The sequence below is a fragment of the Pseudomonas capsici genome (genome assembly GCF_017165765.1).
Lineage (GTDB): Bacteria > Pseudomonadota > Gammaproteobacteria > Pseudomonadales > Pseudomonadaceae > Aquipseudomonas > Aquipseudomonas capsici.
The window spans coordinates 113,664-171,334 of sequence record NZ_JAFGZD010000009.1 but is presented as its reverse complement, the minus strand read 5'-3'; the positions used below and the strand labels follow the sequence as shown (position 1 = coordinate 171,334).

General features: G+C 59.3%; 46 protein-coding genes (1 of these 46 only partly in view). 16 read left to right on the top strand and 30 right to left on the bottom strand.

Going from position 1 to position 57,671, the window contains the following annotated elements; all coding sequences use genetic code 11:
• Window positions 1-1,214: the 5' portion of a sensor histidine kinase gene (locus tag JSY17_RS14815; protein WP_206402209.1), read on the bottom strand. It extends 337 nt beyond the left edge of the window; the window shows 1,214 of its 1,551 coding nt (coding positions 1-1,214); it begins with the start codon at window positions 1,212-1,214; its stop codon lies beyond the left edge, outside the window.
• 295 nt (window positions 1,215-1,509) lie between these two features.
• On the opposite strand from JSY17_RS14815, the gene JSY17_RS14810 reads away from it, so the two are divergent.
• Window positions 1,510-3,240, top strand: coding sequence for a type III effector HrpK domain-containing protein (locus tag JSY17_RS14810; protein WP_201013197.1), 1,731 nt, complete (start codon window positions 1,510-1,512; stop codon window positions 3,238-3,240).
• A 96-nt stretch (window positions 3,241-3,336) separates the two neighbouring features.
• Here the strand turns inward: JSY17_RS14810 and fabI are convergent, their stop codons facing one another.
• From fabI to gloB, 8 genes are all read right to left on the bottom strand, one after another.
• Entirely contained in the window at window positions 3,337-4,131 is a 795-nt protein-coding gene (gene fabI, locus JSY17_RS14805) for an enoyl-ACP reductase FabI (RefSeq protein WP_117165311.1), read from the bottom strand.
• A gap of 18 nt (window positions 4,132-4,149) precedes the next feature.
• A complete protein-coding gene (locus JSY17_RS14800) occupies window positions 4,150-5,760 on the bottom strand; it encodes an ABC transporter ATP-binding protein (RefSeq protein ID WP_117183031.1) in 1,611 nt (536 codons plus the stop codon).
• A gap of 1 nt (window position 5,761) precedes the next feature.
• Window positions 5,762-6,781 carry an ABC transporter permease gene (locus tag JSY17_RS14795; protein WP_117165313.1) on the bottom strand — a complete coding sequence of 340 codons (1,020 nt, stop codon included), beginning with the start codon at window positions 6,779-6,781 and terminating at the stop codon, window positions 5,762-5,764.
• Window position 6,782: 1 nt separating this feature from the next.
• Complete coding sequence (locus JSY17_RS14790) at window positions 6,783-7,856, bottom strand: microcin C ABC transporter permease YejB (protein WP_117165314.1); 1,074 nt, start codon at window positions 7,854-7,856, stop codon at window positions 6,783-6,785.
• 1 nt (window position 7,857) lies between these two features.
• Window positions 7,858-9,705, bottom strand: coding sequence for an extracellular solute-binding protein (locus JSY17_RS14785; protein WP_206402208.1), 1,848 nt, complete (start codon window positions 9,703-9,705; stop codon window positions 7,858-7,860).
• On the bottom strand, window positions 9,702-11,531 hold the full coding sequence (locus JSY17_RS14780) for an extracellular solute-binding protein (protein WP_117183032.1): 1,830 nt from the start codon (window positions 11,529-11,531) through the stop codon (window positions 9,702-9,704). The genes JSY17_RS14785 and JSY17_RS14780 overlap by 4 nt, the downstream gene beginning before the upstream one ends.
• A gap of 137 nt (window positions 11,532-11,668) precedes the next feature.
• On the bottom strand, window positions 11,669-13,249 hold the full coding sequence (locus tag JSY17_RS14775) for a lytic transglycosylase (protein WP_122372591.1): 1,581 nt from the start codon (window positions 13,247-13,249) through the stop codon (window positions 11,669-11,671).
• Window positions 13,250-13,347: 98 nt separating this feature from the next.
• Window positions 13,348-14,127, bottom strand: coding sequence for a hydroxyacylglutathione hydrolase (gene gloB / locus JSY17_RS14770; protein WP_122372592.1), 780 nt, complete (start codon window positions 14,125-14,127; stop codon window positions 13,348-13,350).
• 236 nt (window positions 14,128-14,363) lie between these two features.
• Between gloB and JSY17_RS14765 the strand changes: the two genes are divergently transcribed.
• The 4 genes from JSY17_RS14765 to JSY17_RS14750 all read left to right on the top strand — a co-directional run bounded on the left by JSY17_RS14765 (window position 14,364) and on the right by JSY17_RS14750 (window position 17,062).
• Window positions 14,364-15,122, top strand: a complete 759-nt coding sequence (locus tag JSY17_RS14765) for a class I SAM-dependent methyltransferase (protein WP_117165318.1) — start codon at window positions 14,364-14,366, stop codon at window positions 15,120-15,122.
• Between the two features lie 55 nt (window positions 15,123-15,177).
• The gene (rnhA, locus tag JSY17_RS14760) at window positions 15,178-15,633 is read left to right on the top strand and encodes a ribonuclease HI (protein ID WP_117165319.1); all 456 of its coding nucleotides are present in this window, start codon (window positions 15,178-15,180) and stop codon (window positions 15,631-15,633) included.
• A gap of 64 nt (window positions 15,634-15,697) precedes the next feature.
• Window positions 15,698-16,474 (top strand): DNA polymerase III subunit epsilon, encoded by a 777-nt coding sequence (dnaQ, locus tag JSY17_RS14755; protein ID WP_201015568.1) that lies wholly within the window; start codon window positions 15,698-15,700, stop codon window positions 16,472-16,474.
• Window positions 16,475-16,510: 36 nt separating this feature from the next.
• Window positions 16,511-17,062 (top strand): GNAT family N-acetyltransferase, encoded by a 552-nt coding sequence (locus tag JSY17_RS14750; protein WP_117183026.1) that lies wholly within the window; start codon window positions 16,511-16,513, stop codon window positions 17,060-17,062.
• Between the two features lie 75 nt (window positions 17,063-17,137).
• On the opposite strand, the gene JSY17_RS14745 is transcribed toward JSY17_RS14750, so the two are convergent.
• Complete coding sequence (locus tag JSY17_RS14745) at window positions 17,138-17,350, bottom strand: hypothetical protein (RefSeq protein ID WP_117183025.1); 213 nt, start codon at window positions 17,348-17,350, stop codon at window positions 17,138-17,140.
• 181 nt (window positions 17,351-17,531) lie between these two features.
• Here JSY17_RS14745 and JSY17_RS14740 point away from each other — a divergent pair, with 181 nt between their 5' ends.
• Complete coding sequence (locus JSY17_RS14740) at window positions 17,532-18,104, top strand: NADPH-dependent FMN reductase (protein WP_117183024.1); 573 nt, start codon at window positions 17,532-17,534, stop codon at window positions 18,102-18,104.
• Between the two features lie 137 nt (window positions 18,105-18,241).
• Window positions 18,242-23,422, top strand: coding sequence for a dermonecrotic toxin domain-containing protein (locus tag JSY17_RS14735; protein ID WP_206402207.1), 5,181 nt, complete (start codon window positions 18,242-18,244; stop codon window positions 23,420-23,422).
• Between the two features lie 57 nt (window positions 23,423-23,479).
• Here JSY17_RS14735 and JSY17_RS14730 read toward each other — a convergent pair whose 3' ends face one another.
• Window positions 23,480-24,631 carry an acyl-CoA dehydrogenase family protein gene (locus tag JSY17_RS14730; RefSeq protein WP_206402206.1) on the bottom strand — a complete coding sequence of 384 codons (1,152 nt, stop codon included), beginning with the start codon at window positions 24,629-24,631 and terminating at the stop codon, window positions 23,480-23,482.
• Window positions 24,632-24,634: 3 nt separating this feature from the next.
• Entirely contained in the window at window positions 24,635-25,729 is a 1,095-nt protein-coding gene (locus JSY17_RS14725; RefSeq protein WP_117183021.1) for an enoyl-CoA hydratase/isomerase family protein, read from the bottom strand.
• Window positions 25,730-25,929: 200 nt separating this feature from the next.
• Between JSY17_RS14725 and JSY17_RS14720 the strand changes: the two genes are divergently transcribed.
• Both JSY17_RS14720 and JSY17_RS14715 read left to right on the top strand, forming a co-directional pair.
• Window positions 25,930-27,597 (top strand): MFS transporter, encoded by a 1,668-nt coding sequence (locus tag JSY17_RS14720; protein ID WP_117186207.1) that lies wholly within the window; start codon window positions 25,930-25,932, stop codon window positions 27,595-27,597.
• On the top strand, window positions 27,594-28,778 hold the full coding sequence (locus JSY17_RS14715) for an HlyD family secretion protein (RefSeq protein WP_122372596.1): 1,185 nt from the start codon (window positions 27,594-27,596) through the stop codon (window positions 28,776-28,778). Before JSY17_RS14720 ends, JSY17_RS14715 begins: the two co-directional genes overlap by 4 nt.
• Here the strand turns inward: JSY17_RS14715 and JSY17_RS14710 are convergent.
• From JSY17_RS14710 to JSY17_RS14690, 5 genes are all read right to left on the bottom strand, one after another.
• Entirely contained in the window at window positions 28,772-29,788 is a 1,017-nt protein-coding gene (locus tag JSY17_RS14710) for a transporter (RefSeq protein WP_117183018.1), read from the bottom strand. The genes JSY17_RS14715 and JSY17_RS14710 overlap by 7 nt on opposite strands.
• Before the next feature lie 110 nt (window positions 29,789-29,898).
• Window positions 29,899-30,720, bottom strand: a complete 822-nt coding sequence (locus JSY17_RS14705; protein WP_206402205.1) for an aldo/keto reductase — start codon at window positions 30,718-30,720, stop codon at window positions 29,899-29,901.
• Window positions 30,721-30,800: 80 nt separating this feature from the next.
• Window positions 30,801-32,432, bottom strand: coding sequence for a methyl-accepting chemotaxis protein (locus tag JSY17_RS14700; protein ID WP_122372597.1), 1,632 nt, complete (start codon window positions 32,430-32,432; stop codon window positions 30,801-30,803).
• Window positions 32,433-32,816: 384 nt separating this feature from the next.
• The gene (locus tag JSY17_RS14695; RefSeq protein WP_200999197.1) at window positions 32,817-33,422 is read right to left on the bottom strand and encodes a TetR/AcrR family transcriptional regulator; all 606 of its coding nucleotides are present in this window, start codon (window positions 33,420-33,422) and stop codon (window positions 32,817-32,819) included.
• 211 nt (window positions 33,423-33,633) lie between these two features.
• Window positions 33,634-34,650, bottom strand: a complete 1,017-nt coding sequence (locus tag JSY17_RS14690) for a 1-aminocyclopropane-1-carboxylate deaminase (RefSeq protein ID WP_117183302.1) — start codon at window positions 34,648-34,650, stop codon at window positions 33,634-33,636.
• 164 nt (window positions 34,651-34,814) lie between these two features.
• On the opposite strand from JSY17_RS14690, the gene JSY17_RS14685 reads away from it, so the two are divergent.
• The gene (locus JSY17_RS14685) at window positions 34,815-35,321 is read left to right on the top strand and encodes an Lrp/AsnC family transcriptional regulator (RefSeq protein ID WP_117183301.1); all 507 of its coding nucleotides are present in this window, start codon (window positions 34,815-34,817) and stop codon (window positions 35,319-35,321) included.
• 6 nt (window positions 35,322-35,327) lie between these two features.
• Here JSY17_RS14685 and JSY17_RS14680 read toward each other — a convergent pair whose 3' ends face one another.
• Window positions 35,328-35,807, bottom strand: coding sequence for a transketolase (locus tag JSY17_RS14680; RefSeq protein ID WP_206402204.1), 480 nt, complete (start codon window positions 35,805-35,807; stop codon window positions 35,328-35,330).
• A gap of 215 nt (window positions 35,808-36,022) precedes the next feature.
• Here JSY17_RS14680 and JSY17_RS14675 point away from each other — a divergent pair, with 215 nt between their 5' ends.
• Window positions 36,023-36,931 (top strand): DUF808 domain-containing protein, encoded by a 909-nt coding sequence (locus JSY17_RS14675; protein ID WP_200999195.1) that lies wholly within the window; start codon window positions 36,023-36,025, stop codon window positions 36,929-36,931.
• On the opposite strand, the gene JSY17_RS14670 is transcribed toward JSY17_RS14675, so the two are convergent.
• The 8 genes from JSY17_RS14670 to puuE form a co-directional block, all read right to left on the bottom strand.
• The gene (locus JSY17_RS14670; protein ID WP_404823344.1) at window positions 36,861-37,727 is read right to left on the bottom strand and encodes a phosphatase PAP2 family protein; all 867 of its coding nucleotides are present in this window, start codon (window positions 37,725-37,727) and stop codon (window positions 36,861-36,863) included. The genes JSY17_RS14675 and JSY17_RS14670 overlap by 71 nt on opposite strands.
• Before the next feature lie 20 nt (window positions 37,728-37,747).
• Window positions 37,748-38,437, bottom strand: coding sequence for a lipopolysaccharide core heptose(II)-phosphate phosphatase PmrG (pmrG, locus tag JSY17_RS14665; RefSeq protein WP_206402202.1), 690 nt, complete (start codon window positions 38,435-38,437; stop codon window positions 37,748-37,750).
• 153 nt (window positions 38,438-38,590) lie between these two features.
• Entirely contained in the window at window positions 38,591-39,376 is a 786-nt protein-coding gene (locus JSY17_RS14660) for an outer membrane protein OmpK (protein WP_117183295.1), read from the bottom strand.
• 464 nt (window positions 39,377-39,840) lie between these two features.
• A complete protein-coding gene (locus JSY17_RS14655; protein WP_117186215.1) occupies window positions 39,841-41,136 on the bottom strand; it encodes a urate hydroxylase PuuD in 1,296 nt (431 codons plus the stop codon).
• A 40-nt stretch (window positions 41,137-41,176) separates the two neighbouring features.
• Window positions 41,177-41,680, bottom strand: a complete 504-nt coding sequence (locus JSY17_RS14650) for an ureidoglycolate lyase (protein ID WP_201013184.1) — start codon at window positions 41,678-41,680, stop codon at window positions 41,177-41,179.
• 193 nt (window positions 41,681-41,873) lie between these two features.
• Complete coding sequence (alc, locus tag JSY17_RS14645) at window positions 41,874-42,869, bottom strand: allantoicase (protein ID WP_206402201.1); 996 nt, start codon at window positions 42,867-42,869, stop codon at window positions 41,874-41,876.
• A gap of 52 nt (window positions 42,870-42,921) precedes the next feature.
• On the bottom strand, window positions 42,922-43,437 hold the full coding sequence (uraD, locus tag JSY17_RS14640) for a 2-oxo-4-hydroxy-4-carboxy-5-ureidoimidazoline decarboxylase (RefSeq protein WP_117183292.1): 516 nt from the start codon (window positions 43,435-43,437) through the stop codon (window positions 42,922-42,924).
• Window positions 43,434-44,357, bottom strand: a complete 924-nt coding sequence (gene puuE / locus JSY17_RS14635) for an allantoinase PuuE (RefSeq protein WP_206402200.1) — start codon at window positions 44,355-44,357, stop codon at window positions 43,434-43,436. The genes uraD and puuE overlap by 4 nt, the downstream gene beginning before the upstream one ends.
• 365 nt (window positions 44,358-44,722) lie before the next feature.
• Between puuE and uraH the strand changes: the two genes are divergently transcribed.
• A complete protein-coding gene (gene uraH, locus JSY17_RS14630; protein WP_117183290.1) occupies window positions 44,723-45,076 on the top strand; it encodes a hydroxyisourate hydrolase in 354 nt (117 codons plus the stop codon).
• Window positions 45,077-45,181: 105 nt separating this feature from the next.
• Window positions 45,182-45,937, top strand: coding sequence for a GntR family transcriptional regulator (locus JSY17_RS14625; RefSeq protein ID WP_117183289.1), 756 nt, complete (start codon window positions 45,182-45,184; stop codon window positions 45,935-45,937).
• Window positions 45,938-46,104: 167 nt separating this feature from the next.
• Here JSY17_RS14625 and guaD read toward each other — a convergent pair whose 3' ends face one another.
• Genes guaD through xdhA form a run of 4 tightly spaced genes read right to left on the bottom strand, consistent with a single transcriptional unit; the run spans window position 46,105 to window position 52,072 of the window.
• Window positions 46,105-47,424, bottom strand: a complete 1,320-nt coding sequence (guaD, locus tag JSY17_RS14620; protein ID WP_206402199.1) for a guanine deaminase — start codon at window positions 47,422-47,424, stop codon at window positions 46,105-46,107.
• A gap of 7 nt (window positions 47,425-47,431) precedes the next feature.
• Window positions 47,432-48,271 carry a xanthine dehydrogenase accessory protein XdhC gene (gene xdhC / locus JSY17_RS14615; protein WP_206402198.1) on the bottom strand — a complete coding sequence of 280 codons (840 nt, stop codon included), beginning with the start codon at window positions 48,269-48,271 and terminating at the stop codon, window positions 47,432-47,434.
• Window positions 48,268-50,625, bottom strand: a complete 2,358-nt coding sequence (gene xdhB, locus JSY17_RS14610; RefSeq protein WP_206402197.1) for a xanthine dehydrogenase molybdopterin binding subunit — start codon at window positions 50,623-50,625, stop codon at window positions 48,268-48,270. Before xdhB ends, xdhC begins: the two co-directional genes overlap by 4 nt.
• Window positions 50,618-52,072, bottom strand: a complete 1,455-nt coding sequence (gene xdhA, locus JSY17_RS14605) for a xanthine dehydrogenase small subunit (RefSeq protein ID WP_206402196.1) — start codon at window positions 52,070-52,072, stop codon at window positions 50,618-50,620. Before xdhA ends, xdhB begins: the two co-directional genes overlap by 8 nt.
• Window positions 52,073-52,345: 273 nt before the next feature.
• On the opposite strand from xdhA, the gene JSY17_RS14600 reads away from it, so the two are divergent.
• The 3 genes from JSY17_RS14600 (at window position 52,346) to zipA (ending at window position 57,589) form a co-directional block, all read left to right on the top strand.
• Entirely contained in the window at window positions 52,346-53,005 is a 660-nt protein-coding gene (locus JSY17_RS14600; RefSeq protein ID WP_117165352.1) for a GntR family transcriptional regulator, read from the top strand.
• A gap of 4 nt (window positions 53,006-53,009) precedes the next feature.
• Entirely contained in the window at window positions 53,010-56,498 is a 3,489-nt protein-coding gene (smc, locus tag JSY17_RS14595) for a chromosome segregation protein SMC (RefSeq protein WP_206402195.1), read from the top strand.
• Window positions 56,499-56,749: 251 nt separating this feature from the next.
• Entirely contained in the window at window positions 56,750-57,589 is an 840-nt protein-coding gene (gene zipA, locus JSY17_RS14590) for a cell division protein ZipA (RefSeq protein WP_117183283.1), read from the top strand.
• The last annotated feature ends 82 nt before the right edge of the window (window positions 57,590-57,671 follow it).

Here is a 57,671-nt window from a genome sequence, read left to right as displayed (position 1 = left end):
CCGATATCAGCAAGCAATGCGCTCAGATACTGAGGAGCGCTCACGTTATCGGACTCGGCCTCCTGGTAGAGTCGTTCGTGCACGCTTGCAATGGTCAGGACCCGATTGGCCGCCGTTTGCAGTTGAATCCTGACCGCGTCCTCGACAGCGAGATTGGCTTGCAGCAGCAAGAGGGTATTGACCAGTTGCAGGCTGTTTTTGACCCGGTGATGGATCTCCTCCAGGTGCAGGTCGCTTTCAGTGAGCTTTGTATTTTGCGCATCAACCAGGGCGGCGAGCCTGACTTCCTGATCGTGGCGTTCCGTGATATCCCGAGAGACAGCAATGATCTTGTCGATCTGGCCTTGCCTGTCGAAAATGGGCGCTGCAGTCACATCCCACCACCTTGGCTCACCCTTGGCGGTTGGGCAGAACGACTCGAATCGAACCGACTCACCCGCCACGACCCTGCCAATGGCATCTTCGATCAGGTGTCTGGAGCTTTCAGGCCATAGCTCTGCCCAGAGCTGACCCGTGATCATGTCCAGGCTGTCGAGCTGCATCCGGCATAACCCTGCCTCGTTGAAAAACTCGACATGGCCCTCGCGGGAGAGAATCTTCACGCAGTCGGGACTGGCATTGAGAACGCTTTCCGAATAGGCCTGAGTACTCCCAGCCTCCAGCTTGACTGTGAGCCGCTCAACCGCCATGGAGATGATGTTGGCCAGTCCTTCCAGAAATACGATATCGCTCTCGATGAAGTCGTCGCCGTCACGGCTGTCGACCTCAAGTATTCCGTAAGTCGCCGCCGTTCCTCGCACCGGTACGTTGATTGCTCGTTCGATCCCGTAATCCCTGAGCAGGGCAGGGGTGCGAAATCTCATTTCCTGGCCCAGATGATTCGATATCACTGGCCGGTTGGTTGTAAAGGCGTAGCCCGCCGGACTTGCCTCATCTGCCCCGACCGTGGCCGTTCCGATATCGGAGGACTTCCAGCCTACGCCATGAGAAAGGAGAAACAGCGGTTCGTCAGGAACCGGCAGGAGCACCTTTGCGAACTGAGTGTTCATGCCCGTGGCGGCGGTCATGCAGGCCTGGGTCAGGAGCTCATCGAGATCGGTCAGTTTCAGCGACTTGACGCCAAACCCGACGACCAGCTCATGCTGTCTGCGTAATCGGGTATGTGAAATCTGCAGAGCAGCACGAACAATTTCGTCGGGGGACAAGTCGGGCATTATGAAGCATCCAGCGTGAGCGATTGATGAGGTTGATGACACAGCAGTGAAAAGTCGCTCTCGCTCAGAGCCGCACATGGCTTGATCGGAGAAATCGCGTCGCAATTTACACGCATAACTGTACAAGTAGTAGCCGCCCCTCTGTATCACCGACCAAATGCGGCTTGGGTCTGTGTTCAAGGTCATTACCCCCAGACAAGCGCATTCTTTTTCGCATTGATGGAACCGTTTCTGCGCGCCTGCCACTCAGTCGAGCATGTAGATCCTTGTTTTGTGCCCGAGGGAGAGAAAACGCATGAGCGATCCCATTTCAAGTACCGGTCGTGGCCCCAGTGGTTTTGGGAGCTTTCCGGTTCCGGAAAACCTGACCGAAGTCCCCTTTACCTTGACCTCGGGCGAATTTCACACATCTGCCGGTGGCCCTGGCAGTGTCGAATACGGTCAGGCCGGCACGACAAGAACTGCATCGCCATCCCCTCAGGCTGCCGAAGATTCGATTCTCCAGCGCTTGCTGCGCGCCTTGAGCAGTCAGCTGTCGGGTAAGGCCCAGCCGCCTGTACGGGAAAATCATCAGTACCTCGATGACTCGAAATACAGCTCGCCGGAAGAACTGTCCAAATGGGACGGTCTGCTGGGCGATATACCTGCCTCCAGGCGTGAGCAGGCGGCCAAGGAGCTGAATCGCCCGATTGCTGCCGCCCGAATGATTGCCGCCAATGACCCGGATGCAGACAAGGCATGGGCCTTTCTGGATGAGAACCCGACCCTGAAAACCGCCATGGACACCGCGCAGGGCGGCAAGGCGGACGGCAAGATCACCCGCAAGGATGCCAAGACTTTCGCCAAGAACATGGAGAAGCAGGTCGACAAGGGGACTGACAGCCTGAATGACTTTCGCAAGGACAACCCGGATGCCGATGCACAATCGGTACAACTGGTTCGTTCCGCTGCCGTGCTGCTGGCTCATGAGCCCATAACCGAAGCCGGTGATCCGTCCAATGCCCAGGGTGTGGAAGGGCAGACCAAGGTCAATGGGCGAACCACCATTGCCGGGCTGGAGTCGGTGAGCAACAAGAATCCGGGTCTTTCCAGTGTGCTGCAGGATTCTGCCGCGACCTGGGCGCAACCGGGCATGTTCGAGATGATGGACCAGGGCAACATGCGCGGCAAAAAGCTGGCCATGCGTGCTCCTGATGGCGTGATGGTCAAAAAGGACATCAGTACCTGGATCAAGCACAAGGCGCCTGCCAATGAGGACGACTTTTCACGAGTTCTTTCGGATGCCGCGACAATCGGTGCGGTTTCCAAGGTGGATATCAGCCAGTTGAATGGTGATGTCTTTACCAACCCGCAGGCCTACAGCGGCGAGCAGAAAGCGGCCGTGCTGGTCGAGTTGCAGCAGATTTCCGAGCAGGTGGTCGCCGGGCGTTCGATTCGCAACACCTCGGCTACCGAGACGGCGCTGAGCGAAAAGATCACCCAGTTGCAGAACGATCCGTCCGTGCAGGCCTTTCTGGGCAGGAACACTGACCGGCAGGCAGAGCTGATCATCAACAGCGACCCGGCTCTGGCGCAGGCCGTGAATGAAACCACCCGCAAGGCAGCACCGGGTACCACTGGAATAAATGGCACATTGATCCCGGGCGGTAGCGGAAAGGATACCAACCAGGCGAAGGACGACGCGAAACTGGCGGCCAACACGGCTCAGCGAGTGTTGGGTTTTGGCGACAATGTGGATATCGGCAGGACTGCTGGCAAGGTCGGAATAGGGCTGGGCGGGCGTATCGCCGGTGCGGTTGCCGGGCGCGTGGTGGGTGCGGTGGCCGGTCAGGCGGCGGGCGCTGCTGCGGCTTCGGCGGTCGGTGCGGCGGCGGGGCCGGTGGGCTGGGTGGTCAGTGGCGCGATGAGTATCGGCCTGGGCATCTCGGAAATCGTCAACGCGGTGAAGGAGCGCAAGGAGCGCAAGGCATTCAGCCGTACGGTCAACCCGGTACTGGAGCAGTTCGGCATTCCCAAGCCGAAATGATCACAAGAGCAACAGCAAAAAATCCGGATCCCTGGCGGGCGTCCGGATTTTTTGTTTTCAGGACTGACGCCATGGCGCCCGTCCTGCTCGAAGCAATTACTCTTCGATATCGCCCATCGCGGTGGTGTTGAAACCGCCGTCGACGTACATGATTTCACCGCTGATGCCGGACGCCAGGTCCGAGCACAGGAAGGCGCCGGCGTTGCCGACTTCTTCGATGGTGACGTTGCGACGCAGAGGAGTCTGCGCTTCGTTGGCTGCCAGCATCTTGCGGAAGTTCTTGATGCCGGAGGCTGCCAGGGTGCGGATCGGGCCAGCCGATACGGCGTTGACGCGAGTACCTTCCGGGCCGAGGCTGCCTGCCAGGTAACGAACACCGGCTTCCAGGCTGGCCTTGGCCATGCCCATCACGTTGTAGTTGGGCATGGTGCGCTCTGCGCCCAGGTACGACAGGGTCAGCAGGCTGCCATTGCGGCCTTTCATCATTTCGCGACCGGCCTTGGCCAGGGCGACGAAGCTGTAGGCGCTGATGTCGTGAGCGATGCGGAAGCCGTCACGGGTGGTGGCTTCGGTGAAGTCGCCATCGAGCTGGTCGCCCGGAGCGAAACCTACGGAGTGAACGATGACGTCCAGGCCGTCCCACTTCTTGCTCAGCTCTTCGAAGACCTTGTTGATCTCTTCGTCGCTGGCTACGTCGCAAGGGAAGCACAGCTCAGGGCTCGAGCCCCAGCCTGCTGCGAACTCTTCGACACGGCCCTTGAGTTTGTCGTTCTGGTAGGTGAACGCAAGCTCGGCACCTTCACGATGCATGGCGGCAGCGATGCCGGATGCGATGGACAGTTTGCTGGCGACACCGACGATCAGGACGCGCTTACCGGCGAGAAAACCCATGTGTTGTTCCTCTTCAGGTTAATCGACAGCTACCGGCGCCATGAAGGCGGCTTCCAGTAGCTGCTGTGTATAAGGATGTTGCGGTGCGGCGAAGATCTCCTGCGCCACACCCTGTTCGACCACTTTGCCTTGCTTGACCACCATCAACTGGTGGCTAAGCGCTTTGACGACAGCCAGGTCATGGCTGATGAACAGATACGTCAGGTTGTACTTGGTTTGCAGCGAGCGTAGCAGCTCGACTACCTGGCGCTGCACTGTCCGGTCGAGGGCCGAGGTCGGCTCGTCCAGCAGAATCAGCGCCGGTTTTAACACCAATGCACGGGCTATGGCGATTCGCTGCCGTTGCCCACCCGAGAACTCGTGGGGGTAGCGGTGCCGGGTTTCCGGGTCCAGACCTACTTCCCTGAGAGCCTCGATAATAGCCGCTTCCTGCTCGGCTTCGGTTCCCATGCCATGAATGCGCAGGCCTTCGCCCACGATATCGCTCACAGACATGCGCGGGCTCAGACTGCCGAACGGGTCCTGGAACACCACCTGGATCTGTCTGCGCAGCGGACGAATCTGCTGCTGCGACAGGCCATCGAGCGGTTTGCCCTGGAACCGTATGGCACCTTCGCTGCCGATGAGCCTGAGTATTGCCAGGCCCAGCGTCGATTTGCCCGATCCACTTTCACCGACAATCCCCAGAGTCTGCCCTTGAGGCAGGCTGAAGCGAATGCCATCCACCGCCTTGACGTGATCGACGGTTCGCTTGAGCAGGCCTTTCCTGATCGGGAACCAGACTTTCAGGTCCTCGACTTCAAGCAGTGGAGCGCCAGCGGGGTTGGTCGAAGGACCGCCGCTGGGCTCTGCACTGAGCAACACCTGGGTGTACGGATGCTGTGGTGAACGGAACAGCTCTTCGCACAATGCTTGTTCGACGATGCAACCGCGCTGCATGACACATACGCGATTGGCTATTTGCCTCACAACGTTCAAATCATGGCTGATCAGCAGCAGTGCCATGCCCAGACGAGCCTGTAATTGCTTGAGCAATTCAAGGATTTTCAGCTGTACCGTGACGTCCAGCGCGGTGGTGGGTTCGTCGGCAATCAGCAGCTCGGGTTCGTTGGCCAGGGCCATGGCGATCATGACCCGCTGGCGCTGGCCGCCTGAAAGTTCGTGGGGCAGGGCCTTGAGTCGCTTGTGCGGCTCCGGGATGCCGACCATTTCCAGCAGTTCCAGCGTGCGGGCCGTGGCGGCCTTGCCGGTGAGGCCCTTGTGCAGGCCGAGCACTTCGTTGATCTGCTTTTCCACCGAATGCAGCGGATTGAGCGAGGTCATGGGCTCCTGGAAAATCATGGCAATGCGATTGCCACGAATGGAGCGCAGCTTTTTCTCGTCCATCTTCAGCAGGTCATCACCGGCATAGCGGATGGTGCCGGCAGGATGAGTGGCGATAGGGTAGGGCAGCAGGCGCAGGATCGAGTGGGCGGTGACCGACTTGCCGGAGCCGCTTTCGCCGACCAGGGCCAGGGTTTCACCGCGACGGATATCGAAGCTGATGTTTTCGACCACGCGCTGGCGCGACTCGCCTGTCACGAACTCGACCGCCAGATCGCGGATTTCGATCAGATTGTCATTGTTCATTTCATTTCCTTGGGTCGAAAGCATCGCGGGCGGATTCGCCGATGAACACCAGCAGACTCAGCATCAGGGCCAGTACGGCAAAGGCGCTGATCCCGAGCCACGGAGCCTGCAGATTGGATTTGCCCTGCGCCACCAGTTCGCCCAGCGAGGGCGAGCCGGCAGGCAGGCCGAAGCCCAGGAAGTCCAGCGCCGTCAGGGTGCCGATGGCGCCGGTCAGAATGAACGGCATGAAGGTCATGGTCGACACCATGGCATTGGGCAGGATGTGGCGGAACATGATTGCGCCGTTCTCCATACCCAGCGCTCTGGCGGCGCGCACGTATTCCAGATTGCGCCCGCGCAGGAACTCGGCGCGTACCACGTCCACCAGACTCATCCAGGAAAACAACAGCATGATGCCCAGCAGCCACCAGAAGTTGGGTTGCACGAAGCTGGCCAGAATAATCAGCAGGTACAGCACCGGCAGGCCGGACCAGACTTCCAGGAAACGCTGGCCCATCAGATCCACCCAGCCGCCATAGAAGCCCTGCAAGGCTCCGGCAATGACCCCGATGATGGAACTGAGCACCGTCAGGATCAGGGCAAACAGCACCGAGATGCGGAAGCCATAGATCACCCGGGCCAGCACATCCCGGCCCTGATCGTCGGTGCCCAGCAGGTTCTCCCGTGAGGGCGGCGCGGGGGCGGGGACTTTCAGGTCATAGTTGATGCTCTGGTAGCTGAACGGGATGGGCGCCCACAGGGTCCAGCCGTTCTTCTGGGCCAGCAATTCCTTGATGTACGGGCTCTTGTAGTTGGCTTCCAGAGGGAATTCACCGCCAAAGGTGGTTTCCGGGTAGCGTTTGAACACAGGGAAGTACCATTCGCCGTCATAGCGCACGGCCAGTGGCTTGTCGTTGGCGATCAGCTCGGCGCCCATGCTCAGGCCGAACAGGATCAGGAACAGCCACAGCGACCACCAGCCGCGCTTGTTGGCCTTGAAACGCTCGAAGCGGCGGCGATTGAGAGGAGACAGCTTCATATCAATGCTTCCTGCTTTCAAAGTCGATGCGCGGATCCACGAGGGTGTAAGTGAGGTCGCCGACCAGTTTCACCAGCAGCCCCAGCAGGGTAAAGATGAACAGGGTGCCGAAGACCACCGGGTAGTCGCGGTTGATGGCCGCCTCGAAGCTCATCAGGCCCAGGCCATCCAGGGAGAAGATCACTTCCACCAGCAGCGAGCCGGTGAAGAAGATCCCCATGAAGGCCGAAGGGAAACCGGCGATCACCAGCAGCATGGCGTTGCGGAATACATGGCCGTACAGCACGCGGTTATTGCTCAGGCCCTTGGCCTTGGCGGTCACGACATACTGCTTGCTGATTTCGTCCAGGAAGCTGTTCTTGGTCAGCAGGGTCATGGTGGCGAAGTTGCCGATCACCAGTGCGGTCACCGGCAGCACCAGATGCCAGAAGTAGTCGCCGATCTTGCCGAGGGTGCTCATCTCGTCGAAGCCGTTGGACGTCAGGCCGCGCAACGGGAACCAGTTGAAATAACTGCCGCCGGCAAACAGCACGATCAGCAGAATCGCGAACAGGAACGCGGGAATGGCATAGCCGACGATGATGGCCGAACTGGTCCAGACATCGAAATGGCTGCCATGGCGCGTGGCCTTGGCGATGCCCAGCGGGATCGACACCAGATACATGATCAGGGTGCTCCACAGCCCGAGGGATATGGACACCGGCATTTTCTCGACGATCAGGTCGATCACCTTCGCATCGCGAAAGAAGCTGTCACCGAAATCCAGCTGCGCGTAGTTCTTGATCATGATCCACAAGCGCTCCGGTGCCGACTTGTCGAAGCCGTACATGCGCTCGATTTCCTTGATCAGCGCCGGGTCCAGGCCCTGGGCACCGCGATAGTTGGAGCCGGCCACCGAGACTTCCGAACCGCCACCGGCGATGCGGCTGGTGGCACCGTCGAAGCCTTCGATCTTGGCGATCATCTGCTCCACAGGACCGCCGGGAGCGGCCTGAATGATGATGAAGTTGATGATCAGAATGCCGAACAGGGTCGGGATGATCAGCAGCAGGCGCCGGAGAATATAAGCCAGCATATTATTGCTCCGTGCTCACAGGTTCGGCCTGCCTGCCGGCAGGTTGCTCGGGGACTGCCGGTTTCGCGTCCGGTTTCACCCACCAGGTCATCACGCCGATGTCCGACAGTGGTTTGGCCTTTGGATGGGCGATATGGTCCCAGTAGGCTACGCGCCAGGTCTTGATGTGCCAGTTGGGTACCACATAGAAGCCCCAGAGCAGCACGCGATCCATGGCCTGGGTGTGAGCGACCAGGTTCTGACGCGAGTCGGCATTGATCAGGCCTTCCACCAGCGTATCGACAGCCGGGTCCTTCAGCCCCATGAAATTGCGGCTGCCAGGGTTGTCGGCGCTGGAGGAGTGGAAGTAGATCCGCTGTTCGTTGCCCGGCGAGCTGGACTGTGGGTAGCTGCTGACAATCATCTCGTAATCGCGCGAGCGCAGGCGGTTGATGTATTCCGAGACGTCCACCCGGCGAATGTTCAGCTCGATGCCCAGATCGTTCAGGTTGCGCTTGTAGGGCAGCAGGACCCGCTCGAACTCGGTCTGGGCCAGCAGGAACTCCAGTTTGACCGGATTGTCCTGGGTATCCACCATCTTGTCGTTGACGATCTTCCAGCCCGCTTCCTGCAAGAGCTGGAAGGCGCGGCGCAATTGCGGACGAATCATGCCGCTGCCGTCATTGACCGGCAGTTTGTATTCCTCGTTGAAGACCCGGTCGGGGATCTTGCCGCGCAATGGCTCCAGAATGGCCAGTTCCTGGGGCGACGGGAGGCCCTTGGAGGCCATCTCGGAATTGTCGAAATAGCTTTTGGTCCGGCTGTAGGAACCGTTGAACAGTTGCTTGTTGGTCCACTCGAAATCCAGCAGCAGCGTCAGGGCCTCGCGAACCCGTATGTCCTGGAATACAGGCTTGCGCAGGTTGAAAACGAACCCCTGCATGCCGGTCGGATTGCCGTTGGGCAGCTCTTCCTTGATCAGGCGTCCATCGCGCACGGCTGGCGTGTTGTAAGCGGTGGCCCAGTTCTTGGCGCTTGTTTCCAGCCAGTAATCGAACTGCCCGGCCTTGCCGGCTTCCAGCGCGACGGTGTTGTCACGGTAGTAGTCGGTGGTCAGGACATCGAAGTTATAGAAGCCCTTGTTGATCGGCAGATCCTTGGCCCAGTAATCCTTGACCCGCTCATAACGTACAGAGCGTCCGGCCTTGACCTCTGCCACCTTGTAAGGCCCGCTGCCCAGCGGGACTTCCAGATTGCTTTTGCTGAAATCCCGGGTTGCCCAGAAATGCTTGGGCAGTACCGGCAACTGGCCGATGATCAGCGGCATTTCGCGGTTGTTCTTGTGCTTGAACTTGAACAGCACGCGCAGGGGATCTTCGGCAATCACCTGATCGACATCGGCGTAGTAGCCGCGATACATGGGCGAGCCATGCTTCATCAGGGCCTCGAAGCTGAACACCACATCTTCGGCGCGCACAGGATGCCCGTCGTGGAAGCGTGCTTCAGGACGCAGGTAGAAGCGTACCCAGTCGTTGTCCGGGGATTTTTCGATCTTGCCGGCGATCAGTCCGTATTCGGTGAAGGGCTCATCCAGGCTGCGGCTGGTGAGGGTGTCGTAGATCAGGCTGATATCGTCGGCGGCAACGCCTTTGTTGATGAAGGGGTTGAGGCTGTCGAAACTGCCGAAGCCTGCCTGGCGGAAGGTCCCGCCCTTGGGCGCGTCGGGGTTCACGTAATCGAAGTGCTTGAAGTTGGCCGGGTATTTCGGGGCTTCGTCATACAGCGTCACGGCGTGCTGGGGAGCAGCCTGTGCGGTACAGACGATACCGGCCAGGAGCGTCTGCAGGAACAGGGAGCGCAGTAGGGTCATCGGGTCTTCTCCGGAGTCTTGAGCCACCACGCACGCAGCCCCAGTGTATAGGGCGGGGTGGTGACCATGGCGAATCGATTGCGATAGGCCAGGCGATGATTGTTCAGGTACCAGTTCGGGATGCTGTAATGCTGGGAGAGCAGCACACGATCGAGGGCGCGTGCCGTTGCGACCTGTTCGTCATGAGTCTGTGCGGCCAGCAGCTTGTTGAGCAGGCCGTCGACCACGGGATTGGCGACCCCTGCATAGTTCTTGCTGCCATTGACCGAGGCCTGGCTGGAGTGGAAGTACTGCCACTGTTCAAGGCCCGGGCTGAGTGTCTGTTGCAGGGTCATGAGGATCATGTCGAAGTCGAACTGATCCAGCCGCTGCTTGTACTGGGCGCGGTCTACGGTTCGCAGGCCGGCTTCGATACCGATGCGGCGCAGGTCTTCTATATAAGGTTGCAGAATGCGTTCGAGATTGGGGTTCACCAGCAGGATTTCAAAACGCAGCGGCTGTTTGTCGGCATTGAGCAGGCCTTGCTCGGAGAGCGTCCAGCCAGCCTTGGCCAGCAGGCCCAGTGCCTTGCGCATGGTTTCCCGCGGGATGCCTCGGGCATCGGTCTTCGACAGACTGAAAGGCTCGCTGAACAGGCTGGCCGGCAACTGGTCCCGGTAAGGCTCCAGCAGCGCCAGTTCGCGACCGCTGGGCAGGCCGGTCGCGGAAAACTCGCTGTTGGGGTAATAGCTGGTGGAGCGTGAGTAGGCATCGCTGAACAGGGCGCGGTTGGTCCACTCGAAATTGAACATCAGCCCCAGCGCCTCGCGAACCCTGATGTCGGCGAAGGTGCTGCGTCGGGTGTTCATGAACAGCCCCTGGGTCTGGGTCGGGATCCGGTGGGGGATCTGCGCCTTGATCACCTGGCCATTGGCGACCGCCGGGAAGTTGTAGCCATTGGCCCAATTCTTGGCCTGATGTTCGATATAGATGTCGAATTCACCGGCTTTGAAGGCTTCAAACGCCACATCGCTGTCGCGGTAGAACTCCACCTCGACACGATCGAAATTGTATTTGCCGCGATTGACCGGCAAGTCCTTGCCCCAGTAGTCCTTCACCCGTTCGAATACCAGCTGGCGTCCGGGCTGCACACGGGTGATGCGGTAAGGTCCGCTGCCCAGTGGCGGCTCGAAGGTCGTGGCCTTGAAGTCGCGGTCTTTCCAGTAATGCTGCGGCAGTACCGCCAGCTCGCCCAGACGCAGGATCAGCAGCGGGTTGCCGGAACGCTTGAAGACAAAGCGGATGCGATGGCGGTTGAGGATGTCGACCCGCTGCACTTCCTGCAGGGCCGTGCGGTATTGCGGGTGGCCGTCCTTGAGCAATGTGCGGTAGGAGAAGGCCACGTCATAGGCGGTAATCGGCTTGCCATCGTGGAAACGTGCCTGAGGGCGAAGGTTGAACACCACCCAGCTACGATCTTCGCTGAACTCCACCGACTGGGCGATCAGCCCGTAGCTCGACGTCGGCTCGTCGCCGGACGGGTCGTATTGGCCGGTGCCGACCATCAAGGGCTCGTTCAGCTCGTTGACACCGTATTGCAGGAAGTTACCGGTCGAAACCGGGCTGGTGCCCTTGAAAGTGTAAGGATTGAGGGTGTCGAAGGTGCCGAAGGCCATCATTCGCAAGGTGCCACCCTTCGGCGCCTCGGGATTGACCCAGTCGAAATGAGTGAAGCTGGCCGGGTACTTGAGAACGCCAAACTGCGCATAACCATTGCTTTCGCTGATGGCTGCGTTGGCACAGAAGCTCAAGGCCAGACAGATGAACAGCAGGAAGGGACGTATCACGATCCAGACGGCTTGGGCTTTCGGGTCGCTAACAGTAACAGCTTGTCCCGGCTGGAAAAAGACCGCAGGCAATGCAGGGGGTATGGTCTGAACGACCACTTGCCCCGAGGTTGCTCCAGGGCAGGTGGCCGACGTCATCAATGAGGCAGGTAGACAGTCAGGGTCTGGCCGGGTTTGAGGGCCTGACCGGTACGCGGGTTCCAGCGCTTGAGATGCTTCATGTCGACGTTGAAGCGCTTGGCGACCAGATACATCGAGTCACCTTTCTGGATCTTGTACTGCATGGATTTCTTTTCGCCGGGCTCGGCACTGGCGGTTGCCGTGTTATCGGCCTTGCCACCCTGTACGATCAGCGTCTGGCCGATCTTGAGCTTGTTGCCGGAAAGCTTGTTCCAGCGTTGCAGCTCTACGACATCGACCTTGTGTGCCTGCGCGATGCTCGACAGGTTGTCGCCACTCCTGACCTTGTAGCTGCGGCCACTGGACGGCTTGTCGTTGCTGGCCAGTTCCTCGAACACCGGTTGCGAAGACTTCATGCCCGGCTGAACCGGAATGTTCAGGGACTGACCTGCCCTGAGTCTGTTGCCTTCCAGCCTGTTGTTGCTCTTGATCGAGCTGACGGTGACCTGATAACGACTGGCAAGGCTTTCCAGCGTATCGCCACGGCGCACGCGGTAAGGTTGCCAGGCGGTCAGTTCTTCGGGCTTCATGGCCGACAGGCTGGCCGTCAGCAGTTGTGCCTTGGAGGTCGGCACCAGCAAATGCTGAGGGCCGTCGATGGTCAGGCGCTTCTTGAAGGCCGGGTTGAGCTGGATGAGTTCGTCTTCGTCGATATTGGCCAGACTGGCGACCTTGGACAGGTCGACACGCTTGTTGAGTTCGACGACTTCGAAATAGGGTTCGTTGGCAATCGGGTTCAGGTTGACGCCATAGGCATCGGGCGACAGAACCACCTGGGACAGCGCCAGCAGCTTGGGCACGTAGTCACGTGTTTCCTGTGGCAGCGGCAGGTTCCAGTAGTCCGTTGGCAGGCCGAGCTTTTCGTTGCGTTCGATGGCGCGGCTGACCGTGCCTTCGCCGGCATTGTAGGCTGCCAGTGCCAGCAGCCAGTCGCCGTTGAACATGTCATGCAGGCGCGTCAGGTAATCCATGGCTGCCACGGTGGACGCCTGGATGTCGCGGCGACCGTCATAGAAGCTGGTCTGGCGCAGGTTGAAATAGCGTCCGGTGGACGGGATGAACTGCCACAGGCCGACCGCCTGACTGCGGGAAATGGCCATCGGGTTGTAGGCGCTTTCGATCACCGGCAGCAGGGCCAGTTCGAGCGGCATGTTGCGTTCTTCCAGGCGCTCGACGATGTAATGCATGTAGAGGCTGCCGCGCTCGCCCGCGTTTTCCAGGAAGGACGGGTTGTTGGCGAACCACAGACGCTGCTGGTCGATACGCGGGTTCGGGTCGTTGTACTGCTGCAGCTGGAAACCCTGGCGCATCCGGTCCCAGATATCCTGCGGCGGTGCCGACTGGTTTGGCGTCTGGGTGATGAAGATGGGTTTTTGCTTGATGTTGGCAGCCAGGTTGGACGTGCGGTAAGTGCTGCTGGGCTCCACATGACTGGTGGTCTGGCAGCCTGCCAGCAGGGCGCTCGCAGCTACAGCCACAGCCTGCGCCAGCCGAGTCAATGCGTCCGGATTGAAGGGTTTTTTTGTGAGTGACGACATTGGCTGGGGGGGACTTCCAGGCGAAAATGTCGGGCGATTCTAGAAAGCGTCCCCCCAGCGGTCAACCTTTCAGAATTTTCGTGCCGATTGCGCGCACTTTAGAACGTATCTTTCCAGGCCCTCAGGCTAGCAAAAACCTCGCTCGGCAAGCGGTTTTCACGACCGCTCCGTTCGTCCGCTTTTTCTTTAACAGATGTTTCCCCGACCCTCAGAAAGGGGTTGGTGCGTCGTTCCAGAGCTAGATTGGAAGGCAGGCTGATGCGATTTTCACTGCGCCACTGGCTGACTTGCGCCAGACGCTCGGCAATATCGCGATTGTCCGACTCCACGGCCTGGGCGAAACGCAGATTGCTCAGGGTGTACTCGTGGGCGCAATAGATCAGTGTGCTGTCGGGCAATGCCGCCAGCCGGCTCAGGGACTCATGCATCTGCCGAGGCGTCCCTTCGAAGAGGCGACCGCAGCCAGCGGCGAACAGCGTGTCGCCACTGAACAGCACGGGAGCAGTGGCGTCAGGGTGATAGAAGGCGATATGGCCCAGCGTATGGCCCGGCACGGCATGGACCACGAAATCCTGGCCCAGAACCGATACCCGGTCATTGTCTGCCAGTGCGACATCACGGGCCGGGATGTTTTCGGTGGCAGGGCCGAGCACGCGGGCACCGCTGGCCTGCTTGAGACGCACGACACCGCCCACATGGTCGTTGTGATGGTGAGTGATCAGGATGTCGGTCAGTTGCCAGCCGGGGTTCTGCTCGAGCCAGTCGAGTACCGGCTGTGCGTCACCCGGGTCGACCACGGCGCAGCGCTGGGTGGAAAGGTCTTGTAACAACCAGATGTAGTTATCGTTGAAAGCGTGCAGGGCGTGAATCTGTATCATGGGCGCAGTTCGCACATCAGGAAACAATGGTGCATCTTAGGCTCTGTACGAAATGTTTTCGAGCGAAGATGAGGCAAGGCAAAAACAGGCGAGGAACGGTCGGAGTCGCGCCCGACTTTACTGGTGTAAATGAGCATTCCGAGCCTGTTTTTAACGCAGCATCATCGAGCGCAGATAGATTTCGTACAAAGCCTAGTCTTTGATAAGGCTGCAAGCGAACCCTAAGGAGACTCCAAATGACCGATGAAGCGTTCGCCCAGGCCGATCCCGAATGGCTTGCCTTGATCCAGGCCGCCCGCACGTGGTTGTCCGGACCGTTGGGGCAACTGCTGCTCGAAGAGGAGCGCCGGGTACTCGAAGATGAGCTGGGGCGCTATTTCGGTGGCTATCTGGTGCACTACGGGCCTTCTGCCGAGAGTCCGCCTGTAGCGAAGCAGGTGCAACGCAATGTCAGGCTCGGGGCGCCGCTGCCCGGGGTCGAGATCGTCTGCGAAGAAGAGGCCTGGCCCTTGAGCGAGCATGCCGCCGATGTGGTGGTCCTGCAGCACGGCCTGGATTTCTGCCTTTCGCCCCATGGCCTGCTGCGCGAGGCCGCCAGCAGTGTCAGGCCGGGCGGGCACCTGTTGATTATCGGTATCAACCCATGGAGCACCTGGGGCTTGCGGCATTTCTTCGCCCGCGATGCCTTGCGCAAGGCGCGCTGCATTTCACCTTCCCGGGTCGCCGACTGGTTGAACCTGCTGGGGTTCGCGCTGGAGAAGCGGCGCTTCGGGTGTTATCGTCCGCCTCTTTCTTCGGCGGCATGGCAGGCACGCCTCAGTGGGCTGGAAAGCCTCGGTGAAGGTCGGCAGAGCCCCGGTGGAGGCTTCTATCTATTGGTGGCCCGCAAACTGGTGGTCGGTTTGCGTCCCTTGCGTCAGGTCCGGCGCGAACCCATGGGCAAGCTGATTCCACTGCCGATGGCCAAGGTCAACCGCAGCACGCCGGAGCCTTGAGAGCCGGGCCTTGCCGTACTGTCCGAACAGTCCTCTTGATTCTGGAACGGTTGTAATGAGCGAAAGCGTTGAACTCTTCACTGATGGCGCCTGCAAGGGCAACCCCGGCCCTGGCGGCTGGGGGGCATTGCTCGTCTACAAGGGCGTCGAAAAGGAGTTGTGGGGCGGCGAAGCCAATACCACCAATAACCGCATGGAACTGACCGGTGCCATTCGTGGCCTGGAAGAGCTCAAGCGTCCTTGCGAAGTGACCCTGGTGACGGATTCGCAATACGTCATGAAAGGCATCACCGAGTGGATGGCCAACTGGAAGAAGCGCGGCTGGAAGACCGCTGCCAAGGAGCCGGTCAAGAATGCCGACCTCTGGCAGCAACTGGACGAACAGGTCAGTCGCCATACCGTGAAGTGGCAATGGGTGCGTGGCCATATCGGCCATCCCGGCAACGAGCGTGCCGACCAGTTGGCCAACCGTGGCGTGGATGAGGTGCGCGGCATCAAGCATGGCGGATGAGCCAGGCGGCTCATGCGGCCTTGCAGCATGCTAATATTGCGGGCTGTAGACGAGGCAACAGTCAATGTCATTGCAAAACACAGATAACAGATCCGTAGTACTCGATACCGAAACCACCGGTATGCCGGTCACCGACGGCCACCGCATCATCGAGATCGGTTGCGTCGAGCTGATTGGCCGCCGCCTGACCGGGCGGCATTTTCATGTCTATCTGCAACCTGACCGCGAGAGCGATGAGGGAGCGATTGGCGTTCACGGCATCACCAACGAGTTTCTGGTGGGCAAGCCGCGCTTTGCCGAAGTTGCCGATGAGTTCTTCGAGTTCATCAAGGGCGCACGCCTGATCATCCATAACGCGGCGTTCGACGTTGGTTTCATCAACAACGAATTCGCCTTGATGGGCGCCCAGGACAAAGCCGATATCACCCAGCATTGCTCGGTGCTCGATACGTTGCTGATGGCCCGTGAGCGTCACCCCGGGCAGCGCAACAGCCTCGATGCCTTGTGCAAACGCTATGGCGTAGACAACTCGGGCCGTGAACTGCACGGCGCATTGCTCGACTCCGAGATCCTGGCTGACGTCTATCTGGCCATGACGGGCGGGCAGACCAGTCTTTCCCTGGCTGGCAACGCCAGCGATGGCGATGGTTCGGGAGGCGGCAGCGCCAATCGTGGCAGTGAGATTCGTCGCCTGTCCGGTCGCCAGTCATCGCGCATCATTCGTGCGACCGAAAGCGAACTGGCCGAGCACGAAGCGCGGCTGGCGATCATCGCCAAGGCGGCAGGAGCGCCTGCGTTATGGACTCAGTTGCAGGAAGCCAAGGCTCAGGCTTCGTCCTGATCGGCTCACGGTTTGCCCCCTGAAGACAGTGCCGAGATGACAGTAACCAATCCTTCACTGAGCATTCGTGTCGCGGACGAATGCTTCGAGGACTATATCCTCAACAGCGAATTCACCTTCATGGTGCAGGGCTATGCCCGGGTGGTCGTCGGGCAGAGTGTCGAATCCTGGGTTGTCGACGCCGTAGAGCCCTATCTCAAGAATTACGGTATCGACTCGCAGGAGTTCTGTGATTACCGTGACGCCGCCGACAGCACGGTGCTGGTCGCCTGGCTGGGCGAGCGGGCGGTAGGGCATGTGGTGCTCAGCACGCACTGGAACGGTTTTGCCCATATCGATGAACTGGCGGTGGACGAGTCGGCACGTCGCAGCGGTGTGGCCAGATCATTGCTGGATGTCGCCCGGTTCTGGAGTCTCAAGCGCAATCTGCCGGGGATCATGCTCGAAACCCAGAACAACAATCTGGCGGCCTGCAGGCTGTATGAGCGGTGTGGTTATGTGGTGGGCGGTTTCGATCACATGCGTTACCGCAGCATTGATCCGCAGACCCGTGAAACGGCGATTTTCTGGTATCTGATCTTCGAATAAGCCCATCTCCCACATTCCCTGTGGGAGCGAATCGGGCGGCGCTCCGCTCATTCGCGAAGAGTAAGAGCGCGCACTTCAGGGAATGCGAGTCATCTTCACGCCGGTCTGGACCAGTTCAAAATCATCCCCGCCCAAATGGTTGACCCGGTCGCCGATTGCCAGGCGATAGGTGGTTACTGGCTCCTTGCCGTTAGCCTGATCCGGCTGTGATTCCTGGAATTCATGCACCGGATAGATACGGCCATCCGCATCTCTTGCATGAAACTGTCCGACGAGAACTGAAGCCATCTACTTTGTAACCTCTGGAGCTGAAAATAACCGCTGGATCAAGCGTCCAGCGACTCTTGTAGACCGCTGATTCACAGGTGAGTTTGGCCAGCCGGAAAAAATAGTAAGGCGTTCCATTCGCATCCGCTCCGGGACTTGGGCTATACCTGAGGGTTCACTGAGTCAGATGACGGATATTTCCATGAGCCAGGTTCACTCCATCGCCGTATTGGTCGGCAGTCTGAGAAAAGACTCCATCAACCGTAAGATCGCACTTGCACTGGCAGAGCTGGCGCCCGATACGCTGGAGCTGAACATCGTCGAGATCGCAGATCTGCCTCTGTACAACGAGGATATCGACGGGGCTTCGCCTCCTGCGTCCTACACTGCATTTCGCGAACGGCTCGCGGCTGCCGACGGCCTGCTGTTCGTCACACCGGAGTACAACCGCTCGGTGCCGGGAGCGCTGAAGAATGCCATTGACGTAGGCTCGCGCCCCTACGGGAAAAGTGCCTTCAGTGGCAAGCCCGGCGCGGTGGTCAGTGCATCGCCCGGTGCCATTGGCGGTTTCGGTGCCAATCATCATCTGCGCCAGTCCCTGGTGTTTCTCGATGTTCCCTGCCTGCAACAGCCCGAATCCTATCTGGGCAATGCCGGTACTTTCTTCGATGAAGCCGGCAACCTGTCGGAGAAGCTGCGGCCGTTTCTGCAGACCTTCATCGATACTTACGCCGCCTGGGTGGTGAAAAATCTCAAGCCCTCCGTCGCTGACTGAGGATTGATTTCAAGCGCCGACGATGAATTGTTTTATGTAACGCAGGTGGTTCGAAGCCATCCATAAGCTGTTTCCTTTTCCTCGCACGCGCCCGGTCATCCGGCGTGTTGCGAGGCTTCATGAAAAGGAAATGGTACATGTCATCAGCACATCCCTATTTTTTCAGCGAATCGCTCAAGGCTCGGTTCGCAAAGAGCGTCAAGGAAGCCGTCGATCAGTCCCGCATCAGTGCCGATGAGGGGAAATGGCTGGGGCAACTGGTGGAGGAGACGAACAGCGTCAGGCCTTTGCCGCGTGTCGACAGCCTGGTGATGGATAACGGTTCCTTACCCAGCGCAGAACTGTCCGGAGCCTTGCTGATCAGCAAGCCGCTGGACAGCCGTGCGCCTGTTTTCCTGAGCACCTTGCTGTTCGGTGTCGAGCGTTTCGTCAACCGGGAAGCAATGGTTGTCGGGGTCAAGCAAAGATTCGAGGAGCTTCGGGAGAGGGTGCCGCAGATCGATGCCCAGTTGATCGAAGGCGAGCTGTTCGAAACCAGCATGGAGTCCATTGTCCGGCAGCAGGTTCAGCACCTTGACGACCTGTCCGGGCGACTGCATCAGATTCCCTCGCTACAAACCGCACTCGGCAAGGCATTGCAGCAAAGGCTTGCACTGACCGTTCCCGGTAATGGCATCGATGTCTTCAATCATCCCGTTCACCTGGTTGAAGACCGTTCCGACCGCGACATGCCGAAAAGTCTGGTGGTCGGGACCCAGACACTGGCCCAGATCGCCCTGCATAAATATGCAGGCACAGAGCCGGGGCCAGGACTGACCATGAGGTTCATGGACCGGCAGGGTCATATTCTGAATCCGCTCCAGGCTCAGCCCTATATCCAGGCGCTCAATGATGTGAGGTCTATGGTTTCCGATACGTACGGGAAATTGCTGGACGAATATTGGAGCCAGGTCATGGACGATGGCCGGACCGTACTGGAGTTCGCGGCCCATGCGCTGGCCGAGTCCGTGCGTCAAACGCTGTTGACGAGCGTCGCTCAAGGTACGCTGAGCGACCATGAGTTCCGTTGTCTGCGCCCACTGCTGCAGTCTTCCGGCGTCGCTGCCGACCACGGGGTGCTCACGGTCAGCAGGATCGCGGTCAGTATCGGCGATCAGGGGCCCGTCAAACTGGCAGGGGTCTTTCTGATCGAATTCATGGTCGGGCAGCAAATGATGCTCTACCTGTTTTCATGGGCACAGGGATTCAGGCGTTATGCCGACAGAAAGAAGGTCGCCGAGCATTTTTCCAGTCTGCAGGGGCGTGCCGAACTGGCGGGTTATGCCTCTCTGGAAGATCGTTCGCTGATTGAAATGCAAGGCCATATCAAGCTGCGTGTGGATACATTGACGGCTCCGTGGTTTCCCGAACTGGTCAAGTCGATCGTCAGGTTGCAGAAAGCCAATCTGCTCTATGTCCTGGACCTGCCGGCCATTGCTTATCAAAAGGTCTCCGTGCGGATCGACGATGCGCTTGATATCCGTGGCTTGCTGGACAAGCGGCTGTTGAGCCTGTCCGGCTCGGGGCGCTGGCTGGCCGGGCAGAGGGAGTTCGGTTCGTCCTGGAAAGACTCGCCTGCGACCACGACGACCGAGCAGGGAGATTGCGACTACCCCTTGCTCAAGGCCTGGGCCGACAAGATGCTGGATCTGGATCGGCGCATGGAACGCCTGATTGAATTGCATCCCGGAGTGGAGGCGTGCGTGCATCAGGCACTCAATCGCTACCTTGCCATTGTCGGTGGAGAGCCTATGGATGCCGCTGCTCTTTGGGTATCGAATTCCGATGCGGGCGGGCAAGCGGTCCGGCTGCTCTCCCTGGCGCTTGAAAGAATCAGCAGGCCCGGTTTTTCGGGGGGGGTGGCGGGCATGGTAGTGAAGGGCCAGGACAAGCCCCTCGTCAGTCAGCCCGAACAGCGCCTGCCGCTGGCGTTACTGGAGTCGATTCTGCAGTGGGCTCTGCGCGATTTCGCTGCGCGCTATGACCAGCAGCAGCGCGATTTCTACTATTTGCCGAGCCGTCGAGGCAACACGCAGATAAATCCGGGCATATGGGCGGCTCATTCCCGTGAGAATGCCCTGCGTCTGGAGCTTTCTCTGGAACGGTATCTGGAAGTGCTGGATGGGCCGGCCCTGAATATGGTTCAGCAGGTAATGGACCGGCCACTGCCTGCCTTGCGCGATTCGCTGGGTGACGACAAGGTCGAAGTCTGCATGCTGTCGCTGCATTACGATTCTGATCAACCCTCGATTTATCTGGCGAATGCTTTCGTCCTCTTCAATCGCAAAAGGCCGGATCGTTATGTGTTATGGACGATGTTGAACGGCCTGACGAATTTCAAGTCGCTCCGGGAGTTGAAGGATAACCTGCTGGCTTGTCTGAAACGCATGGACCGGATCGAGAATGTGCTTGAGCTTTTGTCCGGGAGAGACAGACAAATATTGCTCGATCACATTGAGCTGTTCGATACATCAGGTATCAGCGTCATGCTCCAGGTGGTCGACGGGCATTTGATCAATGCGCTGCAGAAAGCTGAAAACCAGCGACAGCGAGAGACGGTCTCCTTCATTTACGAGCGGGCGATAACCTGGGACCTGAAGCCTGATCTGTTTGGCAGTGTGCTTGCCATTACCGAGCGCGACGATGGAAGCCGTCAGGCCGTGAATGATCTGGGGGCGGCACTTCAGGTCATGATCTACAAGGCGATCGCGCCTCTGTGGGTGACCCAGGCTTCGCTCGAGGACCTGGTTACCCTTGTCAATCAGGTACAGCGTTTCTATGTCACCTGTGGCAAGTCCAGGGATTTTCTCTTCGGTGTTCCCGATGTTCGTAGCTATGTACGAGACAAACTGAACGCCAGGTTTACGCTTGACTTCCCGGAGTCCGAACTGGACCCCGACAAACTGGTTGTAACAGTGACGCAACATACACCTACGCCCGCGATGCCGGGGCAGACCCCATCAAGCCTGCCTGTTGCCACCCGAAAGATGAGCGAGTCGCTCATCGATTTTGCCCTCAATCGATTCTCATCCATACAGGATGGCACCTTTTCCATCGCCAACGAAGACGGTAGCCCTTTGACCGAGCTGTTTACGGTTGCCTATCTTCGAGAGCTGGTGCACTCACTGGATGTCGCCACCAGTTACCGGCGGGTGGTGGATTCTCTGCTCAGCAAACAGAGCTCCTCCTATGGCTTGCGGCAGACAATCTTCAATGAGCAAGTGCCGATCATGGAGGTTCTGAAGGCATTTATCCTCAAGCTCAAGCAAAAGCTGTCTGCCCAGGCCTATGCCTTTATCAAAGCGATATTCGAGATGCCCGATGGCGTGGCCCGTCTGCCGGTTGGCGACTGCAATGTGGTGCTGAGTCCTTTATTGATTCTGCCTGCCCCTGTCGGCTGGAATCCCACCAGGGTTTCAGGCCTCTATGTGATTGCGCCTCAGCCACCACAGGCCGGTCCCTGGATTCTCTATGCGCCGTATTGCGACGACTGGACCTTCAAGGAGTATGCCGACCAGAAGGCCCTGGTGACCGATCTATGCAGTTCGGAAAGCTTCCAGACGTATGTCCTCGATCGCATGGATCCCTTGCTGCGTCACATCTATGACCATGGCGGTTTTCAAGAGCCTCATCTGCCATTCAGTGTCGAGGACTCGATGAGTCTGCCCTTCGAGCGCCCTTTGCCCGTAACTTTCAGTCTGGAGCCGGTCAAGGGGAATGCGCTGGAGTACCTGTGCCCCGAGTTGCTGGAAGGTTTCAAGTTCGAGGTGCGCCATCAAAGCGTGACCAATAGCGAGTTCCAGAGCGCATCCTCGAAGTACCTGTTCGGTCTGGTGGCCGAACAGGTATTGACATTGATGCCCGGTCGTCTCGGCGCACTGGTGGGCGTATGGCAGAGTAGCACTATGCTTCATTCCTCGGTCATCTCTCTTGGCGAGCACCGATGGGGGCAGGCAATGTCGGATTTCGTAACGGGGCTCGGTGTATTGATTTCTGTCCGTCAGGAACCGCACAAGGGGCTGCTGCCCGACCTGATCGAGGAGGAGAATATCCTGCCTGAGGAGCCTTCTTCCTTCCCCGAGTTTTCCTGGAACAATAATGCGCTTACCGAGCAGATACGGAGCCGGTTGAGTACCTTCGAGGTGCATGATGTCGCATTGAACGAATTGCACCAGGATGAAGTGTTCAACGTTTCCAGAGATGCCAGGACGGGTAACCAGTACGCAGCCGTCGAGGGCAGGCTCTATCAGGTGAGGTTCGACATTGAGGGCTGGTTTGTCGTCAGCAAGGACGAAAGAGGGCCAGCCATCAGGCTGGATACGAACCAGCGCTGGAAATTCCAGTTGCAGGGCGGGCTCAAGGGCGGCGGAGGTATGGTCTCCCGGGCTAAAAGCTCTCAGGTCGAGCAGGAAGCGAATGATCAGATGGTCATCGATGCCCGCGGCATGTACGAGATCCGCCAGGTCTATCGAGACAGGGCGCAATGCATTGAACAGGGACATGCACAGGCGCGCCGCTACCTGGAAAACTGCCTCGATAACCTCAAGCTGCAATCGGAACCGGGGGCCATCGATCCTCGTGTCGAGCGGATCGTTGCCGGTTTTTTTGATATCAGGCGTCCGGATGCCCGGGTTTATGCATCGATCAAGAACGTCGTGACCAAGGTTTATGAAGAGCTTATTTCCCCGTCATTGTCACCCGTCGACTCTCAGCGCTATATCGTTGGGTTCAACAAGAGAGGGCATGAAGCCTCCACGGCGTTTGTCTTTGTCAAAGACCCCTTGAAAAGGATCTTCCTCACCGAGCAGTTTTTCCGCGTGCCTAGCTACCGGTTCAAGGTCTCGGTTATCAGGGCCGGGAGTTTCAATTATGGCGATCATTACCGGGCGACGATTCTGATTCATGAACTGTCCCATATGGTGGCCGGGACCGAGGACATTGCCTATGTGGATTCCTACGCGCCTTTCATCGACCTGCTCGAGGATACGCCGGGCTATCGGTTGCGCGTCAAGAACGAACAGATCATCCAGCAACAGAAATCCCTTTCCTACCAGACCGAGCGCAATCAGTTGTTCAGGCAGGCAGAGGACACTGATTGGCAGGACCTCAAGCGAGGTGAGGCAAAAAGCGCCGTCCTGCGTATAGCAGGCAAGAAAACTCTGGAGGAGGCCAGGGATGTGTTCTATCGCGATGCTCAGAAGCGCGTCGATATCATACTGAACAACGCCGATTCCGTTGCCTTGCTGGTATCCCTGATCGGGCGTCAGCGCTTTACCTGACAAGGGGGGCTTGCGGGGGCGTGCAGGACTCGCCCCCGGATGCCCCTGGCACTGTGCCTAGGTCAGATAGTGGCGCAGCTCTCGTGCAATCAGCAGGCGTTGAATTTCGCTTGAGCCTTCGTAGATCTGAGTGATGCGGGCATCACGGTAATAGCGTTCGACGGGGTAGTCTTCCAGATAACCGTATCCGCCATGAACCTGTATCGCTCTGGAGCAGACCCACTCGGCCATCTCCGAGGCGAACAGTTTTGCCTGCGAGGCTTCGGACAGGCATGCAAGGCCTGCGCTACGCAGGCGGGCGGCATGCAGGACCAGCAGCCGTGCGGCATTGATGCGGGTGTGCATGTCGGCGAGCATGTTGGACACACTCTGGTGCTCGATGATCGGCTTATCGAACTGTACACGCTCGCGGGCATAGCCCAGCGCGGCCTCGAACGCTGCGCGGGCGATACCCAGTGCCTGCGCTGCAATGCCGATGCGTCCGCCTTCGAGGTTGGAGAGGGCAATGGCCAGACCCTTGCCTCGTTCACCCAACAGGTTGGCTGCTGGAATCCGGCAGTTATCGAGGGTCACGGCGCAGGTGTCTGAGGCTCGAATCCCCATCTTGTGCTCACTGTGATCAACCACAAAACCCGCGTTGTCGGTCGGCACCAGAAAGGCCGACAGGCCTTTCTTGCCGAGGTCGGGATCTGTGACGGCAAACACGATCGCCAGATGGGCGCGCTTGCCATTGCTGACGAACTGCTTGGCGCCGTTGATGACCCAGTGATCGCCCTGCAGCTCGGCCCGGGTGCGCAGGTTATGGGCTTCGGAACCGGCATGGGGTTCGGTCAGGCAGAAACAGCCGATGGCCTTGCCGCTGGCCAGTTTCGCCAGCCAGGTCTGTTTCTGTTCTTCATTGCCATAATTGAGGATCGGCCCGCAGCCCACCGAACTGTGCACGCTCATCAGCGTGCCGGTGGCGGCATCGGCCGCCGAGATCTCTTCGACCGCCAGGGCATAGGCCACGTAATCGAGATAGGTACCGCCCCATTGTTCGGGGACGATCATGCCCAGCAAACCCAGATCCCCGAGCTTTTCGACCAGGGCATCGTCTATCCAGCCAGCCTTTTCCCAGGTCTGCGCATGAGGGGCGATTTCATTGCGGGCGAAATCCCGCGCCATGTCGCGGATCATCACCTGCTCTTCGCTCAGTTCGATGTCGTGCATGACCTACACCTCCAGACTGCTGAAGAAACGCTGCACATGCCCGGCGTCCAGCGCCTGCACGCTGGGAGGGTTCCACTGCGGCTTGCGGTCCTTGTCGATGATCAGGGCACGTACGCCTTCGATCAGATCGCCATGCTCGAACCACAGACGATCCAGGTGCAGTTCCATGGCAAAGCAGGCTTGCAGGGACAGATGCCGACCGCGTCGGATCATTTCCAGCGTCACAGCCATGGCCAGGGGCGAGTGGCTGTGCATCAGGTCGGCGGTGTTCAAGGCCCATTGATGAGTGTCGGCGATGGTCACCTGCTGCAACTGTTCGATGATGCCGGGCAGGTCCGGCAAACCGAAGAAGTGGTCGATGGCCGGTCGCAGGGCTTCCAGCGGGGGAGAGGGCAGGCGCTGGGTGCCCAGCTTGGCCATGGCTCCCTGCAGATCCTTGAGGGGAGTGGATTTCCATTTCAGGTGATCGAGCATGTGGTCCAGTCGAGGCAGCATGCTGCTGTTCATGGACCAGTCGGCAAGGCCGCAGTACAGGGCATCGGCTGCCTCGATCTGCACGCCGCTGATTCCCAGGTAGGTCCCCAGCTCGCCGGGTATGCGAGACAGGAAATAACTGCCGCCTACATCCGGGAAATAGCCGATGGCCACTTCCGGCATGCCCAGCCGGCTACGCTCGGTCACCACCCGCAGATCGGCACCCTGCACCAGTCCCATGCCGCCGCCCAGCACCAGGCCATCCATCAGGGCCAGCACCGGTTTGCGGTAAGCGTGGATCGTCAGATCCAGGGCATATTCCTCGACGAAGAATGTCTGGTGCTGGCTCTGACCACTCTTGTAGGTTTCATACAGGGAGCGGATGTCACCGCCGGCACAGAACGCCCTGTCGCCTGCACCGCGCAATACCACGGCATATATCTGGGGATCTTCGGCCCAGACATCGAGCTGGCGCTGCAGGGTGCGGATCATGTCCAGATCGATGGCGTTCAGGCTGGCGGGGCGATTGAGGGTGAGATGGCCGATATGATTGCGGACCTCCACCAGAATCGGCTTCTGACTGGGCTTGCGAACCGAGAGAGCGGGTGACACCTGTGAACTCATTCTGAACTCCTTGTTCGTTTGCTCTTCTTCTACTTATTATTTTTAGCGTGAAGCAGATCCTAACAGCGCCAATGAGCAAAGCAAAATTGCGCTTAAGCATAGACTGAAGTGGCGATTTTCCAGCGTTTGTCCGGACCTTTCGCGAATAAATTTGCTCTGTGTAGGAGCGAATTCATTCGCGAACCCCCAGAAAGGAATTCATGAACGACAAATACGCTCCCCGCCAGTGGCAGCCCCACGAGCGGCCGACCATGCCGGGCTCGCCGTCCACGCCTCTGCATCCCACGCGCAAGCGCTGGGCCTTTGCGCTGGTCGGCGTGATCGTTGCCCTGACCGGTGGCCTGGGCAATGCGCTGGTGGTGGCCAATCTGCCTTATCTGCAAGGCGCACTGGGCGCAACTTCGGCGGACATCGCCTGGTTGCCGGCGGCCTATGTCATGACCAACGTGTCGATGAACCTGTTGCTGGTGAAGTTTCGCCAGCAATTCGGCCTGCGTGCCTTTACCGAACTGTTTCTGGTGCTCTATTCGCTGGTGACCCTGGCCCACCTGTTCGTCAATGACATCGAGTCGGCGGTGGCGGTGCGTGCAGCCCATGGCATGGTGGGCGCTGCGCTCAGCACCCTGGGGCTGTATTACATGATCCAGGCTTTCCCCCAGAAATGGCGGCTCAAGGCGCTGGTGCTCGGGCTGGGGACCGCCCAACTGGCGACGCCGCTGGCGCGTCTGGTGTCCGAAGACCTGTTGCAGATTGCCGAGTGGCGAGGCCTGTACCTGTTCGAACTGGGCATGGCCCTGCTTTCGCTGGGTTGCGTGCTGCTGCTCAAGCTGCCGCCGGGTGATCGCTTCAAGGCATTTGAAAAGCTCGATTTCCTGACCTTCAGCCTGCTGGCCAGCGGTTTCGCCCTGTTGTGCGCGGTGCTGTCGCTGGGGCGTATCGAGTGGTGGCTGGAAGAGCCCTGGATAGGCATTGCATCGGCTGCTTCCATCGTCTTGATCTGTGCGGGGCTGGCCATCGAGCACAACCGCAGCAACCCGTTGCTGATTACCCGTTGGCTGGGCAGTGGCGCAATCCTGCGTCTGGGGTTGGCAGTGATCCTGTTTCGCATCGTGCTGTCGGAGCAGTCCACCGGGGCTGTGGGTTTTCTGCAGACCCTGAACATGGGCAGCGAGCAGTTGCATACCCTTTATCTGGTCATGCTGCTGGGCAGCATTGCCGGTCTGGTCGTCAGCGCCTTGACCATCGATCCGGCGCACCTGATCAAGCCGCTGCTGATTTCCCTGGCCATGATGGCGGTGGGTGCCTGGATGGACAGTGGCTCCACCAGTCTGACCCGGCAATCGAACATGTACTTCAGCCAGTTCCTGCTGGCCTTCGGCGGGACGTTTTTTCTGGGGCCGACTCTGGTACTGGGCATCAGCGGTGTCATCGCCAACCCGCGCAATATGGTGAGTTTTTCTGTTCTGTTCGGGATCACCCAGAATATCGGCGGGTTGATCGGTGCTGCTGTTCTGGGCACGTTCCAGGTCATGCGCGAGAAGTTTCATTCCAGCCATCTGGTCGAACACCTGACCCTGATCGATCCGCTGGTGCAGTCCCGTCTGCAAAGCGCTGCTGCCGGTTACGCCTCGACCATTGCCGACCCCGCACTGCGCACGACCCAGGGCATCCGCTCGCTGTCGACCCTGGCCACACGCGAAGCCAATGTCCTGGCCTATAACGATGTCTTCATGCTGATTGCTGTGATCGCCGTCCTGACGATGATCTGGATTTCAGCCCGCGTACTGTGGCTGAAGATGACGACCCAGCCTATTGCATCGCCAATCACACCACCTTCCGTCCCCAGCCGTGGCGCCACCTCTTCATGAATGAACCGAACCAGCCTGACAAAGCATCATCCCGCACTGAAGACAACGATGAGTCCATTCAGGCCCCCGATACGCCACCGCCGCCACCGGTGACCACGCCGCCCACCAGCGAGCCGCGCTCGAGGCGCAAGCGCATCATTTCGTCGGCGATCTTTGCCGGTATTGCCCTGGCGGGTGTCCTGATCGTGCTGTACGCCTGGGAGCTGCCACCGTTCACCAGCCCGATCCAGAGCACCGAAAATGCCCAGGTGCGTGGCCAGACAACCCTCATTGGTCCGCAATTGAGCGGCTACGTGCATGAAGTGCCGGTCCAGGACTTCCAGTTCGTCAAGGCCGGTGACTTGCTGGTGCGCCTGGATGACCGCATCTACCGGCAAAATCTGGAACGGGCCGTGGCGCAACTGGCGGTGCAGAAAGCCTCGCTGGCCAATAACCTGCAACAACGGCGCAGTGCCGAGGCGACCATCGGCCAGCGCCAGGCCGCGTTGCAGAGCAGCATCGCCCAGAGCAACAAGAGCGCAGCAGACCTGCGCCGCAATCAGGCACTGGTGACGGACGGCTCGGTATCGCGCAGCGAACTGGACGTGACCCGCGCCGCCGATGCCCAGGCCATTGCGGCAGTGGCTGAAGCCAGGGCCGCATTGCAGATCGCCCGGGAAGACCTGCAGACCGTGATCATCAATCGCGATTCGCTGCAGGCCTCGGTGGAAAATGCGCAGGCTGCCATCGAACTGGCACGCATCGACCTGGACAATACCCGCATCCTGGCGCCTCGCGACGGGCAATTGGGGCAGATCGGCGTGCGTCTGGGGGCTTATGTGAACTCGGGTGCCCAATTGATGGCGCTGGTCCCCAACCGGTTGTGGATCATCGCCAACATGAAGGAAACCCAGATGGCCAATGTGCGCCTCGGCCAGTCGGTGAGCTTTACCGTCGATGCTCTGAACAACGTCCGGCTTACAGGACGTGTTCAGCGTATATCGCCTGCCGCCGGTTCGGAATTCAGCCTGCTGCCTGCCGATAACGCCACAGGCAACTTTGTGAAGATCTCCCAGCGCATACCGGTACGCATCATCGTCGACCCCGATCAGCCAGAGGCCGAACGCCTGAGGCCGGGAATGTCGGTGGTGGTCAGTATCGATACTCAATCCGAAGGCGAGGTGCCAGCGGACCCTCAGTAATCCCCACGCTTGCGAAACGCCCAGCGTCCGGCAATCAGGGTAAAGGTCGCGACCAGCGCCACCAGTATCCAGAAGCCTTCCGGGTCGGTGGCCAGCGGGATGCCGCCGACATTCATGCCGAAGAAACCGGCGACGATGTTGATGGGCAGGGCCAGCACCGTGACCACGGTCAGGGTGAAGAGGGTACGACTGCTTTGTTCGTTGAGGTTGGCAGCGATTTCTTCCTGCAACAGCTTGATGCGCTCGCCCAGGGCTGTCAGGTCGCTGATGACCAGGGCCGACTCCTCCGTGGATTGACGCAGGGCCTGCATGTCTTCTTCGCGCAGCCAGTGCGGCGGGCGGTGCAGCAGGCGCATCAGCGAACCGGGCTCCAGCGCCAGCAGTCGTTGCAGGCGTACCAGCACCCGGCGCATGGCCCCGAGTTCCGAGCGGTTGTTGCTCAGGCGCTGGGACAGCAACTGGTCTTCGATCCTGTCGACGCTGATGCTGGTCTTGCGCAGAAACTGGGTCAGTACTTCGCCCTGATCGCTCAGCAAGTGAGCCAGCAACTCCAGCGGCGAGTGGAACTGTTCGCCACGCTTGACCGCGGAACGCAGTTTGTCGACCGAGCGCAAGGGTTGCAGGCGTGCGGTGATCAGCATATGGCTGCGTGTGCAGACCCACAGGGTCGAGATATCGGTCGACAGCATGTTGAAGTCGAACACCACATCGTTGACCACGGCCAGCAGGGCCGAGTCGATATGCTCGATCCGGGTCGAGCGCGAGCCTTCGTTCAGCGCCTCGAAAAACTCTTCCGGCAGTTCCAGATGGGTCTTCATCCAGCGCTCGCAGGCCGCGTGGGACAGGTTCAGGTGCAGCCAGATGAAATCGTCGTTGTCCGGGGGGCTTTGCAGGTAATCCATGACGGCGGCAGAGTCGATTTCCCGACCCCGCTCGCCCGGACAGAAGCGAAATCCATAAAGCAGGCCGAAAAGGTCTGAATCCTGATGACGCGCAATGCTGTGGTTCATGGCTTTCCACGTGCAAGCCTGCCCGGAGCGGGGAGGTCAAGCGCGCATCATGACAAGCCGTCATTACATATTTGTGACGGAATGTTGCGGGCTGTTTCCAGGTTTGACGCCTAGACCATTGCCAATGGGCGCTTGCGTGTCGGAACCGGCCAGGCCCGGTCCAGATCGGCCAGATCCTGAGCCGTCAGGACGATTTTTTCAGCCTCGGCATTGAGGCGTATGTGCTCGGGATTGGTTGCCTTGGGAATGGCGATCATGTTCGGTTGGCGCAGCACCCAGGCCAGGCTGATCTGTGCCGGTGTGGCGCTGTGACGATTGGCGACTTCGTGCAGGGCAGGGTGGTAGAGCAGGTCGCCCGCCTGGCCGATCGGGCAGTACGCCATGAGCGGCAAATGCCGGTCGTTGGCCCAGGGCAGCAGGTCGAACTCGATGCCACGCTGCTCGGGGTTGTACAGCACCTGATTGGTGGCGCAGCGTGGGTTGTCCAGTTCCATCATGTTCGATACATCGAAATTGGAGACGCCCCAACTGCCGATCTTGCCAGCCTCGCGCAGGCGCTCGAAAGCCTCGACGGTTTCGCCCAGCGGGTATTCGCCCGGCCAGTGCAGCAGATAAAGATCGATGTAGTCGGTGTTCATCCGCCGCAGGCTGGCTTCACAGGCCTTGGGGATGCCCTGGCGGCTGGCGTTGAACGGGTAGACCTTGCTGACCACGAACACCTTGTCGCGTTGTCCGGCAATGGCTTGCCTGACCACTTCTTCGGCGCCGCCGTCGGCATACATCTCGGCGGTGTCGATCAAGGTCATGCCCTGTTCGATGCCCATGCACAGCGCGGCGATTTCCGCCGAGCGCTGATGACTGACTTCACCCATATGCCAGGTGCCCTGACCCAGCACCGGGACGCTTTGACCTGCCAGTTCCAGCGTGCGCATACGACCCCCTGCAATAAATGGACAGGCCTCAGGCAACAAAGGCTGCACGAGGTTCCGTGCAGCCTGTCGAACATCGCGAGTTAAACGCGGAATTGTTTCAGCAAACCATTCAACTGTTCGCTCAAGCCCCGCAGATGCTGGCTGGCAGCGGTGGACTGCTCGGCCGCAAGAGCCGTGCCCTGGGAGAGTTGCGCGGCCTGAGTGACGTTCTGGTTGATGTCGTCGACCACATGGGATTGCTGCAAGGTAGCGCTGGCAATCGAGGCATTGAGGCTGTTGAGGTTGCGCAAGGCCTGGCTGATGGAGGTCAGGCTCTGGCCGGCCTGATTGGCCTGCTCGATGGTCAGTTGCGAGGAACGGCTGCTGTCGCCGATCACCTTGACTGCGGCGTCGGAGTGGCGCTGCAGACGTTCGATCATGCCCTGGATCTCGGCCGTGGACTTCTGGGTCCGCTGAGCCAGCAGGCGTACCTCGTCGGCCACCACGGCAAAGCCACGACCCTGTTCTCCGGCCCGGGCCGCTTCAATGGCTGCGTTGAGGGCCAGCAGGTTGGTCTGTTCGGCAATCGAGCTGATGACCTCCAGTACGCCACCAATCTGCGTGCTTTCGCTGGCCAGGGTCTGCATCACTTCCACGGCCTGGCCGATGGTGCCCGACAGATGATCGATCTGGCGCAGGCTGTTATCGATGTTCACCTGACCCTGCTGAGCCTGAGACTCGGCATCGCGCATTTCGCTGGCGGCGTGTTCGGCGTTCTTGGCCACGTCCTGCACGCCATACGTCACCTCATTGACGGCGGTTGCCACCAGATCCATTTGCTGGGACTGTTGCTGGCTGCGTGCCTGAGCCTGCTCGGCACTGTTGCCCAGATCGGTAGAGGCCTGACCCAGATCCACCGCCGAAGACTGCAACTGCATGACCACGTTGCGCAGCTTGGCGGTAAAGGCATTGAAATGCTTGCCCAGTTCGGTGATTTCATCGTGGCCCTGGGTTTCCAGGGTGCGGGTCAGGTCGCTTTCCCCGCTGGCGATATTGGCCATGGCACTGACCGTCAGGCGCAAAGGCAGAACGATGCTGCGCAGAATCAGGGTTACCAGCAGCGCCAAGACCAGCACAATGCCGACACTGAACATGATGGCCTGCCACATCTGTTGTTTGAACTCGGCAGCCACATCATCGACGTACACGCCCGAGCCGATGATCCAGCCCCATGGCTGGAACAACTGCACATAAGACGTCTTCTTCACGGGTTCGCTGGCACCCGGTTTTGGCCAGCGGTAGTGAATCAGCCCGGCCCCCTTGCTCTTGGCCACGGCCACCATTTCGTTGAACAGCGCAAAACCGTCCGGGTCTTTCACGCCCGACAGATCCTGGCCATCGAGCTTGGGGTTGGCGGGGTGCATGACCATCACCGGGCGCAGATCGTTGATCCAGAAATAGTCGTTCTGGCCGTAACGCAGGGCTTTGATGGTGTTGAGAGCCTGCTGTTGCGCGGCTTCGCGGGTGAGGGTGCCAGCGGCTTCCAGCCCCTGGTAGTAATTCAGAATACCGCTGGCTGTCTGGACCACATGTGTGGTTTTCTCGGCCTTGGCCATATAAAGATCATCATGAATCTGCTTGAGCATGGCGGCCGCAAGCACAAAAAGCATGAGCACAGAGACAATGAGAATCAGCCAGAGACGGCGGCTGATGGATAAGCTGCGCATATTCATGATGTTCACCCTAATTCGTTGTTTTTTCTTTTTTTATGAGTCATCAGGCAGATCCTTGCGCTGACTCTCAACTTTATCTTCATGATGTCGGCGTAACATGACTAAATCTGAGACAACAGTCACGTTTTTTTAGACGTCGGCTGCATATAGCCAAATGCTTACACCAACAGGCGCAATTGGCTCTATGCCGGGCATCATCGCAAATGTAGGATCCAATTCAACAACTGCAGCGAAGGATCGATGCAGCGATAAGGGAAGATCGGCCATTGCCAGGAGGCTACTGACAGGATGTCGGGATGGTATTGTGTGCAAAACGACCCGCTTCGGCGGGTTTTTTGCTTTCTGGATCAAACTGCCGGGAGCACCGCCTGATTCCCTCGCACCTCAATCCAGCTCACACCCCTTGAGCACCAGCCTCAGAATGGTCCGGGTCGCCGCTTCGTAATCATCGTCTTCAAGCCTGTCCTTGCCGGTAACCGTCGATATCTGCCAGTCGAAGTCGGCATAGGTCTGGGTCGCGGCCCAGATGGTGAACATCAGGTGGTGAGGGTCCAGAGGTGCAATCTGTCCGCTGTCGATCCAGGCCTGGATGCACTCGATATTGTGCCGGGCCTGACCGTTCAACTGCTCGATCTGCTCGGATGTCAGGTGGGGCGCGCCGTGCATGATCTCGCTGGCAAACACTTTCGAGGCGAAGGGCAGGTCGCGGGATATGCGCATTTTCGAGCGGATATAGCTGCTCAGTACTTCAGTGGGGACGCCCAGGGGATTGAAAGGTGTCGAGGCCTGCAGGATTGGCCCGATGATGCTTTCCAGCACCTCGCGATAGAGGTTGTCCTTGGACTTGAAGTAGTAATAGACGTTGGGTTTGGGCAGCCCGGCCCTGGCCGCGATATCGCCGGTCTTGGTGGCGGCGAACCCCTTTTCGGCGAACTCTTCGCTGGCCGCGCGCAGGATCAGTTCTTTGTTGCGCTCGCGAATACTGCTCATGACCGGATTCCTGCACGGCGGGCGCGCATGGTAGCACCGGCTTCGCGCAAGGCTCAATGCCGAGGCCTTGTGTGATCAAGAGGCTGGTTTACCCGTGGGAGGGGCCTTGGCCGCGACGACCTGTGAAGGCAATACATCTTCAGTGCACTTCACACAGCTGTCGCGGCCAAGGCCCCTCCCACAAGTAAGTATGTCTCGCCATTAAGTCCGATCAGCCATCCTTGAACAGGAAGCTGTAGGCATTGAGTGCCGGTACGCCGCCCAGGTGTGCGTAAAGCACTTTCGAACCCTCGGGGAATTCGCCGTTGCGGACCATGTCGATCATGCCGTGCATGGATTTGCCTTCGTAGACCGGGTCGGTCAGCACGCCTTCCAGACGGGCGCAGGTGCGGATTGCATCCAGGGTGCCTTCGTTGGGCAGGCCGTATTCCGGGTAGGCGTAACGGGTATCGAGCACTACGTCGTCGGCAGTGATTTCACGGCCCAGTTCCACCAGCTTTGCGGTGTTCTGGGCAATGCGCAGTACCTGTTCGCGGGTCTGATCCGGTTTGGCCGAAGCATCGATACCGATGACCCGTTGTGCGCGGCCATCGGCGGCGAAGCCCACCACCATTCCCGCATGGGTGCTACCGGTGACCGAGCAGACGACGATGTAATCGAACTTGAAGCCCAGTTCTTCTTCCTGCTGGCGCACCTCATCGGCGAAACGCACGAAGCCCAGGCCGCCATAAGGGTGTTCCGAACAACCTGCCGGAATCGGGAACGGCTTGCCGCCATTGTCGACCACATCGGCCATGGCCTTTTCCCAGCTCGGGCGAATGCCGATATCGAAGCCTGCCGAATCCAGGCGCACATCGGCACCCATGATCCGCGACATCTCGATATTGCCCACACGGTCGTATACCGCATCGGAGTAGTTCACCCAGTTTTCCTGGACCAGCACGCACTTCATGCCCAGGTGTGCGGCAACGGCTGCCACCTGGCGGGTCTGGTTGGACTGGATACCGCCGATGGACACCAGCGTGTCATAGCCGCCCTCGATGGCTTCCGGAATGAGGTATTCCAGCTTGCGCGTCTTGTTCCCGCCGAATGCCAGGCCGCTGTTGCAGTCTTCGCGTTTGGCATACAGCTCGACCTTGCCACCCAGATGCTCGCTCAGCCGCTTGAGCGGTGTAATGGGCGAAGGGCCGAAGGTCAGGGGATAGCGCTTGAATTTGCTCAGGTTCATATCGAGTCTCCATGGGAAGAAGTATCCAGCGCGTCATCAACGTGCTTGCGATGGATTCATCATAGAAAATCGCTCGATAATCGTGGTTGCAAAGAATTGTCTATTTAGGAAATGAAAGTTAGTCTCGGATAACTGAAAACTAATTTAATTTCTAAAAAATACCTATGAAAGCAATAAATGAACGCAGCAAGAAGCCGGATGCCGCGCTCGCACCGCTGCTGGACAGAATCGACCGGGCCATCCTCAAGACCCTGCAGCGCGATGCGTCCATTTCCAATGTGGCGTTGGCCGAAAAGGTCAAATTGAGCGCGCCGGCCTGTCTGAGGCGTGTCGAACGGCTCAAGGAAGCGGGCGTCATAAAAGGCGTGGTTGCCTTGCTCAACAGCGAAGCGCTGGATGCGGGGATGGTGGTACTGATTGGCGTGGTACTGGATCGCTCGACCCCTGAGTCATTCGCCCAGTTCGAGGAGGCGGCGCAGAAGGTCTCCGGCTGCATGGAGTTTCATGTGGTGACCGGCGAGTTCGACTATTTCATGTTGCTGCGCACCAAAGACAGCCAGAGCTTCAACCGACTGCATGCCGAGCAGTTGCTGTATCTGCCGGGCGTCAGACAGATCCGCTCCTTCATGGGGTTGCGTCAGGTGCTGTCCACCACTCAGATCCCGATGTAGGCAGGCTCAATAGGGCGACATGAAATGATCCTGCAGGTAGTTCTTCACCAGATGCCGGGTCGCCGCGAGGATTTCTTCTACCTGTGAGTCCATCGAGGCTTTGGACGGGGTCTGTTCCTCCAGCTTCTCCAGCTCAAAGAAGTGCAGCTTGTGCCCGCACACCGAACCCAGCCAGGACAGATGCGCCCGATGGCTGGCTTCCACATCCAGCAGATGGCAGGTCTTGGGGATTGAACTCAACAAGCCATTGGCTTCGCAGTTCGAAGGCTTTTGCGCACTGAAGGCACGGTTTTCAGCGTCGAGCCATTCTTCTTCCAGTTGGGTCGATTGCCTGATGACCAGATAGGCCACCTGTTCCCAGTCACTGATTTCGGTATTGAGCGTATCGATGAGGTATTGAGGCAGGTCTGCATTGGAAACGATGATGACGCCCGTCTCTTGAGAGGTCGGTTTCAACCACTGTGCGCGTTGCGAATCGATATGCATGACAGCCCCTTGTTGTAGGTATCGCGATCAATAGCCCGACGTCCCGATGCAACACTTGCGCCACAAGCCCGGGGCGGGGCGCTGATCGCTTGAGCGAGTGCATTAAACGTTAGCGGATTGTGCCGGTCAGACACTGATTGGCGGGGTGTATGTGCCATGCCTTGTGATTCAATAAGCACCGTTTTTGTTTTTCCAATTGTTAAAGGATATTGATTGTGGCTGCTGGAAGCTTGCTGACCCTGCTCGATGACATCGCAACCCTGCTCGACGATGTGGCACTGGCCACCAAAAAGACGGCAGGTGTGCTGGGGGATGACCTGGCCCTCAATGCGCAACAAGTCACGGGCGTTTCGGCCGATCGTGAGTTGCCGGTGGTCTGGGCGGTGGCCAAGGGTTCTTTGCTCAACAAGGCGATTCTGGTGCCTGCGGCGTTGCTGATCAGTGCCTTTGCGCCCTGGGCGATCCTGCCTCTGTTGATGATTGGCGGTGCCTACCTGTGTTTCGAGGGGGCCGAGAAGATTGCCCATAAGTGGCTGCATGCCGACGCCGGGCACGAGCAGGAAGAGCGCAAACAGGCCGTGGGCAATGCTTCCACGGACATGGTGGCCTTCGAGAAGGAACGGATCAAAGGCGCCATCCGCACGGACTTCATCCTTTCGGCGGAAATCATCGTTCTGGCGCTGGGTGTGGTTTCAAGTCGTCCGTTTCTGGATCAGGTGGGCGTACTGGTGATAGTTGCCGTGCTGATTACCGTGGGTGTCTACGGGCTGGTGGCGGGTATCGTCAAGCTCGATGACCTGGGCCTGCATCTGAAAAAGAGCGCCAGTTCTGCTTCGCAAAGCATCGGTAACGGGCTGCTCTGGCTGGCCCCTGTGCTGATGAAAGCGCTGTCGATCCTCGGCACCGCCGCCATGTTCATGGTCGGCGGTGGCATTCTGGTACATGGCCTGCCGTTCGCCCATCACTGGGTCGAAGGCATTACCGAAAGCGCGGCCAGTGCTGTCGGTGGTTTCTCCATGGTGGTGCCGACTCTGCTGGATGCCGTTGCAGGCATCATTGCCGGAGCGGCATTGGTGGTAGTGGTGACGCTGGCGGGCAAGGTCTGGAAGTCGGCTCGGGGCTGAGCGGATCGTTGCCCGGCTCAAGCGATGCCTGAAGTGCTGGTCGCCCGTAGAAGCACAGGGCGGTCAGCAGCATCGTCAGCCAGACCAGAATGCCGGACCAGAAGGTGTGAGACATGAAGTGCCAGCCTTGCAGGACCCGTGTGGTGCCGTACACCATGCCCAGCAGCAGAACCCAGCCCAGCAACTTGCGGGCATGTCGCCAGCGGTAGCGGCGGGCGACGAAATACAACGCCAGCAGGGTAAAACCGCTTGAGGCGTGGCCACCCGGCCAGCAGCGTCCCTTTCCGGCTTCATGCAGCAGGTTGAAGTTCTCGAACCATTCGGTCTTTTCCTGAATTCCGCCATACAGGGTCGTTTCAACCGGACAGTAAACACTGGTGTGGCTTTTCAGGTAATGCACCATGGCCGTGGTGATCGCGAAGGCAACCACAACGAAGATTAAGTCACGGCGGTGATGAGCAAGAAACCTGAACGCCGTGACGAGACGAAGTTTCTCCAGAACTGCCATCAGGCGCTGATTTTTTGCGGCCTGCAATAGAGGCCACACAAAGGAAAGCGCCGTCCCCGTGATTGCCAGTTCACCTGTCCAGTTCGGAATGATCCGTGGCCAGCGATGGGTCAGGTTTTCAAAAAGCCGGTCGTGCTGAAACGGAAAGGCCTGGGTCACAGGGTTGTACAACAGGTTGCTGAGGGTGACATCCAGGTTGGTCAGGTCGAAGACGCTAAAGACCAGAACTGCCAGCAATAGCGGCAGGCCGACATTCATCAAGTAGAAGCGTTGTCTGGAAGTATTCACGTACCGGATTTCCTGGTGGCTTATGGATGTTGCGGTATGACGGACTTCCAGTCCTGAGCATCGAGAAAGCCCAGAATCCTGGCGCTTTTATCCTTGGGGTCAATGGTCACGAACAGGGCGCTGCCATAAGCGGGTACGGTGCGTGCCGAGATGTTCAGAGATTTTTCCAACTGGTTGAAACACTCGCTGTGAGTGATCAGCACCATGTTTCGCTGGTCGACTTTGTGTTGCTGCATGTCTTCCAGCATGGTGCGGCGGCAGTTGAACAGCCAGTCCTGAGGGATGCTTGCGCCTTTGAACGCAAAGCTTGCGGTCTGGGCCGTGCGCAGCAGGGGACTGTTGAAAATGTTCGTGTGGCTCAGATCCAGGGCTCTGAACGAATTGCCCAGTTCCTGAGCGACGAGCTGGCCTTTGCGGGTAATGCCATCGGGTGGGCCAAGGCAGGGATTGGTCGAGTGATCGCAACGCTCGGCATGACGCACCAGCACGACCAGATCACCCTTGGCCCAGTGATCGAGAATGCCGGCCCTGCGCAGGTTGTGGCCTTGTGAAAGGTCGAGTGGGCCAGAAGGCATCAACATCCGGGAACCCAGCCACAGAGCCACCAGCATCAGCGGCAACAGCCAGAGCAGTTTAGGGTAGTGGGTAAGGTTTCTGTAGCCGGCGTGACTGGCAATGGCCAGTTGGTTGTATAGCGATTGGGTATTCAAGGCGGTCGCCGTCACAAGGGGAGGACTGGACCGAAGATTAGGCTGCGACAGGTCAATGACCGGTCAACGATATGTGAAAAAACAATTGGGCAAGAAATTCTTCAACGCTGGCGAGGCGGCACCGCAGTGCAGCCTCGCCGGTGGCTGCTGTGATCAGAAGAACACTTTGACCAGCAGGCTTGCGGTGTTCTGGTCGGTATCGAAGGAGGATGTGTCCTTGATGCCGTACTTGTTGCTCCAGTAGTCGTACTCGATACCGACGTAGAGTTTTTTCTCGGGGAAGTTCAGCGCCTTGCCCAGGTCATATTTGATCTGCGGGTTGATGTGCAGGTTGGCGTGGTAGGTGCCGCGGGAGGTCTTGTCGTTGTCCACGACCCAGTCGATGAAGCCGTCGATCACCACATCGGACTTGCCCGCCGGGATGGTGTAGGACCATACAGGCGTGATCTGCCATACGCCGTCACCCGGACGATTGCCTTCGGTCTGGCGCTGGTAGAAGTTCAGCTGGAAGTAATCGAAGCCGGGGATGTTCAGATCGAAGCCCGGACCGATCAGGTACGACTCGTTATCGCCTTCGCCGAACTCGTAGGTTGCCGCCAGCAGCACGTCCGAAATGGGGCCAAGCTCAAACTTCTGGCCGAAGATCTTGCCCATCGACAGGCGTGGCGAGAACTCGCCGTAATAAGTGTTCGGGCCGCTGTTCGCGTCTTTCTTGCCGTTGTAGAAGATCTTGTCGACGAAGAAGAAGTTGTCGCCGTACTTCCAGGCATCCGCATGTTCGAAGGTGAAAGTCTGTTGTATTTCCGGGTTGACCGTGAAGTCCCGACCATTGAGATAAGTCAGGCTGTTGCTCTGCCACTGCAACAGATCGCCGGCTGTGGCCGAGCCTGCGGCCAGCAGACTACCGGCCAGTAACAGGCTGGAAAAAGTGCGGTTCATGCGGGTGCTCCCTTGAGATCGATAGTGGTTTCGAGGTCGGCGTTCTATGAGTGACGCCGTTTCTCTGGTTGTAATAAATTGTCTGCGTGGTCAGCTTCGTGATTTAGCAAAAGCTGAGCCAACCCTTGTGAAAAAGCCGCGCCGATACCTGAAACGCTCGGCAATGGCCGGTTTCTGATGATTCTTCCGGTGGGCAGGACCTGACTGAGCGGACAATTTCAGCTGCAGCCTGGCAATTGGCGGCTTTTAAAGCGGCGGCGGAGAATACTGGGTGGCGAGTGTCAGCTCAAGTGCTCCAGTGCGGAGCATGAGCGGCGAAAGTGGGGCGTTTTTCGCTTCTGAGGTCATAAATGACTTTGGGGGAGGCAGCTTGCTGGCGACTTCAGCGTACGACGCAGAATATCTGCCAGTTTCAGGTCTTTTTCGCCAGCAAGCTGCCTCCCTCAAGTGTTGGGCATTGCCTTTCAACGCAGATTCGCCCCCTGATCGATCCAGGCACCCAGCATGTCCCGTTCTTGCTGGGTCATCTGGGTGATGTTGCCCAGAGGCATGATCGGGGCGGTGATGGCCTGGGCCTTGATGCGCGGTGCAAGTAGCTGGATCTGTTCTGGCGTATCGAACATCACGCCCGCAGGCGCGGTGCTGAACAGGTTGCTGGTGGGGTTGGCCGAATGGCAGACAGTGCAGCGTTGCTTGATGACTTCATGAACCTTGTCGAACGCTATCCCGGCCACCTTGGGCGTTTCTGCGGGGGCGGGTGCCGCAACCGGTTCGGGGCGTTTTTCGTCGGCCCTGTAGCCGCCCACGGCGGTGCCGGGTAATGGCTGATATTCGATTTTCGCCGCTGCATCATGAGCCTTCTGCGGTTGCGACGGCCCGGTGACATAGGCCAGGCACAGCATGCCCAGCGCCGCAAATGGCAAGGTCCAGAAGAACCGGTGGCTGTCATGCCGGGTATTGAAGTAATGACGCACCAGCACGGCCAGCAAGGCAATCGCCGCCAGGATCAGCCAGTTGTACTGGCTGCCATAGGTACTGGGGAAATGGTTGCTGATCATGATGAACAGCACCGGCAGGGTGAAGTAGTTATTGTGCCGTGAACGCAGCAGGCCTTTTGCAGGCAGGGCCGGGTCCGGCGTGCGGTTCTCGGCGATGGCCGCCACCAGTGCGCGCTGGGCGGGCATGATGATGCGGAACACGTTGCCGACCATGATGGTGCCCATGATGGCACCCACATGCAGATAGGCCCCACGACCGCTGAACACCTGGCTCAGGGCAAAGGCTGCCGCCACCAGCAGCACGAACAGGACTACACCCAGCAGTGCAGGACGTTTGCCCAGGGCCGAGTCGCACAGAAAGCTGTAGACGAACCAGCCGACAAACAGGGAACCGAGGCCGATATGCACGCCGGCGGCAGGCGAAAGGCTGCTGCCCGGCGCCAGCAGATACAGGGTCGGGTTGGCGTAGAACACCACACACAGCAGCGCGACCCCGGACAGCCAGGTCGAATAGGCCTCCCATTTGAACCAGTGCAGGTTCTCGGGCATGGTCGGTGGCGCGAGCTTGTACTTTTCCAGGTGATAGATGCCGCCACCGTGGATTGCCCAGAGGTCTCCGGAAAGACCCTCACGGGGATTGGAGCGGTTGAGGTTGTTTTCCAGCCAGACAAAGTAGAAAGACGCGCCGATCCAGGCCACGCCCACAATCATGTGAATCCAGCGCACGCCCAGATTCAGCCATTCCATCAGATGTGCCAGCATGGTATTTCCTTAATCCCCAGTCTGGATGTCGGGGACCTTCCTATTGGTTGGGATCGAGCACCATCAACTGGCTCTCTTCAAAATAATGCTCATCGCAGTTATTGCCGGTTCCACTGCGATCAACCACCAGGAAGTCATCCCGCTTTTCGATCGTCAGCACCGGGTGGTGCCAGACGCCGCGATGGTAATTGATGCCCTGCCTGCCATTGGAAACGAAGGCGCGGGTCAGCTCCGAGTCAGGTGCATCGCCAAGTGGCGCGACCACGATCAGAAAAGGATTGCCGAGCAGCGGTATGAACGCCTGGCTGCCCAGCGGATGGCGCTCCAGCATGGCAATGGTCAATGGCATGTCCAGCGCCTCGGCGCGGAAGATGCTGATGATTGCCTTGTCGTCGGGCGAAGCGGTCTGCACCTCGGCCAGACGATGAAAGCGCTGGGTCGAGCCATTGTTGATCATGAAGTGCGCACTGCCATCGGTTTCGATCACGTCACCGAACGGTGCAAAGGCTTCCTTGGTCAATGGCTCGATAATCAGTTTGCGCATGACAGTCTCTCTGGACCCGTGGGGGTAATGCCGTTCAGTCAAGGCATAACAAAACTTGTGGGAGGCAGTTGGCTGGCGACTTCGCGTACAGACGTAGATATCTGCCGGTTTTCAGGCCTTTTCGCCAGCAAGCTGCCTCCCACAAAGTGATTCATGACCTTAGCTGATCAGCATTCGCTACGGGGTTGTGTGTTTATTTGGTTATTTTGCCCAGGACCCGCAAGCGGCTCACGCCACCATCGGGAAATACGTTCAGGCGGATATGGGTGATCGGGCCGATGGCCTTGATCTGCTCGGCGAACTCATGTTCGGCGTGCATGCTCAGTTTCTGGCTGGGCAGCAGTTCGCGCCAGAACAGGCTCTGGGTTTCGATCTGGCTGTCGGTGCCGCCTTTGACGAAGGCGCCCTGGATCGAGCAACTGTCCGGGTAGTTGCCCTTGAAGTGCAGCGTATCGACGATCACTCGCTCCACTTCGCCCGGATGCCCCAGAGCGACGATCACCCAGTCGTTGCCCGGTGTGCGGCGGCGCGCGGTTTCCCAGCCGTCGCCCATGTTCACGCCACGGCCCGGATTGAGAATGTTGCTCATGCTGCCGTAGTGTTCGTCGGAGCAGGCAATCGCACGGCCACCATTGAGGGCTGCAACCAGATCGATCTGCTCGTCCTCCTTGACTTCGGACCAGTCACGGAAGGGAATGCCGTGCACACGCAGACGCGCCACACCGCCATCGGGGTAGATGTTGAAACGCAGATGACTGAACGCCTGATCGTTGCTGATTGCGTGGTAGTGATGGCTGTTGCCTTGCAGCTCGACCGAAGGCAGCACCTCGACCCATTGAGTGTTTTCGTCCGGCTCGCCCGAGGCCAGGAAGCAGGCTTCCAGAGAGGCCGAAGGCGGGAAGTTGCCGGTAAAGAACGAGGTGTCGATATCCACGCCCTTGATGGTGCCCGCCACGCCCAGGCGGATCACCGCGCTGTCATAGCCTTCGAAACGCTTGCGCCGCGACTCCCAGCCGTCCATCCATTTGCCGTTGTCATCGAACACGCCTTCTTTCCAGACTGCCGGAGTAGGCTGGAACAGGCGGTTGGCATCGGCGAACCAGTCATCGGTGACGGACAGGACTTTGGTCCCCAGGCGTGCGTCGGCCAGATTGACGAACTTCTCGAACGGTGCGGCGTAAACTTTCATTCTTTTTGTCTGCCTTTCTCAATGGGCTTGGAAGGAACGGGCTGGGTAGTGTCTACAGGGTCAGCAAGCGAAACAGGGCAATCTTGTTGATCTCGGCCAGCGCGCAGGCGAACTCGGCGTCGGCCGAGTGATGAATGCGCTGCTCGAAGGCCGCCAGGATCTTGTGCCGGTCGCTTCCCTTGACCGCCATGATGAACGGGAAGCCGAACCTGGCCTTGTAGGCCTGATTCAACTCGGTAAAACGCTGGAACTCTTCGGCTGTGCATTGATGAATGCCGGCACCTGCCTGTTCGCTGGTGCTGGCTTCGGTCAGTTCACCCTGGATGGCGGCTTTGCCGGCCAGATCCGGGTGAGCGTTGATCAGCGCCAGTTGCCGGTCATGATCGGCAGCGAGCAGGATCTCGCTCATGCGTGCATGCAGGTTTTCGACCTCATCCAGCTCGGGGCTCAGGCCCAGGTCGAAAGCCTTTTCGGCGACCCAGGGCGAGTGCTCGTAGATGTCGGCAAAGGCCGCAACGAAAGCTTCGCGGCTCAGGGACGAAGGTGTCAGTGTCTGGAACTGGCTCATTGCGCGGCCTTGAACGGATGTCGGGTGTGCCAGTGCCGCGCGATATCGACACGCCGTGTGAACCAGACCTGCTCGTGACTCCTGGCGTATTCGATAAAACGCTTGAGCGCGGCGAGGCGGGCAGGGCGGCCGATCAGGCGGCAATGCAGACCGATGGAAAGCATTTTCGGCGCTTCGGCACCTTCTTCGTACAGAACGTCGAAAGCATCCTTGAGGTACTGGAAAAACTGCTCGCCATTGTTGAAGCCCTGCACCTGGGTGAAGCGCATGTCATTGGTGTCCAGCGTGTAGGGAATCACCAGATGCGGCTTGCCGGTGGGGGTGTTCGGCTCCCAGTAGGGCAGATCATCGTCATAGGTATCGCAGTCGTAGAGAAAGCCGCCTTCCTCCATCACCAGGCGCCGGGTATTCGGGCCGGTGCGGCCGGTGTACCAGCCCAGCGGGCGTTCGCCGGTGATTTCGGTGAGGATACGGATAGCCTGGAGCATGTGTTCGCGCTCCTGGGCTTCATCCATGTACTGGTAGTCGATCCAGCGATAGCCGTGGCTGCAGATTTCATGGCCGTCGGCGACCATGGCGCGGATCACGTCCGGGTGACGCTGGGCAGCCATGGCCACGGCAAAGATGGTCAGCGGGATATCGAACTGTTTGAACAGCTTGAGGATGCGCCAGACACCGGCGCGGCTGCCGTATTCGTACAGCGACTCCATGCTCATGTTGCGCTGGCCTTGCAGCGGTTGGGCCGCGACCATTTCCGAGAGGAAGGCTTCGGACTCCTTGTCGCCATGCAGTATGTTGCGCTCGCCGCCTTCTTCGTAATTGAGCACGAAAGAGAGCGCGATGCGGGCATTGCCCGGCCAGTGAGGGTGGGGCGGATTGCTGCCGTAACCGATCAGGTCCCGTGGATAGTCAGCGCTCACAGCAGGCTTCCTTTATGTGCGTGAAGTCAGGGTGCGGTACAAGCCTGGCGGCATCACCGCGTTGCACGGATTGTATACAAAGTAATATCAAAACTGTAACCCCGCATATGACGCAGGTCGATAGCAATTTTCATGCAATAAACTTGCCTGACTGGTCAGCTTAAAGGTAAAAACCTCAATGCTTTCCTTTGCTTCAGTGTTTTCGGTATTAAAGCTGCACTGACAAATTCTGCGAGTGGCGGCTGCCGGTTTTATTGTGTACAAGTTTTTTGAAAAGTGTCTTAATCGATCACTGTTCAAGCCGGGCAAGCACCTTGATGGTGCATCATGCCTGTAATCCAGACATTCAACGAGGTGCAGAATCAATGGGACGGTTAACCACGCATGTGCTGGACGCCGCGCACGGTTGCCCCGGCAATGGCATCCATGTCGAACTGTATCGGGTTGAAGGCGAGCGCCTGGAGCGTGTGGCTACGGCGGTGACCAACAGCGACGGTCGTTGCGATGCACCGCTGTTGCAGGGTGACGAATACCGCTCGGGTGTCTACCAATTGCAGTTTCATGCCGGCGATTACTACCGCGCACGGGGCGTGACCCTGTCTGAGCCGGCCTTTCTCGATGTGGTGGTGCTGCGCTTCGGGATCGATGCGGCGCAGGAGCACTATCATGTACCGCTGCTGGTTTCGCCCTACAGCTACTCGACCTATCGTGGCAGTTGATGGTCGCCCGCGAGCTGCCCCCGCGGAGCAAGGTACGCCCTTGTGGTGGCGCACTGTGTACAATGCGCCCGTCCTACGCCGTAAACCACTTGCGCACGAGTGCCCATGAACGAACAGTCCCTGCCCCTGAAGAAACAGCCACGCGTGGCCAAGTCAGCGCGTAACGCAACCCAGGACGATATTGTCTATGCACATATCTTCGAGGTGATTCTCGAGCAGCGTCTGGCGCCGGGCACCAAGCTGAGCGAAGAGGCACTGGGCGAAATCTTTGGCGTCAGTCGCACCATCATTCGTCGCGCCCTGTCGCGGCTGGCCCATGAAGGTGTGGTGCTGCTGCGACCCAATCGCGGAGCCGTGGTCGCCAGCCCCAGTGTCGAAGAAGCGCGCCAGGTATTCTTTGCCCGGCGCATGGTGGAAAAGGCCATTACCGAACTGGCGGTCGAACACGCCACTGCCGAGCAACTGGCCGAATTGCGGCAGATGGTCAGCGACGAGCGCGACAGCTTTGCCAGAGGGGACCGTGGCGCGGGTATCCGTCTGTCCGGCGAGTTCCACCTGCAACTGGCCGTTGCCGCGAAGAATGCACCTTTGATCAGCTTTCAGCGCAGCCTGGTTTCGCAGACCTCATTGATCATCGCCCAATACGAAAACGGCAACCGCACCCATTGTTCCTACGATGAACACGCCCGCTTGATCGACGCCATCGAAGCGCGTGACGCCGCGCTGGCCGTGGAATTGATGATGCATCACATGGACCACATCGACAGCAAGCTCAACCTCGACGACGAGGGCGCATCCGATGACCTGCATGCGGTGTTTTCGCACCTGATGCAGGGTAAGAAGAAGTCGGGCAAGGCGTAACAGTCAAGGCGTACATGCCTGTGTGAGGGGCTTTGGCCGCGACGACCTGCTTGAACAGAGGACACATTTTCAGCACGCTTCACATTGCTGTCGCGGCCAAGGCCTCTCCCACGAGTTATGAGCCCATAGCCTTAGAGGAGCGGATCTATCCGCGAAAAGGCCAGCCATCACCCCTCTCGCTCGTGCACCAACTCCCCGGCCGCCCAGGTCTGTCGAACCGTGCGGTCATCCCCCAGAGTCATCAGCACGAACAGGATTTCGGCAATGTCCCTGGCTTGCTTCAGCCGATAAGCCAGCAGTGGCGTGGCGTTGTAATCCAGTACCAGAAAATCCGCTTCATTGCCGGGCTTCAGGCTGCCGATCCGGTCATCCAGTCGCAGCGCCCGTGCGCCGCCCAATGTCGCCAGATACAGCGATTTGAAAGGGCTGAGCCTCGCGCCCTGCATCTGCATGACCTTATAGGCTTCGTTGAGGGTCTGCAGGATCGAGAAGCTGGTGCCGCCGCCCACGTCGGTGCCTAGCCCGACGTTGATTCCGTGCCTTTCAGCCTTCGGCAGATCGAACAGGCCACTGCCCAGAAACAGGTTGGAGGTCGGACAGAACGCAATGGCCGAGCCGGTTTCTGCCAGCCGTGCACACTGCTCGTCGCACAGGTGTACGCCATGGGCGAATACCGAGCGTTCGCCCAGCAACTGGAAATGGTCGTACACATCCAGATAATTCTTGCGCTCCGGGAACAGGGCCTTGACCCATTCGATTTCCTGCAGGTTTTCGCTGATATGCGTCTGCATGTACAGATCTGGATACTCGCTCAGCAGTTTACCGGCCAGGGTCAGTTGCTCCGGTGTGCTGGTGGGCGCGAAACGTGGTGTTACGGCGTAGCTCAGACGGCCTTCACCGTGCCAGCGCTCGATCAGGGCCTTGCTGTCCGTATAGCCGGACTCGGCGGTATCCACCAGATAGTCAGGTGCGTTGCGGTCCATCAGCACCTTGCCGGCGATCATGCGCAGGTTCAGTTGCCGGGCGGCGCTGAACAGGGCTTCTACCGACTCCTTGTGTACGCTGCCGAAAACCAGAGCCGTGGTGGTGCCGTTACGCAGCAGTTCCTTGAGGAAGATATCCGCCACTTCGGCGGCATGGGCCGGGTCGGCGAACTGACGTTCACAAGGGAAGGTGTAAGTGTCGAGCCAGTCCAGCAACTGCTCGCCATAGGAGCCGATCATGCCGGTTTGTGGCAGGTGAATATGGGTGTCGATAAAGCCCGGAGTAATCAGCGCGTCCTGATACTCGATCAATTCCACATCGCTGCCCAGGGTATCCAGCAGATCGGCAGCATGGCCTACGGCCTTGATCCTGCCGTCTTCGATCAGCAGCAGGCCGTCGGCGAAATATTCGCAGGAGTTTTCGACGCCCACTTCGGCGGGGTCGGCAAGGCTGTGCACGATGCTGGCGCGGTAGGCTTTTCTGTTACTTGAAACGAGGGTCATGGGCATCTCATTGCGACTGGCTGCGCCGCGAGGCGGGCAGCAGTTTGGCGACAGGTTCGGCGCTGGCGTCATGCTGGCCGAAGCTGGCGTTGTAGGTGGCGATCACTTCGGCGGCGATGGAAATGGCGATCTCTACCGGCAGTTTGCCTTTGACTTGCGCCAGCCCCATGGGGCAACGCATGCGTTGCAGCAAGGCGGGTTCGAAACCGCGCTCTTTCAGGCGATGCTCGAACTTGACGCGTTTGGTCCTGGAGCCGATCAGCCCGAAGTAACCAAAGTCGCCACGCTTGAGAATGGCGGCGGTCAGTTCCAGATCCAGTTGATGGTTGTGGGTCATGACGATGCAGTAACTGCCTTTGGGCAACTGCGCGACTTCATCGACCGGTTCGTCGTTGACGATTTTCAGCACACCTGCGGGCGGTTGCCCGGGGAATTCCTGCTCACGCGAGTCGATCCAGCGCACCCGGCAGGGCAGGCTGGCCAGCAGTGGCACCAGCGCCCGCCCGACATGACCGGCACCGAACACCGCAATCTCGGCCTGTGGCTGGCCCATAGGCTCGAACAGCAGAACGTTGACCCCGCCGCAGCACTGGCCAAGGCTGGCACCGAGGTTGAAGCGTTCAAGGCGCGTCTGCCGGGTGCCGCTGGAGAGCATTTCCCGGGCGATTTCCATGGCCTTGTATTCCAGGTGTCCGCCGCCGATGGTGTCGTGGATAGCCTGTGCGGTGACCACCATTTTGGAGCCTGCATTGCGCGGCGTCGAACCCAGTTCCTCGATGATGGTGACCAGAATGCCCGGCTCACCTTGGGCCTGTAGCTCGGCCAGAGCGCTGATCCAGTTGTTCATCTGTGCAAACGCCTCATCTGCTCACAGCCCCACAACACCCGCTCCGGCGTCGCAGGCGCATCGATATCGGGCTGATGCCGATAATCGCCGAGGCTCGCCACCGCATCCTTGATTGCACACCATGCGGCAATCCCCAGCATGAACGGTGGTTCGCCCACGGCTTTGGAATGGAATACGGTGTCTTCCGGGTTCTTGCGGTTTTCCACCAGCGTCACCCGCAAATCCAGCGGCAGATCCGCCACTGCCGGGATCTTGTAGGACGCCGGGCCGCTGGTCAGCAGTTTGCCCTTGTCGTTCCACACCAGTTCTTCGGTGGTCAGCCAGCCCGCGCCTTGTACATAACCGCCTTCGACCTGGCCGATATCGATGGCCGGGTTCAGCGATGCGCCCACGTCATGCAGGATGTCGGTGCGCAGCATCTTGTATTCGCCGGTCAGGGTGTCGACGATCACCTCGGCACAGGCGGCGCCAAAGGCGTAGTAGTAAAAGGGCCGACCGCGTGCCTGGCTGCGGTCATAGAAAATCTTCGGCGTCTTGTAATAGCCCGTGCTGGACAACGACACCTGACCCATCCACGCCTGTTGCGCCAGTTCGGCGAAAGACAGCATCTGCTCGCCGATACGCACATGGCCATTGCCGAACTGCACATCGGCTTCGGCCACCTGATACTTCTGCGCGGCAAACTCCACCAGCCGCTGCTTGAGGATTTCAGCCGCGTTCTGCGCAGCCTTGCCATTGAGGTCCGTGCCGCTGGAGGCTGCCGTGGGCGAGGTATTGGGCACCTTGTCGGTGTTGGTCGCGGTGATCTGGATGCGCTCGATATCCACCTGGAACACCTCGGCCACCACCTGAGCCACCTTGACGTTCAGGCCCTGGCCCATTTCCGTGCCGCCGTGGTTCAGGTGGATGCTGCCGTCGGTGTAGATGTGGATCAGCGCGCCGGCCTGATTGAGAAAGCTGGCGGTAAAGGAAATCCCGAACTTGACCGGCGTCAGCGCCAGGCCCTTTTTCAGGATCGGGCTGCTGGCGTTGAAAGCCCTGATGGCTTCGCGCCGCTCGGCGTACTGACTGCTTTGCTCAAGATCGGCAGTCATTTCCTGCAGCAGGTTGTGCTCGACGGTCTGGTAGTAATGGGTGACGTTGCGTTCTGTCTTGCCGTAGTAATTGGTCTTGCGCACCGCCAGCGGGTCCAGGCCCAGATAGCGGGCGATGCGGTCCATCACTTCCTCGATGGCCACCATGCCCTGCGGGCCGCCAAAACCGCGATAGGCGGTGTTGGACGCGGTGTTGGTCTTGCAGCGATGGCCGTTGATGGTGGCATCGCCCAGGTAATAGGCATTGTCGGCATGGAACATCGCCCGGTCGACAATAGAGGCCGAAAGGTCCGGCGAATAACCGCAGTTGCCCGCCAGTTCCAGTTCGATGCCGTGCAGGCGTCCGCTATCGTCGAACCCCACGTCGTATTCGATATAGAACGGGTGGCGCTTGCCGGTCATCACCATGTCTTCGACCCGTGGCAGACGCATCTTGGTCGGCTGACCAGTGAGGTGGGCAATCACCGCGCACAGACACGCCGGGCTGGCTGCCTGGGTTTCCTTGCCACCAAAACCGCCACCCATGCGCCGCATGTCGACCACAACGCGGTTCATCGAAACGCCCAGTACCTCGGCCACCAGTTTCTGGACTTCCGTGGGGTTCTGGGTGGAGCAGTAGACGATCATCCCGCCATCTTCGGTGGGCATCACCGACGAGACCTGAGTCTCCAGATAAAAATGCTCCTGCCCGCCGATATGCAGATGGCCCTGCAGGCGATGCGGCGCGCCTTGCAGGGCACTGGCCGAATCGCCGCGCTTTTGGGTATGGCTGTCGACCACGAAGTGCTTCTGGCGCAAGGCCTGGACCACATCCAGCACCGGCTCCAGATCTTCATATTCGATAACCGCTGCCATGGCTGCCTTGCGTGCAGTGTCCAGATCCCTGGCAGCCACGGCCAGAACCGGCTGGCCGACAAACTCCACCTTGTCGATGGCCAGCAGCGGGTCGCCGGGCAACAGCGGGCCGATGTCCTTCAGGCCGGGAATGTCTTCGTGGGTGATGACGATCCGCACTCCATCGAAGGCCAGGCAAGGTGTGGTGTCGACGCTGAGGATCCGCGCATGGGCGCGGTCCGACAGGCGTGCATATACATGCAACTGATTGGGGAATTCCAGGCGGTCATCGATATAGATCGCCTCGCCGCTGACATGCTTGTCGGCGCTGTCATGCTTGACGCTGCGGCCTGCGCCGGTGGTCAGGCCCTGCTGGAACAGCGCGACCCGTTCGGCCTGGGTCATGGGCGGGGGAAGGTTAGACATAGTCGGTCACCCGCGTTGCAAGAGAGGGTGTTTGCAGCTCGATGAAGCATTTGCGCAACAGGTTCTGCGCGCTGAGCAGGCGGTATTCCTTGCTGGCGCGAAAGTCCGACAGCGGTGTGAAGTCTTCGGCCAGGGCGGCGCAGGCCTGCTCGACGGAGGCCGAGGTCCAGGGCTGACCGATCAAGGCCTGTTCGCAGGCAGCAGCGCGTTTGGGAATGGCCGCCATGCCGCCGAACGCGATGCGCGCACCGACAATCCTGTCGTTTTCGATATGCAGACAAAAGGCTGCGCAGACGGCGGAGATATCGTCATCCAGCCGCTTGGACACCTTGTAGGCGCGGAACACATGGCCAGCCCTGGCGGTTGGCACAATGATCTTCTCGATGAACTCGCTTTCCTGGCGCCCCGTCACCCGATAATCGATGAAGTAATCCTCCAGTGCCAGACTGCGCCGGGTGTCGCCCTTGCGCAACACGATCTGCGCGCCCAGTGCGATCAACAGCGGCGGGGCGTCGCCGATGGGCGAAGCGTTGCCGATATTGCCCCCCAGCGTGCCCTGATTGCGGATCTGCAGCGAGGCGAAGCGTTGCAGCAGTTCGCCGAAGTCGGGGTACTCGGCCTTGAGGGCTTTATGGCAATCGGTCAGCGAAGCGGCAGCGCCAATCTCCAGCCGGTCGTCGAAACGCTCGATGCGCTTCATCTCGGGGATATGGCCCACATGAATCATCACCGGCAGCGACTTGTGCTGTTGAGTGACTTCCAGCGCCAGATCGGTCCCGCCGGCCAGCAAGCGTGCCTGCGGATGTGCGTTGTACAGGTCGGCCAGATCGGCCACGGTCAGTGGCACCAGCGAGCGCTTGTCGCCGTCGTTGAGTTCACCAGTCGTTCGGGGCGCGATGCTGCGCAGGCGGGCGATGGTCTGTTCCCGGCGCTGGTCGAACTGGTCGGTGCCGGACTGGCTGCAAGCCTGGGTGGCTGCATCCAGGATCGGGCGATAACCGGTGCAGCGGCAGAGATTGCCTGCCAAGGCTTCGTGAGTCTGATGGGGATCGGCTTGCGTGCTGTTCTTTTGCAGGGCAAACAGCGACATCACAAAACCCGGCGTGCAGAAGCCGCATTGCGAACCGTGACAGTCGACCATGGCCTTCTGCACGCTGTGCAATTGCCCCTTATGCTTGAGGTCTTCGACGCTGATCAATTGCTTGCCGTGCAGCGAAGCCACGAAGGTCAGGCAGGCATTGAGGCTGCGATAACGCAATTGCTCGTTGCCATGGCTGTCGGTCTCCAGCTCGCTGAGCACAACGGTACAAGCACCGCAGTCACCGCTGGCGCAGCCTTCCTTGGTGCCTGTCCTGTGCAGGTGTTCGCGCAGGTAATCGAGCACGGTGAGGTTCGGGTCCAGGGCGTGCTCGGTTTTGAGCTCCTGGTTCAAAAGGAACTGGATCACGGCACTGCACCCTCGATTTCTTGTAATCGGATATGTCGATGAATTTATCAGCTTTACTTATCGGGTCAATTTTTTTCTGACTTAAGAGTCAGGAAATTGCCTTTTTACGGGTTCGCCCAAGCGTAATACAAGGCCTCTGGAATAAGCCTGTTGCTGGTTATTACGCACATCTGCTTAATTCGTGCCAGTTTCGCGATATGGCCCTGCGCCATGCCCAAAGGTTGCGATACACTCCCTCTCTTAATAATCAGAACTGCTTCTGAAAGGAAAGACATGACGTTCAAGGCATCGGACAGCCTCGCCGAGCAAGTCGCTCAGCATCTTGCCGAGCGGATCATCCGTGGTGAGCTGAAACCTGGAGAGCGAATCCAGGAACAAAAGGTTACGCAAGCGTTGAGTGTCAGCCGCGGGACCGTTCGCGAAGCGCTGTTGATTCTGGAGCGCAGACATCTGGTGGTGATCCTGCCGCGTCGTGGTGCACAGGTGACCGTGATGGATGCCCACAATGTGGTCGGCCTGTGCACGATGATGGCCGAGCTTTACATCCTGCTGGCCACCGCCGTTGCCGAACGCTGGCAGCGCGAGTCGGACCTGACGCCCTTCGTACAGATCCAGCAGCGCCTCAAGGCCAGTTGCGAGCGCGGCGATGTCACGGTCTTCGTCGAGGAAAGCTTCAACGTCATGCGCTCGGCCTATCCGTTTGCCGACAATCCGTATCTGCAGGAAACCGTCGAAAACCTGCAACCTTCCATGAGTCGCAGTTATTATCTGGCCCTCGAGCAGCGCCAGGCGGAACTGGACGACTACCTGTTGCTGTTTTCGCAACTGCTCGAAGCCGTTGTAGCCCGTGATCTGCCAAGGATTCGCGAGGTCTTGATCCAATATTGCCAACGCAGCTGCAGGCTGGTGCTGGCCGCTTTGTCCACAGGCTGAAACCATGCGTTTGAAGTGCATCAAGCTGGCGGGGTTCAAATCCTTCGTCGACCCCACCACGGTGAACTTCCCCAGTAACATGGCGGCCGTTGTCGGGCCCAATGGTTGTGGCAAGTCCAACATCATCGACGCCGTGCGCTGGGTGATGGGCGAAAGCTCGGCCAAGAACCTGCGCGGCGAGTCGATGACCGACGTCATCTTCAACGGCTCCACCAGCCGCAAGCCGGTCAGCCAGGCGAGTATCGAACTGGTGTTCGACAACTCCGACGGCACGCTGGTGGGCGAATACGCCAGCTATGCGGAAATCTCCATTCGCCGCAAAGTCACCCGCGACAGCCAGAACAGCTACTACCTCAACGGCGCCAAATGCCGTCGCCGCGACATCACCGATATTTTCCTGGGCACCGGCCTTGGCCCGCGCAGCTATTCGATCATCGAACAGGGCATGATCTCCAAGCTGATCGAAGCCAAGCCCGAGGACCTGCGCAACTTCATCGAAGAAGCGGCCGGCATCTCCAAATACAAGGAGCGTCGCCGGGAAACCGAAAACCGCATTCGTCGCACCCACGAAAACCTCGCCCGCCTGACCGACTTGCGCGAAGAGCTCGAACGCCAGCTTGAACGCCTGCATCGTCAGGCCCAGGCCGCCGAGAAGTATCAGGAATACAAGGCCGAAGAGCGGCAGCTCAAGGCGCAACTGTCGGCCCTGCGCTGGCAGACCCTGAACGAACAGGTCGGCCAGCGCGAGGCGGTGATCGGTAACCAGGAAATCGGTTTCGAGGCCCTGGTAGCCGACCAGCGCAGCGCCGATGCCAGCATCGAGCGGCTGCGTGACGGGCACCACGACCTGTCCGAGCGTTTCAATCAGGTGCAAGGGCGTTTCTATTCCGTGGGCGGCGACATCGCCCGGGTCGAGCAGAGCATCCAGCACGGTCAGCAACGCCTGCGCCAGTTGCAGGACGACCTGCGCGAAGCCGAGCGTGCCCGTCAGGAAACCGAATCGCATCTGGGCCACGACACCACCTTGCTGGCGACCCTGGACGAAGAGCTGGAAATGCTCGAACCGGAACAGGAAATGACCAGCGCCGCCGCCGAAGAGTCGGCCATCGCCCTGGAAGACGCCGAAGCCGGCATGCAGGGCTGGCAGGAAAAGTGGGACGCCTTCAACCAGCAATCAGCCGAGCCGCAGCGTCAGGCTCAAGTGCAACAATCACGCATTCAACAACTGGAGCAAAGCATCGAGCGGCTGGCCGAGCGTCAGCGCCGTCTCAATGAAGAACGCCAGTTGCTGGCGGCCGACCCCGAAGACGCGGCCATTCTCGAACTGAGCGAGGACCTCGCTACCCGGGAAATGACCATCGACGAACTGCACCTCAACGAAGGGCAGGTGGTCGAGCAACTGGAGCAACTGCGCGAGCAATTGCAACAGGCCAATCAGGCCCAGCAACAGGCTCAGGGCGAGCTGCAACGCCTGAACGGTCGCCTGGCTTCGCTGGAGGCCTTGCAACAGGCGGCGCTCGACCCGGACACCGGCACCGCCGAGTGGCTGCGCGATCAGCAACTGGCCGAGCGCCCACGGCTGGCCGAAGGGCTGAACGTCGAAGCCGGTTGGGAACTGGCGGTGGAAACCGTGCTGGGGGCCGACCTGCAAGCGGTGCTGGTGGACGATTTTGCCGGGCTCGACCTGGCCGGTTTCCAGCAAGGCGACCTGCGCCTGTTGAGCCCCGATGCCGATACCCGTCGCCTGCCGGGCAGCCTGCTGGACAAGGTCGACAGCCCGGTGGACCTGTCGGCCTGGCTGGGCCAGGTCATGCCGGTGGAAAACCTCGACGAAGCCCTGGCGCGACGTGGGCAGTTGGGTGAAGGGCAAAGCTTTATCAGCCGCGACGGTTACTGGGTCGGTCGGCATTTCCTGCGCGTGCGTCGCGCCAGTGAAGCCCAGAGCGGTGTGCTGGCCCGTGGTCAGGAATTGCAACGCCTGGGGCTGGAGCGTGACGAACTGGAAGCGGCGCTGGCCGCTCGCGAAGAACAACTGCTGTCGTTGCGCGAGCAACAGACACAACAGGAAGAAACCCGCGAACAACTGCGCCGTCGCCTGCAGGACGAAGCCCGCCAGCAAGGCGAACTCAAGGCCCAATTGTCTGCTGCCAAGGCCAAGGTCGAACAGTTGAGCCTGCGCCGCACCCGGCTGGACGAAGAGCTGACCGAGGTGGGCGAACAGCGCGCCATGGAGCATGAACACCTGGGCGAATCCCGCGTGCAACTGCAGGACGCGCTGGACGCCATGGCCCAGGACACCGAGCAGCGCGAAATCCTGCAAGCCCAGCGCGACAGCCTGCGCGAGCGTCTGGATCGGGTGCGTCAGGAGGCCCGCCAGCACAAGGACCGCAGCCACCAACTGGCGGTGCGTCTGGGTTCGATCAAGGCGCAGCACGACTCCACGCGCCAGGCGCTGGAGCGCCTGAAGATGCAGTCCGAGCGCCTGTCCGAAAAAAGCGAACAACTGAGCCTGAACCTTGAAGAAGGGCAGGCCCCGCTGGAAGAGCTGCGCCTCAAGCTCGAAGAATTGCTGGAAAAACGCATGGTCGTCGATGACGAAATGCGTATCGCCAAAATCGCCCTGGAAGATGCCGACCGCGAACTGCGCGATGCCGAGAAGCGTCGTACCCAGGCCGAACAGCAATCGCAACTGCTGCGCGGCCAACTGGAACAGCAGCGTCTGGAATGGCAATCCCTGACCGTGCGGCGCAAGGCCTTGCAGGACCAGTTGCACGAAGACGGTTATGACCTGCATGGCGTGCTCGCCACCTTGAGCCCCGAAGCCAGCGAGGCGAGCGCCGAACAGCAGCTTGAAAGCATTGCGGGACGTATCCAGCGTCTGGGCGCCATCAACCTCGCGGCCATCGACGAGTACCAGCAACAGTCCGAGCGCAAGCGTTACCTCGACGCCCAGAACGCCGATCTGGTGGAAGCACTGGAGACCCTGGAAAACGTCATCCGCAAGATCGACAAGGAAACCCGCAACCGCTTCAAGGAGACCTTCGATCAGATAAACAGCGGAATCCAGGCGCTATTTCCGAAAGTTTTCGGTGGCGGCTCCGCTTATTTGGAACTGACGGGCGAAGATTTACTCGATACAGGGGTGACTATCATGGCGCGTCCCCCTGGCAAGAAGAACAGCACGATTCATTTGCTGTCCGGTGGGGAAAAAGCCCTGACGGCATTGGCACTGGTTTTCGCGATTTTCAAACTCAACCCGGCACCGTTCTGCATGCTCGATGAGGTCGATGCGCCACTGGATGACGCCAACGTAGGACGTTATGCACGCTTGGTGAAAGAAATGTCACAAACGGTGCAGTTCATCTACATCACCCACAACAAGATCGCCATGGAAATGGCTGACCAGTTGATGGGCGTAACCATGCACGAACCCGGCTGTTCGCGGCTGGTAGCGGTGGATGTCGAGGAGGCGATGGCCCTTGTGGATGCCTGATCTGGACCGATATTTAGCCGGTAAATGGCCTTTTAATGGCCCAAAACTGTGAAACGGTAGCGATAGATACCACCCCGAGCGCCATACAGGTGCAACAGACGGTGTAAAGTTACCTTTGGTCGTGCTAGTTTAGTGACCACTTTTTTATTTCGACGTGGGCAAAATGCCAGTTAGAACATAGACTTGGCACCACGTATTAAAGGGGTTTAGGCCCTTATTTTGAAAATTCTTCATTAGAGGCACTGGAATACATGGAAATCGGTCTGCGCGAGTGGCTGATCGTCATCGGCATTATTGTGATTGCCGGTATTCTCTTCGACGGCTGGCGCCGTATGCGCGGCGGCAAAGGGAAACTGAAATTCAGGCTCGACCGAAGCTTTTCCAATCTGCCGGACGACGATGAAAACACGTCCGCCGAATTGCTCGGTCCATCCCGTGTGCTCGAAACTCACAAGGAACCTCAGCTGGACGAGCAGGACCTGCCGTCGTTGAGTGCGACTCCGCGTGAAAGCAAGCGCGAGAAGAAACGCAAGGACGAGCCGCAGCAGGGCGACCTGAACCTGGACATGGACGGCCCGAGCCTGTTCACCGACCGCAACGACGACTTCCCGGACGACAAGCCGGCCCAGCGCAGCAGCGAAGACAAGGACCTGCCGCCGGTCGAAGAAGTGCTGGTCATCAGCGTGATCTGCCGTGATGAAAGCGGTTTCAAAGGTCCTGCACTGCTGCAGAACATTCTGGAAAGCGGCCTGCGTTTCGGCGAAATGGACATCTTCCACCGCCACGAAAGCATGGCCGGCAATGGCGAAGTCCTCTTCTCCATGGCCAACGCCGTCAAGCCGGGTGTGTTCGACCTGGACGATATCGACCATTTCAGCACCCGCGCCGTCAGCTTCTTCCTGGGCCTGCCGGGCCCGCGCCATCCGAAGCAGGCGTTCGACGTCATGGTGGCCGCAGCTCGCAAGCTGGCCCATGAACTCAACGGCGAACTGAAAGACGACCAGCGCAGCGTCATGACCGCTCAAACGATTGAGCATTATCGCCAGCGGATTGTCGAATTCGAGCGTCGGGCGCTGACCCAGCGCCGCTGATAGATGATTGTGACAGGAGCGGGTTGACCCGCTCCGAATACATTAAGCAGCCCAGGCTGCTTTTTTGCTTTTTGAGAGAACC

Excerpts from the sequence above, each read along its gene's own strand:
- JSY17_RS14810 (WP_201013197.1), top strand. The coding sequence starts at position 1,510 with ATGAGCGATCCCATTTCAAGTACCGGTCGTGGCCCCAGTGGTTTTGGG.
- fabI (WP_117165311.1), bottom strand. The coding sequence starts at position 4,131 with ATGGGTTTTCTCGCCGGTAAGCGCGTCCTGATCGTCGGTGTCGCCAGC.
- JSY17_RS14800 (WP_117183031.1), bottom strand. The coding sequence starts at position 5,760 with ATGAACAATGACAATCTGATCGAAATCCGCGATCTGGCGGTCGAGTTC.
- JSY17_RS14795 (WP_117165313.1), bottom strand. The coding sequence starts at position 6,781 with ATGAAGCTGTCTCCTCTCAATCGCCGCCGCTTCGAGCGTTTCAAGGCC.
- JSY17_RS14790 (WP_117165314.1), bottom strand. The coding sequence starts at position 7,856 with ATGCTGGCTTATATTCTCCGGCGCCTGCTGCTGATCATCCCGACCCTG.
- JSY17_RS14785 (WP_206402208.1), bottom strand. The coding sequence starts at position 9,705 with ATGACCCTACTGCGCTCCCTGTTCCTGCAGACGCTCCTGGCCGGTATC.
- JSY17_RS14775 (WP_122372591.1), bottom strand. The coding sequence starts at position 13,249 with ATGTCGTCACTCACAAAAAAACCCTTCAATCCGGACGCATTGACTCGG.
- gloB (WP_122372592.1), bottom strand. The coding sequence starts at position 14,127 with ATGATACAGATTCACGCCCTGCACGCTTTCAACGATAACTACATCTGG.
- JSY17_RS14765 (WP_117165318.1), top strand. The coding sequence starts at position 14,364 with ATGACCGATGAAGCGTTCGCCCAGGCCGATCCCGAATGGCTTGCCTTG.
- rnhA (WP_117165319.1), top strand. The coding sequence starts at position 15,178 with ATGAGCGAAAGCGTTGAACTCTTCACTGATGGCGCCTGCAAGGGCAAC.
- dnaQ (WP_201015568.1), top strand. The coding sequence starts at position 15,698 with ATGTCATTGCAAAACACAGATAACAGATCCGTAGTACTCGATACCGAA.
- JSY17_RS14750 (WP_117183026.1), top strand. The coding sequence starts at position 16,511 with ATGACAGTAACCAATCCTTCACTGAGCATTCGTGTCGCGGACGAATGC.
- JSY17_RS14745 (WP_117183025.1), bottom strand. The coding sequence starts at position 17,350 with ATGGCTTCAGTTCTCGTCGGACAGTTTCATGCAAGAGATGCGGATGGC.
- JSY17_RS14740 (WP_117183024.1), top strand. The coding sequence starts at position 17,532 with ATGAGCCAGGTTCACTCCATCGCCGTATTGGTCGGCAGTCTGAGAAAA.
- JSY17_RS14735 (WP_206402207.1), top strand. The coding sequence starts at position 18,242 with ATGTCATCAGCACATCCCTATTTTTTCAGCGAATCGCTCAAGGCTCGG.
- JSY17_RS14730 (WP_206402206.1), bottom strand. The coding sequence starts at position 24,631 with ATGCACGACATCGAACTGAGCGAAGAGCAGGTGATGATCCGCGACATG.
- JSY17_RS14725 (WP_117183021.1), bottom strand. The coding sequence starts at position 25,729 with ATGAGTTCACAGGTGTCACCCGCTCTCTCGGTTCGCAAGCCCAGTCAG.
- JSY17_RS14720 (WP_117186207.1), top strand. The coding sequence starts at position 25,930 with ATGAACGACAAATACGCTCCCCGCCAGTGGCAGCCCCACGAGCGGCCG.
- JSY17_RS14715 (WP_122372596.1), top strand. The coding sequence starts at position 27,594 with ATGAATGAACCGAACCAGCCTGACAAAGCATCATCCCGCACTGAAGAC.
- JSY17_RS14710 (WP_117183018.1), bottom strand. The coding sequence starts at position 29,788 with ATGAACCACAGCATTGCGCGTCATCAGGATTCAGACCTTTTCGGCCTG.
- JSY17_RS14705 (WP_206402205.1), bottom strand. The coding sequence starts at position 30,720 with ATGCGCACGCTGGAACTGGCAGGTCAAAGCGTCCCGGTGCTGGGTCAG.
- JSY17_RS14700 (WP_122372597.1), bottom strand. The coding sequence starts at position 32,432 with ATGAATATGCGCAGCTTATCCATCAGCCGCCGTCTCTGGCTGATTCTC.
- JSY17_RS14695 (WP_200999197.1), bottom strand. The coding sequence starts at position 33,422 with ATGAGCAGTATTCGCGAGCGCAACAAAGAACTGATCCTGCGCGCGGCC.
- JSY17_RS14690 (WP_117183302.1), bottom strand. The coding sequence starts at position 34,650 with ATGAACCTGAGCAAATTCAAGCGCTATCCCCTGACCTTCGGCCCTTCG.
- JSY17_RS14685 (WP_117183301.1), top strand. The coding sequence starts at position 34,815 with ATGAAAGCAATAAATGAACGCAGCAAGAAGCCGGATGCCGCGCTCGCA.
- JSY17_RS14680 (WP_206402204.1), bottom strand. The coding sequence starts at position 35,807 with ATGCATATCGATTCGCAACGCGCACAGTGGTTGAAACCGACCTCTCAA.
- JSY17_RS14660 (WP_117183295.1), bottom strand. The coding sequence starts at position 39,376 with ATGAACCGCACTTTTTCCAGCCTGTTACTGGCCGGTAGTCTGCTGGCC.
- JSY17_RS14655 (WP_117186215.1), bottom strand. The coding sequence starts at position 41,136 with ATGCTGGCACATCTGATGGAATGGCTGAATCTGGGCGTGCGCTGGATT.
- JSY17_RS14650 (WP_201013184.1), bottom strand. The coding sequence starts at position 41,680 with ATGCGCAAACTGATTATCGAGCCATTGACCAAGGAAGCCTTTGCACCG.
- alc (WP_206402201.1), bottom strand. The coding sequence starts at position 42,869 with ATGAAAGTTTACGCCGCACCGTTCGAGAAGTTCGTCAATCTGGCCGAC.
- uraD (WP_117183292.1), bottom strand. The coding sequence starts at position 43,437 with ATGAGCCAGTTCCAGACACTGACACCTTCGTCCCTGAGCCGCGAAGCT.
- uraH (WP_117183290.1), top strand. The coding sequence starts at position 44,723 with ATGGGACGGTTAACCACGCATGTGCTGGACGCCGCGCACGGTTGCCCC.
- JSY17_RS14625 (WP_117183289.1), top strand. The coding sequence starts at position 45,182 with ATGAACGAACAGTCCCTGCCCCTGAAGAAACAGCCACGCGTGGCCAAG.
- guaD (WP_206402199.1), bottom strand. The coding sequence starts at position 47,424 with ATGACCCTCGTTTCAAGTAACAGAAAAGCCTACCGCGCCAGCATCGTG.
- xdhC (WP_206402198.1), bottom strand. The coding sequence starts at position 48,271 with ATGAACAACTGGATCAGCGCTCTGGCCGAGCTACAGGCCCAAGGTGAG.
- xdhB (WP_206402197.1), bottom strand. The coding sequence starts at position 50,625 with ATGTCTAACCTTCCCCCGCCCATGACCCAGGCCGAACGGGTCGCGCTG.
- JSY17_RS14600 (WP_117165352.1), top strand. The coding sequence starts at position 52,346 with ATGACGTTCAAGGCATCGGACAGCCTCGCCGAGCAAGTCGCTCAGCAT.
- smc (WP_206402195.1), top strand. The coding sequence starts at position 53,010 with ATGCGTTTGAAGTGCATCAAGCTGGCGGGGTTCAAATCCTTCGTCGAC.
- zipA (WP_117183283.1), top strand. The coding sequence starts at position 56,750 with ATGGAAATCGGTCTGCGCGAGTGGCTGATCGTCATCGGCATTATTGTG.